This is a genomic window from Allobosea sp. 10L422 (assembly GCF_056395345.1).
Genome location: NZ_JBFTJI010000013.1, coordinates 115,344 through 173,014, shown reverse-complemented (window position 1 = coordinate 173,014; position 57,671 = coordinate 115,344). Strand labels below are relative to the sequence as shown.

Sequence of the window (57,671 nt, the reverse complement as noted above, 5' to 3'; positions counted from 1 at the left end):
CCATCAGGGCAAATAACGTTCCGCCATCTCCGAGCGTGGCATCGACGATATCGATGAAGCTCGCATCGACCTTCGCAGTTCGCCCCTTCACGGTCTGATCTCCGTTGAGCGAAATCAGCCAGCCATAGGGCGTGAACCGGTAGGTCCATGCCGAGGTCATCACGGGTGGCACGGGTGCAGCCGGGGGCGGCAGGTCGGCGGCCTGCGCCACGGCGCTGCCGAGCCCGAGGATGATCGACATGAAGCCGCAGGCCTTCGCGTGGCTTAGTGTCATCGCAATCCCCTTTTTTGCGATTCATGCTGCGAATTCCACGCCCAGCTTTCGCCGAACACTGCGTCCGCTCAATGCGAAACTTGCTTCCCTCCACAAAGCAGCCATGGCTGTGACATTTTTACTTATCCGGACTACCCGAACTCGGCCCCCCTCGCCTGGCCGACATGGAAATGAATTTCCTGCTGTTCATGACCCGCAGCAAAAACGATCCGTCGAATTCGTGTCCCAGTTTGTGCAAAAGCCTCCGAACATCGCGTCCGGTTTTTTCTCCGGACGGGATCGCAGCCTAACGCCCGATTATTGTCCTCAGGTATAGCGGAAACTCGCTGAAACCCTCGCCGCATGTATCCTGAAAGCAACACAAACTTAGATTTGCGCGACTGGGCGGTGCTTAATCTGGCGTGCCAAAGAGAACTCTGTTCTTCTGCATTCTGGCAGTCTGGACTTCAGACGGAACGCATCATGACTGGACGACGCAAACGCTGCGGACGGTTGGGACTGAAACTCGCGCTCGCCGTCTCAATAGGCTTGCCAAGCTCCTTGGCCATTGCACAGGAGGAACGCGAGAAAAGCAGCGACGATCTGGCCAAGGCGGCGCAGAACCCCGTTGCCGACATGATTAGCCTGCCTTTCCAGAACAACTTCAATTTCAACGTCGGTCCACACAAACAGCTCCAGAATGTCCTCAACATCCAGCCCGTGATCCCGATCACGCTCAACGAAGACTGGAATCTGATCACGCGCTGGATCACGCCGGTGATCGCGCAACCGGCCCTGACGGCGAATGGCGACCGCGAGTTCGGCCTGGGCGACATCAACCCCAGCTTCTTCTTCTCGCCGAAGCAACCGACGCACGGCATCATCTGGGGGGTCGGCCCGACCTTTGTATTCCCGACAGGCACCGACAAGAGCCTGACCAGCGGCAAGTATTCGGCGGGGCCAGCCTTCGTCGCCTTGGCCATCGAAGGGCCGTGGGTCGTCGGAATATTGGCCAATAATGTCTGGTCTTTCGCAGGCAAGAGCAATCGTAGTGCCGTCAACCTTATGACCCTGCAGCCCTTCGTGAACTATAATTTCCACGGCGGCTGGTATCTGACCTCGTCTCCCATCATCACTGCCGACTGGGAGGCCGGCCATGGCGACCGTTGGACGGTGCCGATTGGAGGAGGCTTTGGGCGCGTCTTCCACGTCGGCCATCAGCCGGTCAACGCCCAGTTTGCGGCGTACTACAATGTCGCCAAGCCCAGCGGAGCCGCCAACTGGCAGCTCCGAGCCCAGCTCCAGTTCCTGTTTCCGAAATAAAACCGTGAAAGCGCGATCGCCTCTCGCGGATACGTTCGAGAACCCTCCAGTCGCGAAGCGTGGGGAAGATTGGCAAATGCGCCTTGTTGTGGGGAAGGATGTAAACCGCGCGGATCGGTCTGGGCCGTGAGGCGACCGCTTCTGAGGCCTGCGTCACCGATAGGGCCGTGAGAAGCGCCAAGAGGGCGAACGGTGATCTTCTAGTCATGTCCGCCCTCGTTGTGTTGGCGGTGCCGACATGCCGCCGAGGTGGGTCCACTCGGGCCCGTCTCAGGGCACTATGGAAAAGAACAGAAATGCCCCGAAGATGACTAGGTGAACGGCGCCCTGGAGCACCGTCGTTCGACCGGTACCAAGGGTGATGACACTCATAATGAGCGTCAGCGCCAACAAGAGGCGGCTCTTGTCATCCAACCCGAGTTCCAGGGGCTGACCAAGCACAATCGAGACGACCGCAACCGCGGGGATCGTCAGCCCGATCGCCGCCAATGCGGACCCGAGCGCGAGGTTCAGGCTAGTCTGTAATCGGTTGGCCTTGGCCACATTTAGCGCTGCCAGGACTTCAGGCAGCAGAACGGCGGCTGCAATGACGATGCCGATCACCGCCTTGGGCAAACCGAGCCAGGCAATGCCTACCTAGAGAGTCGGCGTCAAAGACTCGGCGAGCGCGACGATCGGCACGAGCGCAACGAGCAGCAGCCCGACACTTACCAAGGCAATTCGGTTCGATGGCGGAGACGCATGCGCGTCCTCGTCGCACGAGCTGGATGAAAACGAAGGCGCCGTAGAGCACCAACGAAACAATCCCAGCAAACGCCAATTGGGATGGGTTGAAGGCCGGCCCCCCCGGCATGCTTTCAACAAGGTTGGGCTGTGAGATCGCCTGCAATGTTGGCCCCGTGAGGGGCGGTTATCGCTTTGAAGGTTAGCCCCCCTGTTATCGGCTGCGGCTGATCCTTCCGTCTTTTCGGAAGGGTCCGGGGATGACGGGTGTGGAGACGATCGGTCGGATCCGGTTCGAGCATTTCCAGAACGGCAAGGGGATCAAGCGGATCGCGCGGGAACTCGGCCTCGCGCGCGACACGGTTCGCAAAGTGCTCCGCTCCGGCGCGACCGAGTTCATCTACAAGCGCGAGGTCCAGCCGCGGCGGAAGCTGGGAGCCTGGGTCGATACGCTGACGGCGATCCTCGAGGCCGAAGACCGGCTGCCGCGGCGCTAGCGACGCTCAACAATCCGGCTGTTCGAGGAGCTGCGCGGGCGCGGCTACGACGGAGCCCATGACAGCGTCCATCGGTTCGTGAAGGCCTGGCGTGCCGATCGCGCCCGGCTGCCGGCGCAGGCCTTCATTCCGCTGCGCTTCGATCCCGGCGAGGCCTATCAGTTCGACTGGAGCCACGAGGCGATCGAACTCCACGGGCCGCCCGTGGTGGTGAAGGTCGCTCAGATGCGACTGGCCTATAGCCGGATGCCGATCGTGCGCGCCTATTTCCGCGAGACGCAGGAGATGGTCTTCGACGCGCATGACAAGGCCTTCGCCTTCTATGGCGGGGTCTGTCGGCGCGGCATCTACGACAACATGAAGACCGCGGTGGAAGCCGTCTTCGTCGGCCGCGCCCGGGAGTACAACCGGCGCTTCCTTCAGCTCTGCTCGCATCACCTCGTCGAGCCGGTGGCCTGCACGCCGGCGGCCGGCTGGGAGAAGGGCCAGGTCGAGAACCAGGTCGGCACGATCCGCGATTTGCTGTTCCGCCCGCGGCCGAAGGTGAAGACGCTCGACGAGTTGAACGCCTGGCTCGCCGACCAATGTGTCGCCTACGCTCGGCGGGCCAAGCATCCCGAGTTCCGCGATCGGTCTGTCATCGAGGTCTTCGAGGAGGAGAAGGCGCGGCTGATGCCGTATCTGGGCCCCTTCGCCGGCTTCGTCGAGAAGCCGATGCGGGCGACCACGACCTGCTTGATCACGCATGATCGCAACAAGTACAGCGTCGATGCCCGGGCCGCCGGCCGCGCCGTGCTGGTGCGCGCCTATGCCGACCGGATCGTTGTGTTGCTCGATGGCGAGACGGTCGCCGACCATCCCCGCAGCTTCAAGCGCGATCAGGTCGTCTTTGATCCCTGGCACTAGCCTTCAACGCGATAACGGGGCTGCCCTTCAACGCGATTTGACAGCGCAACTCCTTAGGCGCTTGTAGGCACTGAGATATTCGCCCTTCCGGCCGTCGCGACCGAGTGCGGTGCCGGTCATTTGATCGACAGGCCGCTCAAGGCGAAACACATTCAGCCGAGCTGCGGCTGCGACTGCTCGCGGAACCGACGTGGCGTGACGCCTGTCATCCGGCGAAAGGCGCGGCTGAAATGCGCCGGATCGGCGTAGCCGGAGGAAAAGGCGACATCGATGATCCTGCAATCGGTGTCCCGCAGGAGCCTGCTCGCATGCTCGTACCGTACAGTGTCGAGCACGTCCGAATAGGTCAGGCCCGCACGCGCAAGCCTGCGTTGAAGTGTCCGCGAGGTGACGCCGGCGATCTCGGCGACGTCGGCAAGAGCGGTCGTTCCCTGCTCCAGATATGCTGGCAGCATCAGCTTGAGCAGTCCGACCATGTCATACTGGAAAGCCCTGGCGTCGTGATCTTGCAGGGGAACGCCGGAAGCGGGCGATCGATTGGGGAGACCGAGAAGCGCAGTTGGCAGGCTGATCCATGCGGCATTCTGCTCTGACAGAAAGTGCACGCCAGGCCACGAGGACCGCGTCGCCGGGCTCGGCGCATAAGACGATTCAAAGGCGATCGCCGTCGGCATCCACTCAAGACCGGCGAATTCGCGGACGATGTAGATCGAGAAAATGTTCTGGATCCATTGCGCATACTTCAGATGCAGCAGCCCCCTCGTGCCGCTGAGCCTGCTGCAAACCCGCACGTGATCCGCATCATGCTCGATCCACATGCTCAGAATGGTGTCTTCCCGCGACGCCCAATAGCAGGCGTGCCGGAGCGCGACGAGCAGCGTGGGGGAATGCGCAATCAAGGAGCGTGTCTTTTCCCTCAGGTGGGAGAAATGCAGGCGTTGCGCTGCCAGGAAGCCGAAATCCTCGATGCCCTGTGTTCTCTGGGCGTTGTCGACGAAACGCAGCGCCGGCAGGAGAGGAAGGTAGAGATCGCTTTTCTCGGCGAGAGACGCCGGCAGCCGGCACCGCTCCAGAAGCGTCTCGGTCGGAGCGCCAATTTCCTCGAGGATGCTGACGAAGGGCAGGAGGAACTGGCCGCGCGTCAAGGGGATATCAGCCATCGAACCTCGCCGCGATCATCCGGTCAGCGCCTCCAAGAGATCGAACCGTACCCGGAGGCGATTGTCGCGAAAAGGCAAGACGAGCGGGCTCCCCATGCACGAAATGCTCACAACGACATTCGCTGGCCGATGCGGCCGCGATCGCATGCTGCCCGGCCTGGGCGCTCGCGGAAGTCGGGCAAGCGGGGGGACAAGCAGCAATGTCAGGCGTAACGAGCGCGCGCTATCGCTATCGGCTTGCTGTGCGCTTCCCCTCGCGCCTCGGCTAGGGCAACCGACTTCCCCGAACCCGCTCCATGTCGACTGTCGCAGAGGCGGCTTTTCGTACGACATGACCCGGCTCGGGCCCGCCATTGCCGCAACATACCGGTTTTGACCGGAGCTTCATGGATTGAAAGGGATGAGAATGCCGAAGATCGGGAGTGCGGTCAGGCGCGCATCTGTTCCCCTGCTTGCGCTGCTCGCGCTCTGTGGGCAAGCCGTGGCGCAGACGGACGAGGCGCGGCCGAAGATCACCGATCCGCATTTCAAGATTGCGCCGGGCTATCTCAAACAGTCCGATCTGCCGAACAGCCTGGTTCTGCTCGGTCCACCGCCGGAGGCGAACTCGGCCGCACTAGCGCGCGACGAGGAGGCGCGCAAGGCGACGATTCCCCTGCGAAACACCGCACGCTGGAAGCTCGCTCATAGCGACGCCGACTTGGCCTTTCCGCAGGCCTCCGACAATTTCTCCTGCGCGATGGGTTTCCGGATCGATAGCCGACAGACCCCGCAACTCTATGCGACGATGCAGAAGATGCTGTCGGATTTTGGCCTTTCCACCTATGGCGTGAAGAACAGGTACAACCGGGTCCGCCCCTTCGTGGTTCACAACGAGGCGACCTGCCGAGCGGATCAGGAGACCATTCTGCGGAGCGACGGCTCCTATCCGTCCGGACACACTGCCGCCGGCTGGGGCTGGGCCCTTGTCTTCGCACAGATCAACCCCGAACGCGCCGATGCGCTGCTGAAGCGCGGGATCGAATTCGGGCATAGCCGCGTGATCTGCAACGCCCATTGGCAGAGCGATGTCGATGCTGGGCGGATCATGGGCGCGGCGACGGTTGCGCGATTGCAAACCGACCCGACCTTTCTCGCCGATCTCAAGGCCGCAAAAGCAGAGGTGAAGGCGGCGAAGGCGAAGCAGGTGAGCCCGATGCCAGATTGCGCGGCTGAGACGACAGCTTTGTCCGAACAGTGACGGGGTCGTCCGGCGCCTCCGAGAGTCGTGAATGCCCCTTGCGACCTTAGATTAAGCTTCGAACGCCAGGCGTCATCGATAGAGAAAATCCCCGCACCGCACCGCGGCTGCGACTCCTGTTTTTCGTAATATTTATGAAGATAGATATCGTTGAGATTACGATTATCGCAATTCCATTGTTTATTTATACGGATATAACCTGATTTACATTACCAAGCATCATCGCTGATTTTTCATAGATCACATCTCGACCCATCAATCGTGTTCAGCCGAAATGCGCGGGTGGACTGTTCAGCCTCGCTCCAACAAGCAAATGGATCGACGACGTCAATGAGGTACCATTCAATGCGAATGATGATGGCTTGTAGCCTGGGGTTCCTGGTTCTCGCGCCGTGCGTGGCGTCCGCGCAGCCGGTTCCGGTCAATGTCGGCAATTTCAAGCGAGCCGAGTCCGATTTCTACATGGCCAAAACGGCCAGCGACGGCGCCCTCGGCAAGTTCGTCCACAACAGGGCGCCGACTCCAATCGACAAGCAGCCTGTCGTCCGGATGAACCGGGACACGCTCTATTCCCAGGCGCTCTTCGACCTTGACGCCGGTCCGGTGACCATCACCCTACCCGATGCCGGCAAGCGCTTCGTCTCGATGCAGGTCATCAGCGAAGACCATTACACCCCGATGGTGGTCTACAAGCCGGGCCGCACGACGCTCACCAAGGACAAGGTCGGCACCCGCTATGCGTTCGTTGCGGTCCGAATCCTTGTCGATCCCAATGACACCAAGGACCTCGCGGAGGTTCACGCCTTGCAGGATGCGCTAAAGGTGCAGCAGAAGTCGGCCGGCAAGTTCGAGGCCCCGAACTGGGACCTGGCTCAGCAGAAGAAGATCCGTGACGCGCTCGAAGCGCTGTCCGCCGCATCGGGCAGCTTCACCAACGCTTTTGGCCCGAAGGGAAAGGTCGATCCGGTCATGCACCTGATCGGCACGGCGGCCGGCTGGGGCGGCAACCCCGACAAGGACGCATCCTACCCCTCGGTGACCCCCGCCAAAAACGACGGCAAGACGGTTTACAAGCTCAGGGTCAAGGATGTCCCCGTCGACGCATTCTGGTCGATCAGCGTCTATAACGACAAGGGCTTCTTCCAGAAGAACGATTACGACGCCTATTCGGTCAACAGCATCACCGGCAAGAAGAATGCTGATGGCGCCATCGACATCCAGTTCGGCGGCTGCGACGGCAAGATCGTGAATTGCCTGCCGATTACGCAGGGGTGGAATTACACATTCCGGCTCTACCGTCCTCGCGCCGTGATCCTGAACGGCAAGTGGAAGATGCCGGAGGCGCAGCCTGCATCGTAGAAGGCTGCCCGCTAGGGCCGCCGAGGCTGCGGTTCTGTCCGAGCGGAACGAGCCGCCCTCGCTGTGCCCAGGGTTCAAAACGTTCTCCATGCTGGACAACCGTTTGGCGCGGACAGACGAGTGTTGTCGACTTCTACCCGAGACTGAGACCATGGCTGCCGATTCAAGGACCGACGAGCTCGAGGCTGCATCCGCGATGCTCCATCGTTTCTCTATGCTGATCGAGAACGGGCTGGCCGCGAGGTTCTCGGGATGGCTCTCTTCTGGTGGTGCATGGCACGATTTCATCCAGGGATTCGAAACCGCCGGTCATAGTCCCGCGCTGCTGGCTCTCGGCATTGTAGCGACTTGTCTGACTGCCGTTGTTGCAACGGGCAGCGGTTGCCAGCTCAATCCTCGGCAGATCGAAGGCCAGGCCGCTTCTAGCTGCGGCGGCCTGGTTCGCGGCCACCTTGCTCGTGATACTGGCCTCGTGGGTTCTAATTCTGAGCCTCGTCACCGATTCAGCGCTGCGCCGCGCCTTGCTGAACTGCGTCGTGATCTCGGCCGTGGCGACAATGATATGTTTCCCATTGACCGCTGATCGCAGGTCGATCTTCTGGCGTTGGCGACGCGATCTTGCTGTCGCGATCGGGATCGCGGCCGGCGGCTTGGTGGTACTAGCCTGTCTGCGTGTTTGGAATGCGGCCGATCCGCTACGCGATCTCTTCGCAACATTCGCGGTGTCCCTGCCGTTCACCGTTCTGGTCGCGGCGGCGCATCTTCGTCATCGCCGGCTGGTGATAAGGGCTCTGTCCTTCGGCGGCAGGGCAGCACCCCTTCGCCGGAAACTGGCCTCAATCTGGCCCTGGCTCGTGGTGGCGGTCGTCACGCTCGCCTTCGTCTTCCTCCAACTGGACTTGACGATCGGAAGGCCGACGCGAGGTGGATTGTTGCTGCTTTCGCTTCTGCTCGTTCTTGCCGGGCCTCATCTCGACGTCGCCATCGAAAGACGCGGCTGGCAGGCGGCTCGGTCGCAGGGCGGCGAACTGACCGGCGCGCTGTGGCGCACGTTCCGCATCGTGGTGGCCGCATCGATCCTCGCGGCCCTGGCCACGCTCTGGCTCCTGCCGATTCTGGATGTCGTCGACATTCCGCGGGGCACTGTCCTGCTGAAAGCGACCGAGATCCTGATGCTCGTGCTGGTCATTGCCTTCTGCTGGAACTGGGTGGCCATCATGGCCGCGCGCATCAGGCCCCAAACCCAGGGCGATCAGCAGGTCCCCACCGCGGTGATCGGCACGCGGCTGACCACCGTCGGCCCATTGCTTGTAGGCCTCACCAAGGCGGCGCTTCTGACGCTGGGGGCCCTGACCGTGTTGGTCATGCTGGGCATCAATGTCTGGCCGCTGATCACCGGCCTCTCGATCTTCGGCCTGGCGATTGGCCTCGGCTCGCAAACACTGGTCAAGGATGTGGTGGCCGGTCTGTTCTTCCTCGTCGATGATGCCTTCCGCCACGGCGAGTACATCGAGACCTCGGGTGCCAAGGGCACCGTCGAGAGAATTTCGTTGCGCTCAGTCTCCTTGAGGCACCCGCGCGGCCCGGTTGCGACAATCCCCTTCGGGCAGATCGGGAAGATCCAGAACTTCAGCCGCGAATGGGTCATAGAGAAGATGCTGTTCCGGGTTGCTTTGGACACCGATGTCGAAGCCGTGCGAAAACTGTTCAAGAAGATCGGGCAGGAAGTCGCGGCGGATCCGGAACTGAACGCCGATCTCCTTGAGCCGTTCAAGAGCCAGGGCATTGCCGCGCTCGAGGAAGGCACTCTGGTGATCCGCGGCAAATACAAGGCCCGGGCCGGACGTCAATTCCAGATCCGCAAGGCGATCCTTTCCAAGGTCCGGATCACCCTGGCGGAAAACGACATCAAGCTAGTGCCAAAGCCGCTTCATGTGCCGCAGATGGGTGGGTAAGCTTGGCTGTCTGTCTGGGTTCACTAGGACCGTCTTAGAAGATGGGCGATGCGGCAAGCGTCGTCAAAATATCGGCGTACCTCGCCGCCTGAACCCTTTCAGATTCAGTTGCTTATGCTTGGTGGTTTTTGCTACCTAATGCCGAAGATTTTCGCGAGTGGCGACATTGCGAGCCTCAAACCGACGGCCGTGGCTCACTGTCCGCTCGTCGGCAACGGATGACCGCCCACACCATCGACGAGACCAACCTGCCGGCGCTGCAGGAGGCGGCGGTGGGAACTTCGGGTTTGATCGAGCGCACGCAGGATAGGTTCGGCACCTGGCCCGAGAAGCTGGTCGCGGATGCCGGCTACGGCTCGGCCGAGAACCTCGCCTGGCTGGTGCACGAGCGCGGGATTGAGCCGCACATCCCGGTGTTCGACAAATCCCAGCGCAGCGACGGCACCGTCAGCCGGTCCGACTTCGCCTATGACCACGCTCGCGATCTCTACACCTGCCCAGGCGGCAAGGAGCTCCGGCAGTTCCGCCGCCGGTTCGACACGCCGCGCGACGGCGTCGATGCCGAAGGCCTGATGCGCTACCGCGCCAGCAAGCTCGACTGCGACGCCTGTTCACTGAAGTTGCGCTGTTGCCCGAAAGCGCCCGCCCGCAAGCTCCTGCGCTCGATCCATGAAGGCGCCCGTGACATGGCGCGCGACATCGCCACCACCAATGCCTACGTCACCTCAAGGCGCGAGCGGAAGAAGGTCGAGATGCTGTTCGCGCATCTCAAACGCATCCTCAAGCTCGACCGCCTGCGGCTGCGAGCGCCATGCGGCGCCCGCGACGAGTTCCTCCTCGCCGCTACCGCCCAGAACCTCAGGAAAATGGCAAAGCTGATGACGCCGCCAGCGCCACCCCAGGCCGCGCATGAGAGCAAACGCTCTCTCACCGATCCACCCAGCCTTGGTCGGGAGGCAATCCAACGCCGACTTCTTCAACACAATCGGTCGAAAGCGGACTATGCGGCAAGCCCTATGCAATCTGCGCAAGCCCATTCCTCGATGGCGTCGTTTAGTCAGGCCGATGACCTCGATAAGTTGACGGCGGCGATCGAAGCTAGCCTCGCATGTCATTCGATGCAAGTGCTGGAGATATGGATTTGAGAATGCAGCCCCGGCCGACTGAGGCCTCAATTGTCCGGTTTGAGGAAGGTGATCCTGCCGAAAACCCCTGGATCAACGGTCAACCAAAGCAAGAACGGATCAAGGTAGAGGCGTACAGCGCTGGGCTGAGCAGTATGAGATTGGCAAGGCAGAGATCAACGCCGCCGTTCCCGGCTTGCTAGAGATCGAACACGTTGGTTCCACGGCAGTTCCAGATCTTCCTGCCAAGCCGGTTATCGACATCGATCTCATCGTTCCTGATCCCGAACGTGAGGAACAGTATGTCCCGGCTTTGCAGGCGCTTGGCTACGATCTGACGATCAGGGAGCGCTCATGGTACCAGCATCGAATGCTGCGCCGCGAGGAGCCGCGCGTGAACCTGCATGTGTTCGGCCCCGCTTGTCCGGAGCATGCGCGACATGTCCTGTTCCGTGACTGGCTACGCCAGCAGCCGGCGGACAGGAAACGCTACGCTGAAGCGAAGATGCTGGCGAAAGATGGGGTGGACACCGCCCACGACTATAATCGACGCAAGCAGGATGTGGTGCTTGATATCTATCAGGCGATATTCAAAAGCCGAGGTTGGATCTGAGCGCTTCACCCGACTTTGCCCTCTCCCGGAATGGAGCCGGCCCCCGCTAAGTCTGCAACGGGGTAGGAAGCAGGCGCTTAGGGACTCAGTGCCGTGGAGGCAACAGTGCTGGCGGGGTCACCAACTCGTCCAAAGCCAGGCCACGCTCCTTCAGGAGGGCTTCGAGCATCGGCCGCAACTCTCCGAGGCTTTCCGCAACAGAGTCTCGGACTGTATCAACAACGACTTGCGTTCCCCGTTCGATCTCGACGTTGAGTGTCTCACCGACTCGCTTGGCATCAAGATTCGTTGCCCGGCGCGTCTCCGGTATCAGCCAAATCTCGAACCAGCCTTCGACCTTGTCGCATTCCGAGACCGTCAGGCTGCATCCGTTGATGGCAATGTAGCCTTTCGCGAAGATGTACCGTTCGAAGGGGCGAGGAATGGAAAACCGGATAGCCTTATTGCCTCCGTACTCCTTGATGAGTTCGATCGGAGCCGCAAAGTCTATGTGACCTGATAGTGGGTGCCCACCGATCTCGGCGCCATCCTTCGCGGCACGCTCGACGTTGACCAGGCTCCCCGGTTCACAGTTCCCAAGCGCAGTGACCGTTAGGCTTTGGAGCATCACGTCGAAGAGGACGCGTTCGCTCGATACGACGGTCGTAACGGTCAGGCAAACGCCATCCACCGCCACGCTAGCGCCGATTGCGAGCCCGTCGGTGAACCACGCGGGAAAATCGAGCGTGAATATCCGAATGCCGTGGTCGTCTTCGATGGCTGCAATCTTGGCCACAGCCTGAACAATGCCGGTGAACATGGCTTCCTCGTCCTCGCGAGCAGTGGATATAGCGCGTAGCCAACGGGACGGGCCAGTCGCAGGACTGCTTGCTATCCTCATAGAAACGAAATAGAGCGCGCGCTCAAAAAGTTAGAATGTAATTCGATCATGCATGTGATTAGACTTTCACGCCCCAGCGATGCTGAGCGCGCAATCGAAATTTGGCGACGCGCCGTTGACGCTACCCATGATTTTCTGACGCCGGAGGATCGCCTCGCGATCGACGAGCTGGTTTGCAGCTTTCTCCCCGAAGCGCCGCTTTGGCTTGCCGTCGATCCAGATGATCACGCGCTGGCTTTCATGCTTATCGACGAGGGGCATATGGAGGCGCTCTTTGTCGATCCAGCTTGCCGCGGAAGGGGCATTGGAGCTGCGCTCGCGCGCCACGGCTTGGAACTCTACCCGAGAATGACCACTGACGTGAATGAACAGAACGGCCAAGCCGTGGGCTTCTACGAGAAAATCGGATTTAGGCGCACAGGTCGATCGCCACTGGACGGGCAAGGCCGGCCTTATCCAATCATTCACTTAGAATACGGTGGCTGAACTGAGTTTCGACGATTGAGGACAGGAGGCCTCGTGCGCAATCTCTTGGCGGAGTGCGATTGCTAGCGCAAACCGCTCTGCTAAGCGCGTTGGAGCGCCCATAGCGGACCTTCCAGAGGTCCGTTTCGCGTCGGAAGCGGACTCTGGCTCCTTGCCCGAAAGCGGACCTTTGCCACATGGTGGAAACCCCTGTCCGAGCAGCTCAGCAAAAGACCAATGTGACAAATGCGATTGCTCGATCGCGGCGTCGAGAATTTCGGCTGGGCCAGCGCCTTCAAGGAGACACGGGGTCTGTCGTCAACGCCTTGTCGAAATGCGTGGAGCCCTCGGCCGCAGCGAATTCGCAGAAGCCCTGTGCGCGCCAGAACGCAATCGTCGCCGCCGTGTCGGTGTTGGCGTGGAGGTAGAGTGTCTCGAATCCCGGTCGCTGGGCTTCTGTCTGTGCGAGCGTGGTCAGCCATTGGCCGATCCCTCTCCCCCGCAGATCCTTCCGAACGTAGACGCGGACGAGTTGCGTGACGCCGGCTGGCGACGGGTAGCGGTCCGCGAAGGCGGCGACCAAGTTCGGTTTCCACATCAGCCCATAGAACCCGGCCGAGGCGACGATCTCTCCATCAGGAGAATGAAGGCTCCAAAACGCGCCGCGGTTCTCTCCGGAGAACCAGCATTGCGCTGGCGGACGCAGAAGCGAATCGAGATCGGCATGCCAGTCCAGTCGATACTCAGTGCCATAGACTTCCCTGATCGTGTCCAAACAGAAGCGGCGCGCGGCGGCGCGGCGCTCCATCGAGGCGTCAGGCGCGGCAGCGCAGGTGAGTCCGTGCGGCGGTAGAGGAAGCTCGAAACCAGTCACGCCCGCCTCACGGGGTCATCATAGAGGAACTGGATATGGGCCGGCCGGCACGCGCCGAGCGGCCGATCTGGGCGCGTACGCCGAAGACGTCCCACAGCAACGCCTGTGTGAGGATGGCGGACGGTGCCCCTGCCGCGACGATGCGCCCGGCCTTCAACACCACGACGAGATCGCAGAATGCCGCGGCGAGGTTGAGGTCGTGAAGGGCGACGATACTCGTCAGTGGCAGGCGCTCGACGAGGGCGAGAATCTCGATCTGGTGCTGGACGTCGAGATGATTGGTCGGCTGGTCGAGGAGCAGTTCGCGCGGCTCCTGCGCCAGGACGCGTGCGATCTGGACGCGCCGGCGTTCGCCGCCGGACAAGGTGTGTCAGGACTGTCCGCCGCGTCCGCCGAGATCGACCTGATCGAGCGCCCGGCCGACGATCGCTTCGTCCTGCGCCGTCCAGGACGAGAAGCGGCCGCGATGCGGCGTGCGGCCCAGCCGGACGACGTCGCGCACCGTCAACTCCTCCAGCGTCGCCGCCTGCTGTTCGACGACGGCGACCCGTCGGGCAATGGCTATCTGGCTCAGCCCGGCGAGATCATTGCCGCCCAGGGTGATGACGCCGCCCTGCGGCTGCCGCCGCCGGCACAGCAGCTTCAGCAGGCTGGACTTACCGGAGCCATTCGGCCCGATCAGGCCGAGCGTCGCCCCCTCCGGGACGTTCAGGCTCACCTCGTCGAAGATCAGCCGGCTCCCGGCGCCCCAGCTCACATCACGAACCGAGAAGGTCATTCCGGCCTCCTCGCGCGGTAGAGCAGCAAGGCGAAGGCCAGCGCTCCGATCAGTGCCGTCACCACGCCGATCGGCAGGATCTGGCCCGGCACCACGATGCGGGACAGGATGTCCGCGATCACCATGAAGATCGCGCCGGCAAGCGCCGATGCGGGCAGCAGCAGCCCATGGCCGGAGCCCACTAGCATGCGCGCCGCATGCGGGATGACGAGGCCGACGAAGCCGATCGAGCCGACGACGGAGACCATGCTCGCCGTCATCAGCGCCGTCGCGCCGAACAGGACGAGGCGGAGCCGGGGCACGGGCACGCCGAGGGTCGCGGACGCCTCCTCCCCGAAGCTGAAGGCATCGAGCGAGCGGGCATGGCTGATGCAGATGATCAGGCCGACCATGGCGACGGCCGCAGCGAGATAGACATCCGGCCAGCGCACGCCGCCGAGATTGCCGAGCAGCCAGAACATCACGCCCCGCGCCTGCTCGGCATCGGCGGAACTCGTGACGATATAGGCGGTGAGCGCGTTGAAGAGCTGCGAGCCGGCGACACCGGCGAGGATGGTGCGGTCGGAGCCGCCGTGCGCGCCGCGGGCGAGAATCAGAACCAGCCCGAATGCGGCAAGTGCTCCGAGGAAGGCGCCACCGGACAGGGTCAGTGCACCGGCGCCAAGCCCCAGGATCATGACCGAGACCGCCCCGGTCGAGGCACCGGCGGAGATGCCGAGCACATAGGACTCGGCCAGCGGGTTGCGCAGCAACGCCTGAACCACGAGGCCCGTCAGAGCGAGCGCGCTGCCGCGTGCTCGCGAATGACCTGAGCATGTCCGAACGCCTCGGCGGGTGGGGCAATTCCCGGCACGCGCGTCCACGTCGGCAGCCGACGCTCCCGGACAGTCTGCATCTGGAAGGTGCACGGTTCGCTCGACTGGTTCCAGACGCCGACGCGAGAGAGTATCGGCCTACGCGGTGGAATCGAGCCGCCGGCGAACTACGAGCCGCTGATGGTGACGCCCGGCCTCGACAAGTACCGGCTCACTCACACCGAACCGTTCCGCACAATCATCGGCTGTGCGGACGCCGCGCTCGAGGCGGCCAGGGCCTATCTCTGCGTCGGCTACGGCTTCAACGACCAGCATCTCCAGGAAAAGCTGGTCGAGCGCTGCGGCCGGGACAGGGTTCCCCTCGTCATCCTCGCCAAGGTGCTTTCGCCCGCGGCCAAGGCGCTGCTGACGGGAGGCCGATGCCGAAGATACGTGGCCTTCGAGGAATGCGGCGAGGGTGCCACCGCCTACACCCACGACGTGCCGGACGGCTTCTTCATCGAACGGCCCGTCTGGCGCCTCGATGTCTTCCTCGATTTCACCATAGGGAGCGGACCGTGAGCATTCTCGATTTCGACGACGGCGAAGCGCTCGGGCACGTCCAGTCCGTCGACACCACGGTGGTGATCGTCCGTGTCGACGACGTCAGCTCCCTCCGCAAGCTGCAAGTCAACAGGCTGGTCGCGCTACAAAGCAGCCGATCGGGTCACAAGCTCATCGGGATCATCAACAAGATCACGCGAACAGCGCTGGAGGACGTCAAGCTAGCCGACATAGAAGCCGGGACAGGGCGCACACCGAACTCAACCTGGTCCGTGTCGTGCTGATCGGCACGCTGATTGACCGGGACGGATCGCAGTCAAACATCTTCCGCCGCACGCTGGAGACCGTGCCCGAGATCGACGCTTGGTGCTTCGCGCTCGAGGGCGAACGCTTGTCCGGCGAGGGACGACGGCTTTCCCTAGGTGCCTATACTCTCGACCTAGGCGCGGAAGCTTTCGTGGACGGCAACCGGCTGTTCCAGCGTCACGCCGTCATCGTCGGAAGCACCGGATCGGGCAAGTCCTGGACGACGGCGCGGCTGTTGGAGCAGGTGGCGGAGCTTGGCAGCGCCAACGCGATCGTCTTCGACATGCATGGCGAGTACGCTTCCCTAGTCGGTGATGGTTTCGCGCACCTGAAAGTGGCCGGCCCGGCGGACATCGACGCTGACCGACCCCTCGACGAGGGCGTCCTTCATCTGCCCTATTGGCTGCTGAGTTACGAGGCGCTCGTCTCGATGTTCGTCGACCGCTCGGACCTGACCGCTCCCAATCAGGCCATGGTCATGTCACGCGCCATCGTGAAGGCGAAGACCGCCTTTCTCGAACGCGGCGGGCACGCCGAGGCGCTCGCGAACTTTACCATCGACAGCCCCGTTCCGTTCTCGATAGCGGACGTGCTGGCGGAGCTGAATGCACTGAATACGGAGATGGTGCCGTCCAGCCGCGGCGAGAAGCAGGGTGATTTCAATGGGAAACTGAGCCGCCTGATCCCGCGGCTCGAAGGCAAGCTGACGGACCGCCGTCTCGGGTTCCTGTTTCCCGCCGCTGGGGTGGCGGATGGCTACGCGTGGCTGGACGACGTCGTCAGGCAGTTGCTGGGCGGCCGAAGCGCCAGAGGCGGCAAGGGCGGCGTGAAGATCATCGACTTCTCGGAGGTGCCCTCCGACATCCTGCCGCTGATCGTGGGTATGGTCGCGCGACTGGTGTTCTCGGTGCAGCAGTGGAGCCCGCAGGACTCCCGCCATCCGGTGGCGCTCTTCTGCGACGAGGCGCATCTTTACATTCCGCAGGAGGCGACCTCCGGCGTGGCCGAGAACGCGATAGCGACCTTCGAGCGAATCGCCAAGGAAGGTCGCAAGTATGGCGTCGGCCTGGTCGTTATCAGCCAGCGCCCGGCCGAGGTGAACCGTACAGTCGTCAGCCAGCGTAACAACCTGATCGCCATGAGGTTGACGAATGGCGACGACCAGGCCGTCGTCCGTCGCCTCCTGCCCGACAGTCTCGGAGGTTTCGGCGATCTCCTGCCTGTGCTCGATACCGGGGAGGCGCTCGTGGTCGGCGATGCGATCCTGCTGCCAACACGCATCCGCATCGCAAAGCCCATCAATGAGCCATTAAGCGGAACAATCGAATTCTGGGATCGCTGGGCTGACGAAAAGGACTGCGCCAAGCTCGATCGGGCCGTGGAGAGTTGGCGGCGGCAGACAGTCGCGTGATGACCGCCACGGGTTCCGACTTCGTCGGGCGCAAATGGCCCCGCTTCGGGCGAAACCTTATCTCTCCGCTCTCTCCTCCCAGCCTCGCGTACCGCTGACATCGAACGAGCATAGGTGTGATTGTCGCGGATCGATAATTCCGCGACTCTACCGCGCAGGATGTCCAGACCGCGCGACCGCGGCGGGGTTCGTATGAAAGCGCCGAGGGAACGCGGGCCGACTGACATGATCATCGCGAACGAATCCTTCCGCAGTCAGCCGGAATCCTTCAAGGCAGCCACGTTCGGCCTATTGGCAGCCGGCAGGCCTGACTCGACACGGGATACGCCCGCAAGTCTATAGGTCGCGTACCGATGCGGCCGACGACGATCGGCTTGCGTTTTGGCGCCATCTCGCCCCGCCGTTGCCAGCGGGAGCCCGGCCGAAGTCTCGATGCGGGTACTGGCCGCAATCTCGCCACACGTAACCACGGCGTGTCCGTCCATGTTGGGCGGGGTGAAGCGAAGAGTCGCCACGTGCGCAACTAGGGCTCGGCAAGCATGCGGCCCGTCCCCTGCGATACGGGGACAATGTCGGCTCCGATCAACAGCGGAGCATAGCTGAAGGATCCCATGTTCGCTCCCAAGGATTCAGCTCCCTGAATCCTGTAGCGCTCCGCCAGTCTCCCGGAGCTGCGTTCCGGGAGACTCCCCCCCTACCGGAACGCAGATCTGCTGGAGCGAGAGAACGAGACGCCCCCGAAACACGAGATTACCAAAATACAGAAACGCCGATCTCCCACTAATATACGCTCTATATTTTATTAACTGAAGACAATTACAAGTTTCAATCAGATCAATTCACACTTTATAAAGGATTTCCCGCCGATATATACACCGAAATCGGACCTGTTTAGGGTCGGTTATCAAGAATTTCTGCTGTCCGATTCTAGATTTACACTGACAGAAGGATTCAGCGCCCGTGAGAGAGCCACAACCACTTCATCACGCGACGAGCGCTATCAACGTTGAATCGATGCCGTGCGGATGGTCAGCCCGAGGCCTATTCTTACGAAAAGCCGACGGGTCCGTGGAGATTTTCACACCCCTCGTCGACTACATGATGGCGTTTCCAAGCCGGTCTAGAACTTGGCAGGACACCATATCTCGCGGCCTCGGATTGTTCTGGGACTTTTGCCAGACTCGAGGACAGGCAATCGCCGACGATGCCCTAGAGCGTAACCTCAATGTCCAACGCCGACTGTACCGTGCGTTCGCCATTTCTCTTCTCAGCGGCACCATCGAAGCGGGCGATGATCCTGACGGGCTCTTTTGGCCGCGCACGCCGGTCACAAGAGCCAAAATGCTCGCGCATGCCATCGAACGCTTCTCTGACTGGGCTCATGCCGAGGGGCTCGACAACCCGTTGCGTACACTCCCTGTCCGCTGCGTTCCGAGCGATGCATTGTCGTTCTCCGAGCACCTTGTCTGGGCACGTCGACGCCAAGTTTCGATGTTGTCTCACCTGACCCCTACAAACGTGAGGCGGACAACGCCTCGCCTCATCGATCTTGGTCGAACGACGGAAGGACAATCGGCGGAGGAGGTAAAATTCTTCCCGCCTGACCAGTTGGAGCCGCTCCTTTGGATCGGCCATCAGCGACCAGGAAAACTCCACACGACTGATCCTTACCTACGATACAATATCCGGGACCAAATGATGGTTCTGCTTGATGCGTACGGAGGCTTCCGCCGCAGCGAAGGCTTGCATCTCTGGGTCCAGGACGTTGTGGAAGAGCCAGAAAAGCCGGGTCATGCCCTGATCGTAATCAATCATCCGGCCGAAGCCAGGATACGATATTCGGACCCGTTGAGCGGAAGCGAATATTCGCTGTCACGAGCGGAGATTCTTGAGCGCCGATACGGCTTGCGCCCCCGCAATGAAGTTCTTCGAGACCGCTATCACGCGGGTTGGAAAGGTATGGATCTCAACAAAGACAACCAAGCTTTCGTGTACTGGCTCGACGACAATGCCTCGACACTGTTTTGGATCCTATTCCTTGGTTATCTGCGGTTTATCCGCGATCCGATAATGGAAAGACGTCGAAGCCTTGGAGGTAGGGACCATCCATTTCTCTTTGTAACCGAACGAACTCCTCAAGCCAGCGGCGCAATGATTGGAGACCCTTACTCCCCAAAGGGCTACGAACGAAACCACGCGGCCGCCGTGCGCCGGATCGGTTTAGAGCATTCGAAAGCGCGCGGGACGACAACCCACGGACTACGCCATCTCTACGGCCAAACCCTTTCGAACCTTGGTGTCCCCCCCTCTGTGATCAAGAAGGGACTGCACCACCGACACTACCTTTCACATGTACCTTACGTCGTACCGACCAAGGCGCAGATTAACGCGCAGTTAGAAGCAGCCCGCCGACGCATGCTGGGAGAGGTCGTTCAGATCCCTCCTATCGGCCATGAAAGCTCGGCCGCGTTACTTGCTCTCAGCGAGTTTATAACCTCAGGAGGAGCGCGTGTTTGAAACTCGCTTCAACCACGTAACAATTGCGCAGAATCTCGGCGAAGCTTGGTTCAACCCGGACGAACGACGTTTCGCCCTGATACCAAGCATCAACGATACCGACAGCGAGAAGTTAGCTACTCTGATCGAGGAGATGGTGGAGAGCTGTCGCCTGGATGGCAGCCGAGCGGCTCAGGACGATTTCCTATACGAACTGCATGGCCTGCACGCGCAGCGGGCCGTCCTGTGGCCATTGGGTATCCTCTTCGGCCGCTCTGCTATCGGCGATATAAACGCACAATGGTTCCAGTTCTTCCTCCAAGAACTTGACCCCGACTTCGTGCTACTACGTTCCGAAATAGAGAAGCTTTCGCATCTTTCGAAATTCCCAGCGAGACAACGTCAAGATCGCTCATTCGCAATCTGGAAGTGGCTTGCCGTGCTCAAGTTCTCCTCAGACCATATTGATTATCTCGAAAGTATTCAAGAAGCGCACATCGTTGAGCTAGGACGATTGCTGCGGCCCAGCGGGATCTGGGCGGAATGGACATCTGAGTCAAACCGACGAAGCCTGAATCGCCTGGTGCGCCTAGTTGCTGATGTTACGGACAATCCGCAATTCTGCATTCAAGTAAATCGACAAGTTCGCAGGAGGAAGAGCAGCCGAACCGAAAGCATTCTTTCTGAAACTACCCACCTGCAATGGCTCCGAGAAAATTTCAACCGTTGGCTAGGCGAGAGAGTGCTACTTCAAAAAAAAGCTTATCTTCGCGCGCTACGCTTGCTGGAAGAATTTTTTAGCACCCGCCCTTCTTTGGAGGTCGACAAACCGGATAAAGCGCTCTCTCGGTCCAACATGCTTGGCCTACTTGAGTTCGCGAAGACCTGGTCAACTTCAACTCAACGCATAAATTCGATCGGGCGGATCTTCGATTTTTTCTGCTGGATGGAAGACGAAAATCGTGATCGAGATGGAAATACTTTATTCAAAGTGGCTCTCTCGTACGGAGACGTTGAACGATTCAGAATGTCTCAGGCGTCGAAAAATACGACATCGAAAAACGGCGATGTCGCGGCCAAGCCGATGCCAACACGAATGCATGTCGAACTGAAAAAAATAATATCCGACAATAACTTTGCTTGGGCAAGAGGCCTTAAATCTCGCGCCGACGGGCGACCGCTCCATTGGATTACGTGGAAAAATCCTGACACTGGGCATGCAGAACCCGTATTCTGCGAGGTATTGCCTAGAATGCTCCTGCTTATGTTGGATTTGCCTCTGCGAAATGTTCAGGTCCGACGGCTCGATAGCGGCGAGGGCGACAGCCGGTACTGGAATCCCACGGAGAATAAATGGGGCCCAGCCGAAGGACCACATGCCGATTACTGGAAATCTGTCGGCGCAAAAAACACCCGACGTGGAGTATTTAGAGAGATTCAGTCCCAATTTGGTGGAAATATCAGCACTCTAACGGGATTCTGGATAAACTCGAATAAAACACAGGACAGGCCCAATCTATTTGACGAAAATTCGGGATATGAGATGCCTTGGGAATTTATTGAGGCGCTAAACAATCTTTCGGAGATGCGAGAATGGCAAGAAAAATATAACCCCGTAGCAGGACCTTTGCCGCTCTCAAAGACTCCATACGGGATATTTATTGACGACCCGACTGACGCGGTGAAAGCCCTGATTCCCGACCGATTCTATATTTTTAGATACCCTCTGAATGTCGGACCAAGAGGCAACGAGGCGCCACCTAGCTACAAGGTCATACTTCAATTTTTTTATGATGCATTGGAAGAGCTGGAGCTTCGCCTCAATGCGGAAGATCCCAATAATCCTATCACCATCATTACCGGTCGCGATGCAAGTGGGGCGCCGAAGAAGGCAATATTCACTCTGCATGGATTGCGCTCCTCAACAATTACCAGCCTCTACAATGAAGGCGTCCCGATTGCGGTTCTTAGCAAGCTCATAGCCGGTCACGCGACCATCCTCATGACTTTGAAGTACACCAAATTTGAGCCGCCGCATGTAAGTGAAATTCTGACGCGAGCGCGCCTTCAGGCCCTTGCTAAGGCGGCCGATGCCTTCCCGGTCTTCCTGAAGAAAGCGACCTTTGAACAGGCCGCCAGAATGACAGCTCGCCTTCACGATGATGGCCTGGCGCAGTTGAAGGGCCCTTATTCCGACGGCTCTACGTGGTCTCGAATGGACATCGGAATTTGTCCGAATGGAGGAACACTCTGCCATATCGGCGGAGAACTCTGGCAGGCCCGTAATGACCTAGGAGCGAACAAGTCACGCCACAAGCCCGTCCCGGGTGGCTCGAGAAACTGTGTGCGGTGCCGCTTCTTGGTTACCGGGCTACCCTTTCTGATTCCATTGTGGGGCCACTCCAACCTCATTTCTGCACGAGTGGACCAGTTGAAAGAGCGAATTGAGGAACGCGAGGCTGAGATTAAGAAGCTCAAGGCCGAGCGCCGAGATGCCAACGCCAAAGGAGAGCCTGTACCTCCCGTTCTGCGCCAACGGATCGCAGCCCTCGAAGCCGAATGGGATGCTGAGACTCAATCACAGGAGCAGTCTGTGGCTGACGTACACGCAACTATGATGCTCATTGAGATGGTCCGCGCGATCCGAAAAGTAACTGCCGAAGCGGGTGAAGACGGCATCCCGATGGTGATCCGACCAAAGGGTATACCCGAGGTATCTGGGCGAGAATCCACCCGCTTCGAACTCACGGACTCAATCGTCCAGATGAGTCGATTCTTTGTATCTCTAGACAGACCAGAAATTGAAAGGGAGAGAGACGAATTCGTGAACCGCATTCTCTACCAGAACGGCTATATTCCTATAACCTTGGCGCCGCTTTCCCTGGAAGAGCGTCGCGCTGGGGCGGACGCGATGGCGGCCATGCTGCTGGGCGAACTTGGTGCTCAGGAGGCCCAGAATCTAATCGAGGGGCGAAAGACGCTTGAAGAACTCGGTCTCCAGGAGCGCATCCAAGAAGTCGCCCGGAACAGCATCGGGCGTCCGCTTGAGCGGACCACACTCACCCAGCCCGGCCGCGAGATATTGCTCGAATTGAATGCGCAGTAGTTTCGCCGCACCATTCCCCGTGGTCCTTTCGATGGATACCTCATCCGCGATATCCGCTGGGCAAGCACCGTTGAAGATCTGCCGACGGCGTCCTCGTTGAAGGCGACCCGGATCGGTTTCTCGACCTCGAATCATCAGTCCCATCCCTCATCCGATCGGGAGGGCATTTGTTGAGAGAGCTATGTCAATGAACGTCGAAGGGAAACAAGCTTTGGATATTGTGGACGCAACGCTCAAAGAACTTGTTGAGCGCGCCACCAATTCGACAATCAGGTTGAAGCTTCAAAACCTTCACAGCGTACTTCACCATCTCGTCGTCAACGGGAAGCAACGGCTCACCGTACCATTGGTGGTCCAGACCTACGCGGCGCGGATCCATGCCAAGGAGCAGAGCTTAGCTGAGCCGTCGATACGCAATAAGCGAGGTGGGGCAAATCCTTATCATGGTTTGTACCGGGCTTGGGAGGCCGCTTCCGAAGTGATTCTGCGCCCGCGAAAACAGAGGGGTGGCCCACTTGCCGCGGTTGACCTTGTCGGCGACGAAGATTTGGCCCGACTTAACCCGGAGCTGAAGCACCGCGTTGCCCTGCTTGCTGCCCAAAACAGAAGCTATAAGGCGCAGCTTGACATACTCAGACGGGCACGGGAAGCACCCACCATCTATTTGGCCGTGGCGAGCAAACTCGAAGGCGTCCCGCCTGCCGTCGCGAACCGACAAACTTTAAGCGAAGCGGAAGTCAGTGCGCTCAAGGATTTCGTTGCCGCAAGACGGATGCGGGCGCGAGGCTTGCGTCAAGCGGACGATGGCAGCATCGAAACTTTGGAGGGTCGCCGCCTGACCGATCCAGGCTTCCTGGATGCATTAGAGAAGATTGTGAAAATCTACAATACAGGGAGCGTCTGAAATACAGGGAGCGTCTGAGACCCGAGCGCGCCTACGTTCCTTGCGCGGCTTAGTATATCTAAGTAATGGCGCTCCCTAGGGGACTCGAACCCCTGTTTTCGCCGTGAGAGGGCGACGTCCTAGACCGCTAGACGAAGGGAGCGTTACTTACGTTATACTGCGATATACCTTACTATTACTTCTCTTACTTACAAGTCAATTCCATTCGTCTAGCTTGCCAAATTCAGCCCGCCATCGGACCTCATTGGTAACCCTACCACCCTCAATCCCCTGCCCCTACTCACTTGGTAGGCAACCTGGGGGGCAGGCGACGACCTAGACCGCTAGACGAAGGGAGCAGCGCCGGTCGTGGGCGTCTCTGTAGTCGGAGCGCCGCAACGCCGCAACTGCTTTTTTGAAGCTGTCCCGACAAAAATCCTCGGATCGGCCCGAAGGGCTTCAATTGACGCGGCGAACATCCCCGCCTTTCCAGGCGGGCGCGGCCTTGAGATGGAGACGAGCGGAATATCCCGTCGGTAGCCGGCTCAAGCGATGCGCCACGCACGCGAAAAAGAGCGGTGCGAGCCGCGCAGGAAGCGGCCAACAGGTCTTGCAAGCCTGCCGGCGAGATTGAAAATTGCCGAGGCAGCTTGGGGGAGCGTTTCGGTGGACGGCGAAAGCGAGCAGCGACGATCCCTGGCCTTCATCGCCCTGCACCACGGCCGCCTTGCCTTTCGGGCCGGGCTCGGCGGCCTCATCGCGATCGTCTATCCTCCGGCCTGCGTCGCCTGCCAGGCCGCGACCGGTGAGGCGCAGGCGCTCTGCCCGGCCTGCTGGGGCGGCATCGGCTTCATCGAGCGCCCCTATTGCGAACGGCTCGGGACGCCCTTCGCCGTCGATCTCGGCCCCGGCCTGCTCTCGCCGGCCGCGATCGCCGATCCGCCGGTCTTCACGCGGGCCCGTGCCGTCTGCCGCTTCGACGGCGCGGCGCGCGAACTGGTGCATCGGCTGAAATATGGCGACCGCGTCGAACTCTCCCTGACGCTCGGGCGGATGATGGCCCAGGCAGGCCGCGAACTGCTCCGCGAGGCCGAGATCGTCGTGCCCATCCCGCTGCACCGCGCGCGTCTCTGGAGCCGACGCTTCAACCAGGCTGCCGCGCTGGCCGGCGTCGTCGCGCGCCAGGCGAAGCTTCCGCTCGCGCCCACCCTGCTCGCCCGCGTCAAGCGCACGCGCCAGCAGGTCGGGCTCACCCGCTCGCAGCGCGCCGACAATCTGCAGGGCGCGTTCCGGGTGCCGGATGCGCAGCGCCCGCATGTCGAAGGCCGCCGCATCCTCCTGGTCGACGACGTGCTGACAACCGGCGCGACCGCCAATGCCGCAGCGCGGGCGCTGTTGCGGGCCGGCGCGCGCGATGTCGACATCCTGACCTTCGCACGGGTCGTGACGGATGGCCGGGAAGGCACTACATGAGAGGGCAGCATCTTATCGAGAGCCCCCAGCCCATGCCGCCGGTCACGATCTACACCACCTCCTGGTGCCCCTATTGCAAGGCGGCCAAGACGCTCCTGACCCGAAAGGGGGTCGCTTTCTCGGAGATCGATGTCGATGGCCAGCCGGAATTGCGGCAGACCATGACGGCCCGGGCAGGCGGACGCACTTCGGTGCCGCAGATTTTCATCGGCGAGCGCCATGTCGGCGGCTCGGACGACATCCACGCGCTCGATGCCCGCGGCGAGCTCGACGAGTTGCTCGCAGCCTGAGGCACCTGGCCTTCACTGCCCCGCCATGCCGGCAGGCAGCACTCCTTGCGTGCCGATTTGCCTTGGCGACGCGGCGCCACCATCTAAGATCACATGATCCGCTACACGCTCATCTGCGACAACGGCCACGAATTCGAGAGCTGGTTCCCCTCCTCCGGCGGCTTCGAGGAACAGGCGAGGCGCGGCTTCGTCACCTGCCCGGCCTGCAACAGCGCCAAGGTCGAGCGCGCGATCATGGCGCCCAATGTCGCGCGCAGCGATCTCGGCGCGCGCCCGGCCGAGCCCTCGCCGGAAGCGCCTGCGCCTGCGGCCGCATCGCCAGCCCCGGTCGCGCTGATGAGCGACAAGGAGAAGGCTTTCCGCGAGATGCTGACCGCGCTGCACCAGCACGTGCATGAGAATGCCGAGCATGTCGGAGAGCGCTTCGCCGACGAGGCGCTGAAGATCCATCATGGCGAGGCGGAATCGCGCGCCATCTATGGCGAGGCAACGGCCGACGATGCCCGCATGCTGCATGAGGAAGGCGTGGATTTCCTGCCGCTGCCGCGCTTGCCCGGCACACGGAACTGAAGCCTCCGGCCGGAGCGGCGCGAAACTCCGCCCGGCGGCGCGCGAGTTCCCATAAATATTCAGGCCGCGAAGCGCCCAATTTTGCGTTCTCTGACAAAGCGTTAGCATGTAGCCCGATGCAAGGGAGGGTCGCTCCGACCGGTCTTTGCGTCGCGGGGCCTTCCTTCCCGGATTAACTTTCTGTTATTGATTTCGGGTTTCTTTGCCGGTGATCCCGGTGCGCCCCCCCGGCTGCCCATGATCCCGAACTCAGGAGGTTGCCGCATGAAGCGGGCCGCGATCGCTGCGCATGGTCTCCGTTCTGGCGGAGTTTTCAGGTACGGCGGACGTGGATCGGTCCCGATTCTGATGGCTCTCCTTGCGCCGGCCCTGGGCGCCTGCAGCATGTCGCCGGTCGATTCGGCCGCGGTCTCCGCGCCGACGACGAAGGAGCCGGCCGCCGCGCGCAAGCGCGCCGTCGCGCTCGCCAAGGCCGATCCGCGCGAGAAGGAGTGCCTCGTCCGCGCGATGTATTTCGAATCGAACCGGTCGAGCGAGGCCGGCCTGCTAGGCGTCGGAACGGTGGTGATGAACCGGGTCGAATCGCAGCGGTATCCTGAGACGATCTGCGGCGTGGTCGGCGCGCCCCGCCAGTTCGCCGCCGGCGTCCTCACCCGCCCGATGCCGGAACACACCCGGCCGAAGATCGAGGCCATCGCGGACGACATCCTCAACGGCCGCCGGAACGAGGCGGTCGGATCGGCCAAGCATTTCCATATGGCCGGCATGCGCTTCGGCTACGCCAACATGCATTACGTGACCGTGGCCGGCGGCAATGCCTTCTATCTCAAGGGCGAGCGCCCCGAGCGCAGGCGGATCGAGGAGCCGACGATCCAGCTGGCCTCGGCATCCACCTCCGCGCCGCTCGCGACCGCCACACCGGCCGTGTCCACATCCTTCGCCTCGGCGCCGCTTGCCTTCGCTCCGGAGACGGCAGCACCGAAGCTCGTAACGTTCCAGGCACCGGCGGTCATGCTGGTCAAGAACGCGCCGCTGCCGCCGGGCCGGCCGCTCGATCTCGATCTGCCGAAAGCCTCCGTCCGCGCCTTCGTCGTGCCTGCGAAGGCCGACAACCGCGTGGCTCTTCTTGCGGCGTCCGAGATCCGGGGCAGCCTCTCCTCGCGATAGCCGCTCGACGCGCGCGGGAACAGTCACCGCCTTCATCCAGAGGAGCAGGCCATCGGCCCGCTCTCAAAGGAGGATGGTTCAGATGGTTCCAGAGCTTTCCTGAAGCATCCTTCGAGACGCGGCCTTCGGCTACTCCTCAGGATGAGGGCTTGAGCATAGGCCCGGCTCAAGCCGAAAACCGTCCGCCTAACGTCGAAGGGGACATCGCGGAAGCTCTGGCGTTATCTTCGCCGCAGTGCAACATTCAGATTGCTCTGCAATACGGGGAGACGCCATGACCGCGACGAAGCTTGGCGGCCAGCAGACGGGCCAGCGCGACAAGCCCTGGATCTTCCGCACCTATGCGGGGCACTCCGACGCGGCCGAGTCCAACCGGCTCTACCGGACCAATCTCGCCAAGGGGCAGACCGGCCTGTCCGTCGCCTTCGACCTGCCGACACAGACCGGCTACGACCCGGACCATGTGCTGGCCCGCGGCGAGGTCGGCAAGGTCGGCGTGCCCGTGAGCCATCTCGGCGACATGCGGGCGCTGTTCGACCAGATCCCGCTGGCGCAGATGAACACCTCGATGACGATCAACGCGACGGCGGCCTGGCTGCTCTCGCTCTACATCGCCGTCGCCGACGAGCAGGGAGCCGACCGCAAGCTGCTGCAGGGCACGACGCAGAACGACCTCGTGAAAGAGTATCTCTCGCGCGGAACCTATGTCTTCCCGCCGCGCCCCTCGATGCAACTCACCACCGACATCGTCGTCTTCACGGCCAGCGAGCTGCCGAAATGGAACCCGACGAATGTCTGTTCCTACCATCTGCAGGAGGCGGGAGCCTCGCCGGTGCAGGAATTGTCCTTCGCGCTGGCGACGGGCATCGCCCTGCTGGATTCGATCCGCGCCCGGCCGGAAGTCAGCCCGGAGGAATTCCCCGGCACCGTCGGGCGCATCTCCTTCTTCGTGAATGCCGGGATGCGCTTCGTCACCGAGCTCTGCAAGATGCGGGCTTTCGTCGAGCTCTGGGACGAGATCACGCTCGGCCGCTACGGCATCGCCGATGAGGCGATGCGCCGGTTCCGCTATGGCGTGCAGGTCAATTCGCTCGGGCTGACCGAGCCGCAGSCSGAGAACAAYGTCTACCGCATCCTGATCGAGATGCTSGCMGTGACSCTGTCGAAGAAGGCGCGCGCGCGGGCCGTGCAGCTGCCGGCCTGGAACGAGGCGCTCGGCCTGCCCCGCCCCTTCGACCAGCAATGGTCCCTGCGCATGCAGCAGGTCCTGGCCTACGAGACCGACCTGCTCGAATTCGGCGACATCTTCGACGGATCGACCGTGATCGATGCCAAGGTCCGCGAGCTCAAGGAAGCCGCGCTCGAGGAACTCGCCAGGATCGACGACATGGGCGGCGCGCTCGCGGCCGTCGAGAGCGGCTACATGAAGCAGGCGCTGGTCGAAAACGGCGCACGCCGCATCGAGGCGATCGAGCGTGGCGAGCAAGTCGTCGTCGGCGTCAACAAATTCACCAACAGCGAGCCCTCCCCGCTCTCGGCCGGCGATGGCGCCGTCGTCACCGTGCCGGATTCGGTCGAGACCGAGGCCGTGGCCCGGCTCAAGGCCTGGCGCTCCGCCCGCGATGCGAAGGCTGCCGAAGCCGCACTGGCCGAGCTCGCGGCCAGTGCCCGCGAAAACCGCAACGTCATGCCGGCCTCGATCGCCTGCGCCAAGCTCGGCGTCACCACCGGCGAATGGGCGCAGACCCTGCGCGAGATCTTCGGCGAGTACCGCGCCCCGACCGGCGTCGACACCACCAGGCTCGGGGATGCGAGCGGCCTCGCCACCGCCAAGGCAGCCGTGGCGAAGGCGACCGAACGCCTCGGCCGCCCGCCGCGCTTCCTCGTCGGCAAACCCGGCCTCGACGGGCACTCGAACGGTGCCGAGCAAATCGCGGTGCGAGCGCGTGATGCCGGGATGAATGTGAGCTATGGCGGCATCCGCCAGACGCCGGAGGAGATCGTCAGCGAGGCCCGGGAGAGCGAAGCCGACATCATCGGGCTCTCGATCCTCTCCGGCTCGCATCTGCCGCTGGTGCGCGACGTCACCGCGCGGCTGCGGGTCGCCGGAATGGACGTGCCGGTGGTCGTCGGTGGCATCATCCCGCCCGACGACGAGAACGCCCTGCGCAACATGGGCGTGGCGCGTGTCTACACGCCGAAGGATTTCGCGCTGGACGGCATCATCGCGGATGTCGCAGGGCTGGCGGCGAAGAAGGGCTGATCGCTCTCCGCGTCATGGCCGGGCTTGTCCCGACCGTCCACGTCCGGCGGTCGCAGGTGATGTTCAAGACGTGGATGCTCGCCACAAGGGCGAGCATGACGGCGCAGGCTAGACCATCCCCACGCTCTTCAACTGCTGATAGGCCTTCAGGATTTCCTGAAGCGTGCCTTCGCGCGAGCGGTCGCCGCCATTGGCGTCCGGATGGAAGCGCTTCACCAGCTCCTTGTAGCGCGCCTTGATCACGACCGAGTCGGCGGTGTCGTCGAGGCCGAGCGTATCGAGCGCCTTGCGCGCGACGACGCCCACACGCGTTTCCGGCTGCGCGGCCTGCTGCTTGTTGCGAGCGCCGAACAGGTTGAAGGCGTCGTGCATGTCGGCGCTGGCGTCGCCATTCGCCTTGCGCCCGCGCTGCGACATCCGCGCCGCCTTGGAATTGACGCCGAGCTTCCAGGTCGGCCTGTGGCCGATCTCCTCCTGCTTCGCGTAGGCCGCGAGCGCGTCGTCATCCATGCCGGCGAAGTAGTTGTAGGTCGCGTTGTAGGACTTCACATGCTCCATGCAGAACAGGAAGAACTGGCCCTCGCGGCCGCGCCCCTTCGGCGCACGGAATTCGCCGCCGCGCGCGCAGCCGGGATGGTCGCAGCGCGGCGCATCGCTGTCGACGGTCGCTTCCGCCTCGGAAGAGCCGATCCTGATGCTGTCGAAAAGGCGTGAGTTGATGTTCATCGTCGACGGTTTATGAGACGCAGGGTTCGGGCCGGCAAGTGCGATGCAGCACATCGCCGAACCGAAAGGACAATCATCGCAACGGTGGCACGATCATGACCGCAATCGCTGAAAGAATCACGCGAAAGCTGACCGAAGCCTTTGCGCCACAGGAATTGAAGGTGATCGACGAGTCGCACCAGCATCAAGGCCATGGCGGCTGGCGCGAGGGCGGAGAGACTCACTTCCGCGTCAATATCGTGTCGGAAGCCTTTGCCGGCAAGAGCCGGCTCGAGCGCCACCGCCTGGTCAATGCGGCACTGGCGCAGGAACTGGCCGACCGCGTCCACGCGCTGGCGATCGCAGCGAAGGCGCCGGGCGAGAGCTGAGCGCCGCTCGCCGCGGCCACCGATCCGAGCCTGTGGAGGCCGGTCCGGCGCTACCTGACCGCGGGGGCGGCAGCCTTCGACTCCGACGGCGAGGCCGCATAGACGGCAAGTGTGGCCGCCAGCGCGACGCCCATGAAGACGAACAGCCAGCCGAAGGTGGTCTGCGGCTCGTAGCCGTGCCTGTCGAGGGTGTTGACGAGCCGACCCGAAAGCCATTGCATCACGCCCGCCCCGCCCATGAAGACGAAATTCATGAAGGTGACGCCGCGGCCGATCTCCAGAGGCGACATGAAGGCGCGCGCATGCGCCATCACCACGGCATAGGTGACACCGAACAGACCGATGACGAGGAAGAGGCCGACCGCGAGGCGGGGCGATCCCTGCCCCCAGAGTGCCAGCACCAGGCACGCCAAGACTACGATCACCCCACAACCCACGACTGTGATCTTGGCGCCGATCCGTCGATAGAGCGGCAACACCAGCAGCGCTCCCAGCGCGATGAAGCCGCCCATGGCCATCGCCGCATAGCTGGTCGCGGCAAGGTCGAAGCCGTGCACGGTCTGGAGATACGGCGCGATCCACAAGCCGCGCATCGAGATCGTCACCCCGTAACTCACGAAGGTGAAGGGGAAGATCAGCCAGAGCGGCCGCTTCACCAAGATCTGCCGGATCCCCTCCAGCAGCGAGACATGCCGTTGCGGAGTGTCGGGCAGCGGCGGCGGGTCCTTCAACAACAGGATCACCAGCAAGGCCGTCAGCGCCACGATTCCGGCGAGGCCGAAGACAGTCGCACGCCAACCATAGGCCGCCAGGAAATAGGCGAGCGGCGCGCCGCTCAGGGGATCGCCGACGGAGCCGAACCCGATCAGGAGTGACGACATCGTCGCGAAATGCCGGGGCGAATAGAGCCGCGCGGCGAGATAGAAGCCGGACATCAGGATGGGCGAGCAACCGATGCCGATCAGCGCGAGGGCCGTCAGGGCAGTCGCATAATTTTGCGACAGGCCGAAGATCACCGTTCCGGCGACGGCGACGAGAAGGAAGCCGGCCAGCGTCCGCCGCGGGCCTATCCGGTCGAGCGCATATCCGACCGGGAATTGCGAGAGCGCGAAGGCGATCAGCCAGGCGGCCTGCAGGCTGCCGAGCTGCCCCTGATCGAGGCCGAGATCCCGCGTGAGATCCCCCGAGATCACGGCCAGAAAGGCGCGGAAGAACTGGCTCAGGATATAGGCGAGCAGCAGAACGAGGAAGCTCGTCACATCAGGCCGCCTTTGCTCGGCGGCCTGTGTTCCGGCGCTCCCGCTGTCCGCTAGGCCGCTCTGCGCTTGCCCGGGACGCCCGCCTCACTTGATGCGTTCGAGCACGGAGACGTAGTTCGCGACCGCGGCACCGCCCATGTTGAAGATGCCGCCGAGGCGCGGCTCGCTGAGCTGCATGCCCTCCGGCGCCTCGCCGGTGAGCTGCATGGCCGAGAGCACATGCATCGAGACGCCGGTCGCGCCGATCGGATGGCCCTTGGCCTTGAGGCCGCCGGAAGCATTGACCGGCAGCTTGCCGTCCTTCTGCGTCCAGCCTTCCTTGATGGCGCGGGCGCCGTCGCCTTCCTTGGTCAGGCCCATCGCCTCGTATTCGATGAGTTCGGCGATGGTGAAGCAGTCATGCGTCTCGACGAAGGAGAGGTCGTCGAGCGTCACGCCGGCCTGGGCCAGGGCTTTCTGCCAGGCGAGCGCGCCGCCCTCGAACTTCAGGATGTCGCGCTTCGACATCGGCAGGAAATCCTGGACATGGGCCATGCCGCGGAAACCGACGGCGCGGCGCATCTGCAAGGCGGTCGCCTCGTCGGCCAGCACCAGCGCAGCGGCGCCGTCCGAAACCAGCGAGCAGTCGGTGCGCTTCAGCGGGCCGGCGACATAGGGATTCTTCTCGCTCTCCTCGCGGCAGAAGGCATAGCCGAGATCCTTGCGCATTTGCGCATAGGGGTTCTCGACGCCGTTCTTGTGGTTCTTGGCCGCGATCATCGCGAGCGCGTCGGACTGGTCGCCGTGGCGCTGGAAGTAGGCGGCGGCGATCTTGCCGAAGACACCGGCAAAGCCGGCCGGCGTGTCGCCATCCTCGGGCAGATAGGAGGCCTTGAGCAGGTTCTTGCCGATCTCTGCCCCCGGCGTCTTCGTCATCTGCTCGACGCCGACGACGAGCACGATCTTGGCGTCGCCTGCCTTGATCGCCCGCACGCCCTGATGGACGGCGGCGGAGCCGGTGGCGCAGGCATTCTCGACGCGGGTGGTCGGCTTGAAGCGCAGGGCCGGATCGGCCTGCAGGACGAGCGAGGCGGTGAAGTCCTGTGCCGAGAAGCCGGCGTTGTAGTGGCCGAGCACGATCTCGTCGACCTGATCGGCGGTGATGCCGGCATCGACCAGTGCGTCGGCCGCGACCCGCACGATGAGACTTTCGACGGTTTCGGCATCCTGCTTGCCGAACGGCGTATGCGCCCAGCCGACGATTGCAGCGCTCATGACGGCTCTCCTTATAATGTGTAGCTACACGTCATCTTGGCAGCCTTGCGCCGCCCGGCAAGCCGGTATCCGTGCATGATCGCCGTGCGTGGATCGGCTGACTCTTCTTGTCTCCAGCACTAGCTGGCTGCTGGGCTCATCGCAATGCCACCGAGAGCAGCAGCCCGACGCCGCCGACGATCATCGCCATGCCCAAGATCTCGCGCCGGCTTGTGCCTTCGGAAAAGAGGCGACGCGAGGCGATCTGCGCCAGCGGCACCTCGATCAGCGCCAGCGTGCGGACATTCGCGGCCGTGGTCAGCGAGAAGCCGATGAACCAGAACTGCGAAGCGGCGGCTCCGAGGAAGCCGGCGGAGAGCGACCGGCGCCAGTTCTTGAGGCTCCGTAACAGGGCCTCGCGATTGGCGGCGAGCAGGTAGGCCGTGAGGATCAGCGTCTGCAAGCCGAGGCCGAGCACGAGAATGGTCGAGGCGCGGATCAGGAAGCCGCCCTCCGGCAGCGCCTGAATGCCGCCGCGAAAGCCGATCGCCGAGAGGGCGAAGAAGGCACCCGAGACGATGCCGAGCACGGCCGGGCGCAGGCCGGCGCGGGTCAGTTTCTCGCCGGGTTTCCACGAGACGACGATCACACCGGCCGTCGCGATCGCGATGGCGAGGAACTTCAGCGGCGTCAGCGCGTCGCCAAGCAGGAACGCCCCGAACAGCGCGACCTGCACGGGCTCGGTCTTGGTGTAGGCGGTGGTGACCGCGAAGGAGCGCTCGCGCATCGCCGCCAGCATCAGCGCCGTCGCCGCAATCTGCGTCAGCGCGCCCCAGAGCGTATAGCCCAGGGAAGCCATGCCGACGGCCGGCGGCAGCCGCTCCAGACCGATGCAGGCCAGGACCAGGAACAGCACGGCGAAAGGCAGGCCGAAGAGGAAGCGCACCTGCGTGGCGCCGACGACGCCGATGATGTCCGTGAGGGAGCGTTGCGCCAGATTGCGGGCAGTCTGCAGCAGCGAGGCGAGAATCGTCGCCGGAATCCAGAGAAGGCCAAAAGCCACGGTAAGCTCCGGGAAGGAATGAGCGCCTAAGGTTGCCCGCAGCTTTTGAACCGACGCTCCTGTCTAGGCAAATCGCTCGGCAGAGGGTAGGTATGCATCTGCTGGCTGGCGACTGCGTCGGCCGTCTCGAAAATGCCGCATGCGTCGCGTTGAAAGCTGCGCGTCCCGCTTGGTCCAGACTGCCCGCTTCCTCTTCGTCCCGCCAGTTTCATCCAGACAGGTTCAAAGCCCGCCCGATGACCCCCTCCCGCTTTGCCGCCGTCCTCGCCCTCAGCTTCATCGCGACGGGCCCCGCTCTCGCCGGGGCGAGTCTGGTCGTCGACGCATCGAGCGGTGCGGTTCTCTCGAGCGAAAACGCGACGCAGGCCTGGCGGCCGGCCTCCACCACCAAGATGATGACGATCTATCTCGCGCTGAAGGCGGTGCGGGAAGGGCGCCTCGCACTGGAGACCGCGATCCCGGTTTCGAAGCTCGCAGCCAGCCAGCCGCGCGTGAAGGTCTATGCCCGGCCGGGGCAGGAGATCACGCTCGACAACGCGCTGCGGATCATGATGGTGAAATCGGCCAACGACATCGCCTATGTCGTGGCCGAGGGCGTTGGCGGCGATGTCCCGACCTTCGTCGGCATGATGAATGCCGAGGCTCAGCGCCTCGGCATGCGCGACAGCAATTTCGTCAACCCCAATGGCTGGGACCATCCTGACCAGCAGACCAGCGCGCGTGATCTCGCCGTGCTCGCCATGGCGCTGATGCACGACTTCCCGCAATATTCGGACTACTGGAACACCTCTGCCGTGCAGCTCGGCAAGCAGGTGATGCAGAACACCAATGGCCTGGTCGGCCGCTATCCCGGCATCGAGGGCATGAAGACGGGGTTCACCTGCGCCTCCGGCTTCAACGTCGTTGCGACGGCCAGCCGCGGCGGCAAGACGCTGATCGCCGTGGTGCTCGGCTCGGTTTCCGGGGTCGAGCGCACCGTCAAGGCCGCCCAGCTCCTCGACGACGGCTTCAGTCGCTGGGGCGGCGGCGGCATCACCGTCGCCTCCATGGCGCCTAGCGGCACGCGCGCGCCGAATATCTGCGACGACGTTCGCCATCGCGGCGGCGGCGTGGCGCTGGCTGACGATGCCGACATCTCCGGCCCCATCGCCGCTTCGGCTGCCGCCGGTGGCAATGATTCGGACGGCGGCCGGTTCGGCGGCTTCACGACGCAATCAGCAGGCCCCGTCGCCACGCGCTCGCCGCGCGGGCGCATCGTTCTCGGCCAGCGCGCGCAGGTCGTGCCGGTTCAGGTCTCCTTCGGCCGAACCGCCGGCTCCGCCGCCGCTCCGCTCGCCGCCAACGCCACGGCCCAGCCGGAATCGCGGGTCGCGCGCGGCACGGCCCCGACGATCGAGCCGGGCGCTCCCGTCGCCGCCGGGCTCGCCATTGCGCCGCGCCGCACCGCGTCGAGCAATGGCGCGATCCCGCGTGGCACCACCGCCTTCGCCCCGGCCGATGCGCCGGTCCAGCCCTCCGCCAATGCCTTCGAGGCCGGCCCCTTGCGGCTTCAGGGCGCGGTCCAGCGCGGTGCGGCGAATGCCGCGAGCCTGCGTGCGGGCGCGGCCGCCGGCATCAAACCCGCTCCCCGCAACGCCAAGGCGCAAGCGGCCAAGCCCCAGCCCGCAAAGACTCCGGCGACCAAGCCCCAGCCCGGCAAGGTGCCCGCCAGCACGAGCGCGCTGCCCAAGCGCCGGCCGTCGCAGGCCGCCGTGAAGCCGCAGGCCGACAAGCCCGCGGCCAAGGCGAAGGCCAAGCCCGCCAGCGACGCCTGAGGCCTGATTGGACACGGGGGCAGCCAGCGCTCGCCAGGGTTTGCTGCTGGCTTTTGCCTCGGCGGCCGCCTTCGGCACCAATATCGTCAGCGCGCAGATCGCCGGGCAGGTCGGCCTCAGCGGTCCGCTGCTCGTCTTCTACCGCGTCCTGCTGATGCTGATTCTGGTCGGGGGCGCCGCGCTGGCCTGGCGCAGTTCCCTCAGTCTCGCCCGCGACGAACGGCAGCCCGTCCTGCTCTTCGGTCTCGCGACCGCGCTGGTCGGCACCGCCTATCTCTCCTCGGTCAGCTTCGTGCCGGTCTCGGTCGCGGCTGTGGTGTTCTACACCTTTCCGATCCTGATCGTGCTGACCGAACCGCTGTTCACGGCAGCCCCCTTCCGGGCCGACCGGTTCGCAGTCGCGCTCCTGGCCTTCCTTGGAATCGCACTGGTCGTCGGCCCCGACCTCAGCGGGCTCGATCCGCGCGGGCTCGCCCTCGCCTTCATCGCCAGCCTCAGCGCCACCGCGCAGTTCTTCGCCGCCGCGCGCTGCGCCGAGGTCGCGACGCTGCCGAAGCTGTTCTGGTCGCATATCGTCATCCTGCCGGTGACGCTGGCGATCCTGCTGATCACGGGCGGGCTGCTGCCGCCGCAGACCTTCCTGCTCGCGCCGATCGCCGTCGCCATTACCTATGGCGGCTACATCATCGGCTTCCTCTTCCAGATCCTGGCGCTGGCGCGCATCGCGCCCGGGCCGGCCGGCCTCGCCTTCTGCGCCGAACCGGTCTTCGCCGTGGCGATCGCCGCCATCGTGCTCGCCGAGCGCCTGGGGTCGCTGCAATATGCCGGGGGCGCCCTTGTCATCCTCGCGCTGGTCATTAATGTAATAGTAGAACACTCAAGGCGGAGCGTGGTGCCTGCCTGAAGGCTGGATCGTCGTGTGTCCCAGGATGCATGGCGGGGCTCCGGCTATTTGACGAAGCGTCGGATTTTCCCGGAAGGTGGATTAGCCTTTTCGGTCCGATGCGCTGAGACCGGACGACAGATCATGACCGGCGCCAATGCCCGCCCTGCTCCCATACCGCTGACGCTGCTCACCGGCTTCCTCGGCGCCGGCAAGACGACGCTGCTGAACCGGCTGCTGAAAGACCCTGCGCTCGCGGACACCGTGGTGCTCGTCAACGAATTCGGCGAAATCGGGCTCGACCACCTGATGGTCGAGGGTGTCGAGGAGAACATGATCCTCCTCGAATCCGGCTGCCTGTGCTGCACGATCCGCGACGACCTCATCGTCACGCTCGAGGATCTGCTGCGCCGGAGGGATAATGGCCGGATCGGCGCCTTTGCCCGCCTCGTCATCGAGACGACCGGCCTCGCGGACCCCGCGCCCATCCTGAACATGCTGATCAACCACCCCTATCTTGCCATGCGCTTCCGGCTCGACGGCGTCGTCACGCTCGTCGACGCCGTCAACGGCATGGCTACGCTCGATGGCCATGAGGAGGCGCGCCGGCAGGTCGTCGCCGCCGACCGGCTCGTCCTGACCAAGACCGACCTCGCAGGCCCGGCCGATGCGCTGCGCGCACGCCTCGCCGCGCTGAATCCCGGCGTCGAGATCCTTCCTCCGGATGCGGCGGCGAGCGCGCTGACGGGCGCCGGCCTTTACGATCTGGCTGAGCGCCCGGCTGCGCTGCGCCGCTGGCTGGCCGAAACCGAAATCCCCGATCACGGCCACAGCCATCATCACCATGATCACGGACACGGACATCACCATCACGGGCAGGACCCGCATGACGTCAATCGTCACGACGAAGCGATCCGCGCCTTCGCGTTGACGGCCGATCGGCCTGTCACCCGCAGCACCTTCGATCTGTTCTGGACCCTGCTGCGCTCGGTCCATGGCCCGCGCCTGCTGCGGCTGAAAGGCCTGGTCGATGTAGCCGAGCAGCCCGGGCGCCCGCTGCTCGTGCATGCCGTCCAGCAGATCCTGCATCCGCCCGTCACGCTCGACTCCTGGCCTGATGCCGACCGGCGCTCGCGCCTGGTCCTGATCGTCAAGGATATCGAGGAGGAGACCGTCCAACGCCTGTGGTCGGCCTTCCTCGGCCAGCAGGCGGAGCGCGCCGAGGCCGCGCAATCCTAGCCACCCTTGACTGGTCGCCCTGACACAGCCGCGGCGGCCTGTTTCTTGAAGCATCTCTCCCGCATGGCGAGGCACATGCCCGTGTCTCGCCATTACGGCACAGCCTTGCGCCGGAGCGACGCATCGGGAGCGGGAGCGGATGAGCAAGATCATGGCCCTGGCTAGCGTGGGCGGCACGGCGTCGATGGTGCCGACCGGGGCGCGATCGCATCCCGGCACGGCAGTGCACTGCGAAATCCGCCCGCTCTCCTCCTGCGACGGGATCGTCGAAGAATGGGCTGATCTCGCAGCGCGTGCGATCGAGCCCAATCCCTTTCTCGATCCCGGATTCGCGCTCGCTGCGGCCCAGCATCTCGTCTCGTTTCGTGACGTCGCGCTCATGCTGCTCTGGCAGGGCGAGGCAGCACGGCAACCGCGCCGGCTGATCGGCCTCGTGCCGTTCCGCCGGCGCCAGCGCTTGTTCGCGGCCGAGGCTCTCGACGAATTCGCCGATCCCCGCCTGTTCAACGGTACGCCCCTGATCGACAGCACTTTCGTGGCGCCAGCCCTGTCCGCGCTGCTGCGTGCCTGGCGCCGGGAGGCTGGGCCGACCGCCGGCCTGACATTCCCGGCGGTCGATCCGGCCGGACCGTTCGCGACGGCACTCATCCGCATTGCCCGCAGGCACGGCTTCGCGGCGGACTGGCAAGATCTTGGCTTGTCCGGCCCGCGGCTGGCGGACTCGGCAGGCCCCAAGGAGGCACGGACGGCTTTGGAGGCACAGGGAACGCTGCGCCTCGAAGAACCTTCGACCCTTGCCGGCCGGCGCGACGCCGTCGAGATCCTGCTTGCGCTGGAGGCGTCGGGCCAACGTGGGCAGACCGGCCGGGCAACTCTTCAGGATATCCGCGAGGCCGCCTTCCTGCGCAGCATGAGCCGCAACCTCAGCCGACAGAAACTGTGCCGGATCGCGCTGCTGATGCTGGACGAAAAGCCGATAGCGGCAGCACTGACGCTCGGCCGCGCTCCGTCGCGCTGGCTCTATCTGGCGGCCGGCGATGACGGCCTGGCCCCGGCCAGGCCGCTGGCGCTGCTCCTGGCGATGATGCGCAAGGCCGCTCCCGCGCGCTCGATCAGGCTCGCTGGCGGCCTGCCGATCTTCGAAGCCGTGAGCGGCGGCTTCGGAACGCTGCGCCTCAACCATCGACGGGCCGGCACCCCGGCCGATCTGGCAGCGCGTATTCGCCGGCGGATCGGCCAGTCGCTGTTCAGGCCTCGGCCCGCAGCACACGGCGGATGATCTTGCCCGTCGTGGTCAGCGGCAATTCGCCCCGAAACGCGATCTCGCGCGGATACTCATGTGCCGAAAGCCGTGAGCGCACGAAGTTCTGAAGCTCGGATACCAGAGACGGCGAGCCGTCCTGACCCGGTTTCAGCACAATGAAGGCCTTGACGATCTCGGTGCGCAACGCATCGGGCTTGCCGACCACCGCAGCGAGCGAGACTGCGGGATGTTTCAGCAGGCAATCCTCGATCTCGCCCGGCCCGATCCGATAGCCGGAGGAGGTGATGACATCGTCGTCGCGGCCGATGAAGCGGACATAGCCGTCGACATCCTGCGCGCCCTGGTCGCCGGTGGTCATCCAGTCGCCGACGAACTTCGCCGCCGTCGCCTCCGGATTGCGCCAGTACTCGAGGAACATCACCGGGTCGGGCCGGCGCACGGCGATCTGCCCCTCCTCGCCCGGCGCGCAGACCGAGCCGTCCGGGCGGATGATCGCGACATCATGGCCGGGAACCGCCTTGCCGATCGATCCGGGCCGGCTCACGCCGATGGCGGCGCTGGAGGCAAGGACGAGATTGCACTCGGTCTGGCCATAGGCCTCGTTGATCGTGAGGCCCAGCGCCTCGCGCCCCCAGGCCAGCGTCTCGGCGCCGAGCGCCTCGCCCGCCGCCGCGACCGTGCGCAGGTTGAGCCGCCAGCGGCCGCGCGGATTGCCGGCGCCGCGCAGCATCCTCAGCGCGGTCGGCGGCACGAAGGCGTTGCGGATGCCGAGATCCTGGATCAGACGATAGGCCTCGTCGGGCTCGAAGCGCGTCACCGGCCGCGCGACCACCGCGACGCCGAAATGCAGCGCCGGCAGCAGCATGTTGAGCAGGCCGCCGGCCCACGCCCAGTCGGCCGGCGTCCAGGCGAGGTCGCCCGGCCGCGGCATGAATTCATGCGGCATCTGCACGCCCGGCAGATGGCCGGGCAGGACACGGTGGCCGTGCAGCGCGCCCTTCGGATTACCAGTCGTGCCCGAGGTATAGATCATCAAGGCGGGATCGTCCGGCGTGGTCTCCACCGGCGTGAAATCGGGGCTGCCTTCGGCGAGGAGTTCGTCCCAACCTTGCACGCCGCGATCCGGCCCGTCGGTCGAAATCAGCAAAGCGAGTTCCGGCAGCGGCTGCGCGATCTGGCGGAGCTTGGCGAGGCCGGCTTCGTTGGTCACCACGACCTTCGCGCCGGAATCCTCCAGCCGGTAGGCCAACGCATCCACGCCGAACAGCGCCGCCAGCGGCACCGCGATAGCGCCGAGCTTGTAGGCCGCGAGATGCGCGGTCAGCACCTCCCGCCCCTGCGGCAGCAGGATGGCGACACGGTCGCCGCGGCCGACGCCGCGCGCGCGCAGGGCACTGGCCAGTCGGTTGGAATGCTCGCGGAACCAGCCGAAGCTGACCGGCGTCACCCGCCAATCCTGCGAAACCTCGATGATGGCCGACCGTTCCGGCGCGCTCGCCGCCCAGCGGTCGCAAACGTCGACGGCGATGTTGTAGCGATCCGGAATGCGCCAGCGGAAAGCGTCACGCAATGCGGCGTAGTCGGTCAGGTCTGGCAATATCAAGATGGAGGTCCGGTGGCAGGCGCGGCACGATAGGCACGCGCTCAGCCACTGTCACCTACCCGCAGCGCGGCCTCTCCGTGCGTCACGATGCGCTCAGAACATGCGTTCGCCGGCTGGCGGCAGGAATGCGTCCGAAAATGCATCGCCCGCGCGCGCCTTGTCCCGGAAGCTTCCCGCCAAAGTGAGCTGATCCAGCGCCTGCGACCAGCGCTCGCCATCGATCCCGCCCAGGCCGTGCGCCCGGACATAGGGCGTGAGCACGTTCCGCTCGTTGACCATGCCGAGCTTCTCGCGCTCGATCTCCGGCTGAGCGTCCTCGTTGCGGCGAACCACCAGCTGCGCGCTCGCGCCAGGGTTCAGGACGGCATCACGGACCCCGTGCGTGACGGCGCGCACAAGACCGCGCACCGCATCGGGCTTGCTGGCGGCGAACTTGCCCGCCACGATGACGGCGTTGCCATAAAGCACAAGGCCATGATCGGCCATTTCCATCAGCACGATGTCGTCCGCCGGCACACCGCGCCCCTTGAGGGAAACATAGGTCGAGGTGCCGAAGCCAAAGGCGGCATCGAGTTCCCCGGAGGCCAGCATCGGCTCCCGCACCGGAAGACCTACGGTCTCCAGCCTGATCTTGCTGTCGTCGATCTTGTTCAGGCTCTTGAAGATCGGCCACTGCGCAAAGCTGGCCTCGGCACTCGCCGTGCCCAGCTTGCGGCCCTCCAGGCTCGCCGGCTCGGCCGTGATGCCCCGGCTCTTGCGGCCGATGAGCGCGAAGCCCGGCCGATCGTGGATGATCATCACCGCCTTCAGATCGGCGCCGGGGTTCTCGTCGCGGAAGCGGATGAGCGCATTGACGTCCCCGAAGCCGGCATCCTGCGCGCCAGCGGCCAGCCGCTGCAGCATGGCACGCGAGCCGCTGCCCGGCTCGATGGTGACATCGAGTCCCTCGGCTCCGAAATAGCCCTTGTCCTGCGCGGCCAGGAAAGGCGCGGTCAAGCCGTCGAAACGCCGGTCCAGGGCGAAGCGAACCGGCGTATTGCCCTGCGCACGGGCAGCGCCGCCGCCCGCGATGCAGGCCGCCACAACGCCGGCCGCCAGCTGCCCGAACCCGCGCCGACACAGGACTGGGAAACGAGGGGGCGGAACGAGGGGCATGGCAGGACTCCGGGCGCCTTGCTGACCGCGATGCGGCATCTCCGCATCGTCCATGCTTCTTGACAGCATAAGATGTTGAAATGGCGTCAACGCGGCAGATGTTTCATTACAAGGGCAGTGCGCCGTCGGTTTTCACTTCTTCCATCACCGCATAGGTCCGCGTCTCCCGCACCGCCGGCAGAGCCAGCAGCACCTCGCCAAGGAAGCGGCGATAGGCGTTCATGTCCGCCACGCGCGTCTTGACCAGATAGTCGAAGCCGCCCGCGACCATGTGGCATTCCAGGACCTCCGGCGCCCGCTTCACCGCCGCGGCGAAGCGCTCGAAGGCATCCGGCGTCGTCTTGTCGAGATAGACCTCGACGAAGACGAGGAGGTGCAGGCCGAGCTTCTCCGGATCGAGCGTGGCGCGGTAGCCGGTGATGTAGCCGTCGCGCGTCAGCCGCTTCAGGCGCTCGCCCGTGGCGGTGGGAGAAAGCCCGACCTTCTCGGCAAGCTCGACGCCGGCTATGCGGCCATCGCCCTGCAGCAGAGCGAGGATACGGCGATCCGTCCTATCCAGCATGATAATTCTCTATAAAATTGCCATATAATTGGATTTCATACTGGAAATACCAATGAAATGCCAATTGATATGCGGCGGTTGATCCACCATCCTTCAGATAATCCAGTCCAGCCTCCTTCGGAGCCCCTTATGGTCGCCTCTGCCCCGCGTACCGCCATGCCGCCTTTCCGCGCGCCCTATGCCGAGGATGACGGCGCCATCGCCGGCCGCCTGCTCGCCGGCGCCCGGCGCGACCCCGCCGCCAAGGCCCGGATCGACGCGCGCGCGACCGGGCTGATCGATGCCATCCGCACCCGCAAGGTCGGGCTCGGCGGCATCGAGGAATTGCTGCGCGAGTATTCGCTCTCCACCAAGGAAGGGCTTGCCCTGATGGTGCTGGCCGAGGCGCTGCTGCGCGTGCCGGACGCCGCCACCGCCGACCAACTGATCGAGGACAAGCTCGGCCAGGGCGACTTCGCCCATCACGAGTCGAAATCCGATGCCTTCCTGGTTTCGGCCTCGGCCTGGGCGCTCGGCATCACCGCCCGCGTCATCCAGCCGGGCGAGACGCCGACGGGTATCGTCAGCAGCCTTGCCAAGCGCTTGGGCGTGCCGACCGTGCGCACCGCGACCCGCCAGGCGATGCGCGTGATGGGCAGCCATTTCGTGCTCGGCCAGACGATCGAGGAGGCATTGAAGCGCGCCCGTTCCGGCACCGGCAAGCTCTACCGCTATTCCTTCGACATGCTCGGCGAAGGCGCGCGCACCCAGGCCGATGCCGACCGCTATTTCAAGTCCTATGCTGATGCGATCGACGCCATCGGCCGCTCCGCCGGCAATGACAAGCTGCCCAATCGGCCGGGCATCTCGGTCAAGCTCTCGGCGCTGCATCCGCGCTATGACGCCACCAACCATGAGCGCGTGCTGTCCGAACTCGTGCCGAAGGTGATCGGGCTCGCCCGTCAGGCCAAGGGCTACGACCTCAACTTCACCGTGGACGCCGAAGAGGCCGACCGGCTCGAGCTGTCGCTCGATGTGATCGACGCCGTCTTCGCCGATCCCTCGCTCGACGGCTGGGACGGTTTCGGCTTGGCCATCCAGGCCTATCAGAAGCGCGCCTCGGCCGTGATCGACCATATCGGCCGGCTGGCGGAGACCTACAGCCGGCGCATGATGGTGCGGCTGGTCAAGGGCGCCTACTGGGACACCGAGCTCAAGCGCGCGCAGGAGCGCGGGCTGGCCGATTATCCCGTCTTCACCCGCAAGGCGATGACCGACCTGAACTACGAGGCCTGCGCGGCCCAGCTCCTGAAGCTCAGGCCCCGCATCATCCCGCAATTCGCCACGCATAATGCGCTGACCGTCGCGACCGTCGCCGAGATGGCTGGTAATGCCGAGGGCTTCGAGTTCCAGCGCCTGCACGGCATGGGCGAGGCGCTCTACGAGAAGCTGCTGCGCGAGAACGAAGGCTATGCCTGCCGCACCTATGCGCCGGTCGGCGGCCATCAGGACCTGCTCGCCTATCTCGTCCGCCGCCTGCTCGAGAACGGCGCCAACTCCTCCTTCGTCAGCGCCTCCGGCGATCCCGACGTGCCGGTCTCGCAGCTTCTGCTCGCACCCGCCGACATCATCGGCACGCCGGGCGCGGCCCGCCACCGCCGCATCCCGCTTCCGGCCGATCTCTACGGGCCGTCGCGCAAGAACTCGGCCGGCACTGAGCTCGGCCACGAAGCCAGCCTCGACGCGCTGGTGAAGGACATCGCGGCGGCGAAGAGCTTCCCGGATGCCGCGCCGATCATCGACGGCAGGGCCCAGCCCGGCGCCGCTCGCGACGTGCGCTCGCCGATCGACAACAAGCCGATCGGCAAGGTCATCGAGGCCGATGCCGCGACCGCCGAACGTGCCCTGCTCGCGGCGAAGGCCGGCTTCCGCGCCTGGAGCGAGACGCCGGCCCGCATCCGCGCCGCTGCGCTGCGCAGGGCCGCCGACATCATGGAGGCCCGTCACGGGTTGCTGATCGCGCTGCTGCAGTGCGAGGCCGGCAAGACCATCGACGACGCCATTTCCGAGGTGCGCGAGACCGTCGATTTCTGCCGCTACTACGCCGCACAGGCGGAGGAGCAGTTCGCGGCCCCTACAGTGCTGCCCGGCCCGACCGGCGAGGAGAACCGCCTGATCCTGCGCGGGCGCGGCGCCTTCGTCTGCATCGCGCCCTGGAACTTCCCGCTCGCGATCTTCACCGGCCAGGTCGTCGCCGCGCTCGTCGCCGGCAATAGCGTCGTCGCCAAGCCGGCGCCGCAGACGCCGATCATCGCGACGGTCGCGGTGAAGATCCTGCACGAGGCCGGCGTGCCGGTCAGCGCGCTGCATCTCGTGCCGGGCGGAACCGAGGCCGGCGCGGCGCTGGTCGCGCATAAGGACGTGGCCGGCGTCGCCTTCACCGGCTCGACCGCGACAGCGCGCGGCATCAACCGGGCGCTCGCCGCCAAGGACGGCCCGATCGTGCCGCTGATCGCCGAGACCGGCGGTCTCAACGCCATGATCGTCGATGCCACCGCCCTGCCGGAGCAGGTCGCTGACGATGTCGTGATGTCGGCCTTCCGCTCGGCCGGCCAGCGCTGCTCGGCGCTCAGGCTGCTCGTGGTGCAGGACGACGTCGCCGACAAGATGCTCGAAATGATCGAAGGCGCTACCAAGGAGCTCAAGCTCGGCGATCCCCGCCGGCTCGATATCCATATCGGCCCCGTCATCGATGACGCCGCCAAGCAGCGGCTCGACAGCCATGTCGCCGCCATGCGGCAGCAGGGCCGCGTCGCCTGGGCCGGTGAGGCACCCGATCTCGGCGGCACCTTCGTCGCGCCGCATATCGTCAGGCTGGACCGCGTCACCGACCTCACCGCCGAGCATTTCGGGCCGATCCTGCACGTCGTGCGCTGGAAGGCGGGCGAGCTCGACAAGGTGATCGATGCGATCGATGCCTCCGGCTACGGGCTGACGCTCGGCGTCCACTCGCGCATCGAGACGACGGTCGAGCGCGTGGCCGAGCGCCTCTCGGCCGGCAACATCTATGTGAACCGCAACATCATCGGCGCGGTGGTCGGCGTGCAGCCCTTCGGCGGCCACGGGCTGTCGGGCACCGGCCCCAAGGCCGGCGGCCCGCATTACCTCGCCCGCTTCGCCACGGAGCAGACGGTGACGATCAACACCGCGGCGGCCGGCGGCAATGCCAGCCTGATCGCGATGGGCGAGTAGGACCGGGCTCCCCGTCATTCCGGACAAGCCGCGAAGCGGCGCCAATCCGGAATGACGGCGCAGTTCCGGTTCGTTACGCCGCGCGGTAGCGGGCGAGCCAGTGGGCGTAGGGCGCCGGCAGGGTCTTCCAGGCCGGGTTCTCGACACCGAGCGCCTGCGCGGCGGCATAGGGCCAGTGCGGATCGGCCAGCAGCGGCCGGCCGAGCGTGACGAGATCGACCTTGCCCTCGCGCACCAGCGCGTCGGCCTGCTCGGGCTTGCTGATGTACCAGCTCGTCGAGGCCGGCAACCCGCTCTCGCGGCGCACCCGCTCGGCCACCGGCGCCAGGAAGGCCGGGCCCCACGGAATCTTCGCCTCGTTGGTCGAGAAGCCGACGCTGACGTCGATGAAGTCCAGCCCCTCGTCCTTCAGGCGCTTCACCAGCTCGATCGCCTCGGCAAGCGTCTCCTCGTCCTGGCCGTCATACTCGATCACGCCGAGGCGGGCGGACAACGGCCGATCCTCCGGCCAGACCTTGCGCACGGCGGCCAGCGTCTCGATCAGGAAGCGGCTGCGGTTCTCGAAGCTGCCGCCGTATTCGTCCGTGCGCTGGTTGGCATGGCGCGACAGGAAGTTCTGCGCCAGATAGCCATGGGCGAAATGCAGCTTCAGCCATTCGATGCCGATGTCCCGGGCGCGCTCGGCGGCGGCGACGAAATCGGCGCGGACACGGTCGATATCGGCCTGCGTCATCGCCCGCGGCACACGCGAGAGGCCGCCGCCCTGAGCGATGGCAGACGGAGCGATCGTCTCCCAGCCACGCGGATCATTTGCCGGGATGTGATCGTCGCCCTCCCAGGGACGGTTGGCGCTGGCCTTGCGGCCGGCATGGCCGATCTGGATGCCAGTCACGGCGCCGGCCTTGCGCATCTCGGCGACGATCGGCGCCAGCGCCTCGGCCTGTGCGTCGTTCCACAGCCCGAGGCAGGCCGGCGTGATCCGCCCTTCCGGCGAGACACCGGTCGCCTCGATGACGACAAGGCCGGCGCCGCCACGCGCCAGCCCGGCGAGGTGGGCGCGATGCCATTCGTTGGCGACGCCGTCCTGCGCGGAATACTGGCACATGGGCGATGTCACGATGCGGTTTCGCAGGGTGACGTTCTTCAGGCTGAAAGGATCGAACAGGCCGGACATGCTTGGCTCCGCGTAGGGAATTTGGTTATTCGATAATTCGATATTTTTCGAACTTTGGCAATATCAAATCCCTGTGATAGGATTCTCCGATGCGACATGCCCGCCTGCCCGCTTCGGAGGAAATCGCGCTGGAAGACGTCTTCCACGCGCTGAGCGACCCATTCCGGCTGGAGGTCATCCGCCGGCTTGCGACGGAAGGAGAGGCGAGCTGCCAGGCCCTTGAAGGTGACCGGCCGAAATCCAGCGTCTCGCATCATTTCCGCGTCCTGCGCGAGGCCGGCCTCATCCGCACCCGCAATGAAGGCGCGACACGGATGAACGCGCTGCGCCGCGACGATATCGAGCAACGCTTTCCCGGCCTTCTCGCCTGCGTTCTTCTGAAGCGGCAAGGTTGAATTTTGCCGGCTGCCATTCTCCGAATTGAGCTGGCTGCGTCAGGTAGCTTACGCTCCGCCTGGCCGTTTCACGGGCCCGGGCTGCGTCGTATGCTCAGCGGATGAGTCTCCCCTACCGCCCCAATGTCGGCATCGCCCTGTTCAACGCAGCGGGGCTCGTCTTTGCCGGCCGCTCGCATAGCGCAGGCCCCGAGGTGATCCTGCCCGGCTTCCACTGGCAGATGCCGCAGGGCGGCATCGATCCCGACGAGGACATCATCGCCGCCGCGCGCCGCGAACTCGCCGAAGAGACCGGCGTCACCCGTGCCACGTTCCTGGCTGCGACCGACGATTGGTGGAGCTACGACTTCCCGCGCTATGACGGACCGCCGCACAGGCTCGTGGCGTTTCGCGGTCAGCGCCAGCGCTGGGTCGCGTTCCGCTTCACGGGCAACGAGGACGAGATCGACATCAGCCAGCCGAACGGCGACGAGCCTGCGGAGTTCAGCGAATGGCGCTGGCATCCGCCGAACCAGATGCCGGGGCTCGTCGTTCCCTTCAAGCGGGTCGTGTACGAGCGGGTCGTCGCCGCCTTCACGGCCTTCGCCAGGCCCATCACGGCGGCAGGAATGGACCGATGAGCATCGTCGAACTCGACCACTGCGTGATCCATGTCGCGGACTGGGAACGCTCGAACGCCTTCTATCGCGATGTGATCGGCGCCGAGATCATCCCGAACACGAATGGCTTCGTCTATCGCGTCGGCCGCGCGCAGTTGAACTGCCACGGGCCGGGCCTCAATCCCACCCCGGTGGCCCGCCTGCCTGTGCCGCCTGGTGGCAGCGATCTCTGCTTCGTCTGGCCGGAACCGATCGCGGAAGCGATCACCCATCTCCAACGGCAGAACGTCGCGATCGAGCTCGGCCCGGTCCAACGTTTCGGCCGGGGCGGCCATGGCACGAGCGTCTATTTCCGCGACCCCGACGGCTCGCTGCTGGAGTTCATCAGGTACGCATGAAAAAGGGCCGCTCGCGCGGCCCCTTGCATTCTCGGCTTGCAGGCGACGCTCAGGCCGCTTTGCGCTGCTCGAAGACGTGCTTGAACTCGCGCAGCTGCACCAGCGCGTCCTGCAGGCGCTTCTGCTCGTCCTCATTGTGCGAGCCGGCAAGGCGCGTCTCGGCGGTCAGGATTTCGGCGTCGAGGACGGCGGTGTCGACGTCCTCTAGAAATCGGCCCTGTTCGGCGAGGATCGTCGTCGAAGCCTGGTTGACCTCGACGAGGCCGCCATTGATGAAGAATTCCTTGCCGTTGCTCTCGGTCGTCTGGACGAAGACGATACCGGCCTTGAGCGTCGCGACGAGCGGCGCATGGCCGGCGAGCACGGTCATCTCGCCCTCGACCGATGGGACGATGACGCTGATGACGTCGCCCGAGAACAGGATGCGCTCCGGCGAGACGAGTTCGAACTTGAAGGTGGCCATCGTTTCATTCTCCCCGGCTCGTCATGGCCGGAATTGCCCCGGCCATCTCGGAAACCAGCAGTTTCTGGTCATGAGATCCCCGGGCTGGGCCCGGGGACGACGCGTTCGGAAGCTTACGCGGCCTCGGCGGCCAGGCGCTGAGCCTTCTCGACGGCTTCCTCGATCGAGCCGACCATGTAGAAGGCCGCCTCCGGCAGGTGATCGTACTTGCCCTCGACCAGGCCCTTGAAGCCCTTGATCGTGTCTTCGAGCGAGACGAGCTTGCCCGGCGAGCCGGTGAAGACTTCCGCGACGTGGAAGGGCTGCGACAGGAAGCGCTCGATCTTGCGGGCGCGCGCCACCGTCATCTTGTCGTCTTCCGAGAGTTCGTCCATGCCCAGGATCGCGATGATGTCCTGCAGCGCCTTGTAGCGCTGGAGGATCTGCTGGACCTGACGGGCGACGCCGTAATGCTCCTCGCCGACGATGTCGGCCGAGAGCATGCGCGAAGTCGAGTCGAGCGGGTCGACCGCCGGGTAGATGCCCTTTTCCGCGATCGAGCGCGAGAGCACGGTCGTGGCGTCCAGGTGGGCGAAGGAGGTCGCCGGCGCCGGGTCGGTCAGGTCGTCGGCGGGCACGTAGATCGCCTGCACCGAGGTGATCGAGCCCTTGTTGGTGGTGGTGATGCGCTCCTGCAGGTTGCCCATGTCGGTGGCGAGCGTCGGCTGATAGCCCACCGCCGAGGGAATGCGGCCGAGCAGCGCGGACACTTCCGAGCCGGCCTGCGTGAAGCGGAAGATGTTGTCGACGAAGAACAGCACGTCCTGGCCCTTGTCGCGGAAGTCTTCCGCGACGGTCAGGCCGGCGAGGGCGACGCGCATGCGGGCGCCCGGCGGCTCGTTCATCTGGCCGTACACAAGGGCGCACTTGGAACCTGCGGTCGAGCCGCCGTTTTCCTTCGGGTCCTTGTTGACGTTCGACTCGATCATCTCGTGATAGAGGTCGTTACCCTCGCGGGTGCGCTCGCCGACGCCGGCGAACACGGAGTAGCCGCCATGGGCCTTCGCGACGTTGTTGATCAGCTCCATGATCAGCACGGTCTTGCCGACGCCGGCGCCGCCGAAGAGGCCGATCTTGCCGCCCTTGGCGTAGGGCGCCAGCAAGTCGACGACCTTGATGCCGGTGACGAGGATCTGCGCCTCGGTGGCCTGCTCGGCATAGGACGGAGCGGGCTGATGGATGCCGCGGGTATGGCTCGTCAGGATCGGGCCGGCTTCGTCGACCGGCTCGCCGATGACGTTCATGATGCGGCCAAGACACTCGTCGCCGACCGGGACGGCGATCGGGGCGCCGGTATCGGTGACCGGCTGGCCGCGGACCAGACCTTCGGTGGAATCCATCGCGATGGTGCGGACGGTGTTCTCGCCGAGGTGCTGGGCGACCTCGAGGACGAGGCGATTGCCGAGATTGTCGGTTTCGAGCGCGTTCAGGATCTCCGGCAGGGCGCCGTCGAACTGCACGTCGACAACCGCGCCGATGACCTGGGCAACGCGGCCGGTGCCGGTGTTGGCGGGCTTCTCGTCGGCGGTCTTCTTGGTGGTCTTGGTAGCGGCTTTGGCCATGGCGGAACCTCGGGACTAGCGCATTCGGATGTTTCGGCAGCCGGCGGTGAGCACCGCCGGCAAGAGTCTAGGCGGTTAGAGCGCTTCCGCGCCGGAGATGATCTCGATCAGTTCCTTCGTGATCATCGCCTGGCGCGAGCGGTTGTAGAGCTGCGTCTGCTTCTTGATCATCTCGCCGGCATTGCGCGTGGCGGAATCCATCGCCGACATGCGCGCGCCCTGCTCGGAAGCTGCGTTCTCGAGCAACCCGCGCAGGATCTGCACAGTCAGGTTGCGCGGCAGCAGCGTCTCGAGGATTTCGCCCTCGTCCGGCTCGTAGTCGTAGACCGCGTCGGTCTGCTGCGTGCCTTCCGGGATTTCGGCCGGGATGATGCGCTGTGCCGTCGGGATCTGGGCGATCACCGAGCGGAAGCGCGAGAAGAACAGCGTCGCGACGTCGAACTCGCCATTGCCGAAGCGGGCCAGGACGTTCTGGGCGATCGTCTCGGCGTTGACGAAGCCGACCTGCTTGAACTCGCGCAGGTCGATGAACTCGATGATCTCCGCCGCGAACTGCCGGCGCAGGATATCGTAGCCCTTCTTGCCGACGCAGATGATCTTGACCGTCTTGCCCTCGGCCTTCAGCGCATTCGCCTTGTCGCGGGCGAGGCGCGCGATCGAGGAGTTGAAGGCGCCGCACAGGCCGCGCTCGGCGGTCAGAACCAGCAGCAGATGCACCTTGTCCGAGCCCGTGCCCGAGATCAGGCGCGGCGCGCTCGACCCGGTCACGCCCGAAGCGAGGTTCGCCAGCACCGTCTCCATGCGCTCGGCATAGGGGCGCGCGGCCTCGGCGGCAGACTGCGCGCGGCGCAGCTTGGCAGCCGCGACCATCTGCATGGCCTTGGTGATCTTCTGCGTCGCCTTCACGGAGGCGATGCGATTACGTAGGTCCTTAAGGGACGGCATCCGGTCTCTATCCCCTACCCGTCAGCCGCTCAGTGCGACGACGAAGCAATCCAGAGAGGCGGCGCGGCGGAGCCTCATCGGCTCGCCGCGCCTGCGGTCACGATCAGGCGAAGGACTTCGCGAAGTTCGTCACGATGTCCTTGAGCTTGGCGGCGTTGGCGTCCGACAGGTCCTTGCTCGTACCGACCTCGTTGAGGAAATCGGCATGCTTCGAGCGGACCAGTGACAGCAGGCCATCCTCGAAGGCGCGGACCTTGTTGACCGGCAGCGCGTCGAGATAGCCGTTCACGCCGGCATAGATCACGACGACCTGCTCTTCCATCTTCAGCGGCGAGAACTGCGGCTGCTTCAGGAGCTCGGTCAGGCGGGCGCCGCGGTTGAGCAGGCGCTGCGTGACCGCGTCGAGGTCCGAGCCGAACTGGGCGAAGGCAGCCATCTCGCGATACTGGGCGAGCTCGCCCTTGATCTTGCCGGCGACCTTCTTCGTCGCTTTCGTCTGCGCCGAGGAGCCGACGCGCGACACCGAGAGGCCGACGTTCACGGCCGGACGGATGCCCTGGTAGAACAGGTCCGTCTCCAGGAAGATCTGGCCGTCGGTGATCGAGATCACGTTGGTCGGGATGTAGGCCGAGACGTCGTTTGCCTGCGTCTCGATGACCGGCAGCGCCGTCAGCGAGCCGAGGCCGGCGGCCTCGCCCATCTTCGCCGCGCGCTCGAGCAGGCGGGAGTGGAGATAGAACACGTCGCCCGGATAGGCTTCGCGGCCCGGCGGGCGGCGCAGCAGCAGCGACATCTGGCGGTAGGCGACGGCCTGCTTSGASAGRTCRTCATAGATGATGACGGCGTGCATGCCGTTGTCGCGGAAGAACTCGCCCATGGCGCAGCCGGCGAAGGGCGCCAGGAACTGCATCGGAGCAGCGTCCGAGGCGGTGGCCGCCACGACGATCGAGTACTCGAGCGCGCCGCGCTCTTCCAGAACCTTGACGAACTGGGCGACGGTCGAGCGCTTCTGGCCGACGGCGACGTAGACGCAGTAGAGCTTCTGGCTCTCCGGGGCGCCTTCGCCGTTCAGCGACTTCTGGTTCAGGATCGTGTCGAGCGCCACGGCGGTCTTGCCGGTCTGGCGGTCGCCGATGATGAGCTCGCGCTGGCCGCGGCCGATCGGGATCAGGGCATCGATCGCCTTGAGGCCGGTCGCCATCGGCTCGTGCACCGACTTGCGCGGGATGATGCCGGGGGCCTTGACGTCGACGCGGGCGCGGGTCTTCGCCTTGATCGGGCCCTTGCCGTCGATCGGGTTGCCGAGCGCGTCGACGACGCGGCCGAGCAGCTCCTTGCCGACGGGAACGTCGACGATGGCGCCGGTGCGCTTGACGGTCTGGCCTTCCTTGATCTCGCGGTCGGAACCGAAGATCACGACGCCGACATTGTCGCTCTCGAGGTTGAGCGCCATGCCGCGCACGCCGGACTCGAACTCGACCATCTCACCGGCCTGGACCTTGTCGAGGCCGTAGACGCGGGCGATGCCGTCACCGACGGAGAGAACCTGGCCGACTTCGGTGACCGAAGCTTCCGAGCCGAAATTCGAGATCTGAGCCTTCAGAATGGCGGAGATTTCAGCGGGGCGGATGTCCATCAGCCGACCTCTTTCATGGCAAGACGAATTGAATTGAGCTTGGTTTTCAGCGAGGCGTCGACCATCCGCGAAGCCATCTTGACGATGAGCCCGCCGATCAGCGTCGGATCGACCTTGATCGAGATGTCGACATCCTTGCCAGCAACGCCCTTGAGCGCCGCGCGGATCTCGTCGACGCGCTTGGCCGTCGGCTCTTCGGCGACCGTCACCTCGGCGGAGACGATGCCCTTGGCCTCGGCGACCAGGCGCTTGTAGCCGGTGATCATGCCCGGCAGCGCGAAGAGGCGGCGCTTGCTGGCGACCAGCCCGATGAAATTGGCGGCAATGCCGGTGATGCCGGCCTTCTCGAGCACGGCCTTGATCGCGGCGACCTGCTCCTCGGCGGTGAAGGCCGGGCTCTCGATCAGGCGAGTGAGATCGGCGCTCTCAGCGAGCAGGCCGTTGAAAGCATCGAGAGCCGCGGCGACGGTATCGATCGCACCCGTCTCCTCAGCCAGTTCGAACAGAGCGGTGGCATAGCGCTGAGCTACGCCCGACACCAATGTCCCCTGCGATCCGCCTTCAGCCACGCTTCCCGTCTCTCGTTTCAAGGGACTGCACCGGCGACCTTCCAGAGAAGGTGGAGTGCATCGTCCCGGCGCTGCGAGTATCTTAGGCGCAAAGTCGGCAAGACGACTTCGCGACCGAAATGTGGCGGTGCACTAGCATGCGGTTCCGGGCCACGCAATCGCTAGTTCGCCATCGTAAGCGGCGATTTTGCCACGGCTTTCAGCAATTCAAAGGAAGCTCTGTGGATCGACGTCGACTGCGACCCTGACCGAGCCCTTGGGGCGCGGCGCCCGTTTCAGCCAGCCGCGCAGGTAATCCTGCAGATTGATCTCGCGCGTCGTTTTGACGATCAGGCGCACGCGATGGCGCCCCCGCAACACCGCAAGCGGCGCTTCCGCCGGCCCCAGCACCATGATTCCGTCTCCGGCCTCCGCACAGCGCGCCAAGGCACGGGCATGACTTTCGGCCTCTGCTTGCGCGCTCGCGGAAACGATCAGCGCCGCCAAACGGCCGAAAGGCGGCAGCCCTGCCGCCTCCCGCGACGCCTCCTCTGCGGCATAAAAGCGCTCCGGGTCGCCGGAGATCAGCGCTTTGAGCACGGGATGCTCGGGGTCATGCGTCTGGAGCAGAGCGCGGCCCGGTTTCTCGCCCCGTCCTGCGCGGCCCGTAACCTGCCGCAGCGCCTGAAAGGTCCGCTCGGCCGCGCGCGGATCGCCGGAGGTGAGGCCGAGATCGGCATCGATCACCCCGACCAGCGTCATACCGGGGAAATTATGGCCCTTGGCGACGAGCTGCGTGCCGATGACGATGTCGAATTCGCCCTCGGCCACCGCCATCAGCTCCTGCTTCAGCCGCTCGGTCCCGCCAGGGAAATCGCTGGAGAGCACAATCGAACGCGCCTGTGGAAAAAGTGTCGCGACCTCCTCGGCCAGCCGCTCGACGCCCGGCCCGCAGGCGATCAGGCTCTCCGGCTTTTGGCAGGCGGGGCATTCATGCGGCCGGCGCTCGACATGCCCGCAATGATGGCAGACCAGCGCGCGCCGGAAGCGATGGTCGACCAGCCACGCCGTGCAGTTCGGGCATTGGAAGCGATGGCCGCAATCGCGGCAGAGCGTCAGCGGCGCGTAGCCGCGCCGGTTGAGGAAGAGCARCGACTGCTCCTTCGCCTCCAGATTCGCCTCGACCGCCTTGATCAGCGTACCCGACAGCCAGCGCCCGCGCTCCGGCTTGTCGCGGCGCAGGTCGACGAGGCCGAGCTGCGGCAGTTCGCGGCCGCCGAAACGCTCCGGCAGCTTGAGATGCGTGTAGCGGCCACGCTCGGCATTGACCCGCGTCTCCAGCGAAGGCGTCGCCGAGGCAAGCACGACCGGGGCATTCTCGATCCTGCCGCGCACGACCGCCATGTCGCGGGCGTGGTAGGAAACGCCGTCCTCCTGCTTGTAGGCGCTCTCGTGCTCCTCATCGACGACGATGAGGCCGAGATCGCTATAGGGCAGGAACAGGGCCGAGCGCGCGCCCGCCACCACCTTCGCCTCGCCGCTCGCGATCGCCGCCTGGAGCCGCTCGCGCCGCCGGCCGCTCACGGCCGAATGCCAGAGCCCCGGCTTGACGCCAAAGCGGGCCTCAAACCGGTCGATAAACTGCGCGGTGAGCGCGATCTCCGGCATCAGGATCAAGCTCTGCCTGCCCTGCCGGATCGCCTCGGCGACTGCCTCGAAATAAACCTCCGTCTTGCCCGAACCGGTGACGCCTTCGAGCAGCGAAACACCGAACGTCTTCGCCTGCACCGACGCGACCAGCGCCTGCGCCACCTCTCCCTGCCCCTCCGACAGCTCGGGCACAGCATGGTCGGGATCGGGCCGGGCCGCGATGGCGTCCCGAGGCAATGGCTCGACCACGAAGGTGCCGGCATCGACGAGGGAATCGATTACCGCAGCGCTGACCGAGGCGGCCTCGGCCAGCGCCGATTTCGCGATCAGCAATCCGCCCTCGGCCGCTGCAATGGCCCGCGCCCGCGCGGGGGTCATCCTTCCCGGCGGTGGCCCGGCGAGCCGGACGCCGAGCTTGGGGCGCTCGGGCGTATCGTCAGGCTGGCGGCGCAACGCCAGCGCCAGCACCGAGCCCTTGGGCGCCAGCGTGTACCAGGCGACCCAGTCGACGAGCTTGCGCAACGCCGGGTCGAGCGGCGGCATGTCGTATTTGCCGGTGACCTTTTTGAGATTGCCGCCGCGCCCGCTGCCGATATCCCAGACCACGCCGACCGTCTCGCGGGGCCCGAGCGGCACCTGCACGACATCGCCGGGCTTTAGCGAGAGCCCTGCGGGCACGGCATAGCTATAGGCCTGGTCGAGCCCGAGCGGGATCAGCACGTCGACCGTGCCGCCTTCCAACATGTCCGCCATCTCGTCCATGGCGCCAGTGTCTAGCATCGATTCGTGACCTGTTAAGGCGGGAGCGTCATGCTGGATGCTTGGCCACCCGTCATGCTCGCCCTTGTGGCGAGCATCCACGTCTTGAACACCGACCTCGATCAGCCAAAACGTGGATGGTCGGGACAAGCCCGACCATGACGGAACGCTTGCGCATGACCGATTTCGACAGCTTCCGGCAGGAGTGGCTCCAGCATCTCTCGGCCGAGCGGCGTCTCTCGCCGAAGACGCTGGAAGCCTATGGCCGCGACCTCGGCCAGTTCACCGCCTTCCTGACGGAGCATCTCGGCGGTGCGCCATCGCTTGCCGACATCGCCGGGCTCAAGCCCGCCGATCTGCGCGCCTTCCTCGGCCAGCGGCGCCGCGACGGCGTCGGCAACCGCACGCTGATGCGCCAGCTCGCGGCACTGCGTTCGTTCGCCCGCTTCGGCGAGCGCAGCGGCAAGCTCACCGCCGCCGCCTTCGCGGCGACACGCGGCCCGCGCCTCGGCAAGTCCCTGCCACGCCCGCTCGCCCCCCCCACCGCCCGCGCCGTCACGCAGGCCGATACCCGCGCCGGCGAAGAACGCGAGCAATGGATCCTCGCTCGCGACGCCGCCGTGCTCGGCCTGCTCTATGGCAGCGGCCTGCGCATCTCGGAGGCGCTCTCGCTCGCCCGCGCGCAGGCCCCGCAAAGCGCCGGCGACACGCTGACCGTCATCGGCAAGGGCAGCAAGACGCGGATGGTGCCGGTGCTCCCCGTCGTCGTCACGGCGATCGCCGAATATCTGAAGCTCTGCCCCTGGCGCCTGCCACTAGGCGGCCCGCTCTTCGTCGGCGCCAAGGGCGGCCCGCTCTCGCCCCGCATTATCCAGCTCGCGGTCGAGGGCTTGCGCGGCGCGCTCGGCCTGCCCTCCTCCGCCACGCCGCACAGCCTGCGCCATTCCTTCGCGACCCATCTACTCGGGCGCGGCGGCGATCTGCGCGCCATCCAGGAGCTGCTCGGACACGCCTCGCTCTCGACGACGCAGATCTACACCCGCATCGATTCAAGCCGCCTGATGGCGGCCTATGACGCCGCTCATCCGCGGGCCCGCGGCGGCTGACATCTTCCTGCCTTAACGGAAAGCCTTAAACAGCGCCGCCATATCGGCCCTGCAAGGTGATTCGTGTCCGACTCCATCGAAACGCCCGAGGGCGGCAACAAGCGTATCGCCCTGCTGATCGCGCTGCTTGCGCTCACCCTCGCCTTCTCCGAGATCGGCGGCAAGAATGCCGAGCAGGAAGCCGTCGCCAAGAATATCGAGGCCTCCAATCTCTGGGCCTTCTTCCAGGCCAAGACCATCCGCGGCACCACCGTGCGCACCGCCGCCGAGGCGATGGAGGTCGAACTCGCCGGCATTGCCGACGAGGCCGCCCGGCAGCGCCTGAGCAAGCGCATCGAAAGCTGGAAGCAGACCGTCGCGCGCTACGATTCCGAGCCCGAGACCAATGAGGGCCGCAAGGAACTCGCCGCCCGCGCCAAGGCGGCCGAGGCGCAGCGCGACATCGCCGCCGCCCGCGACGACAAGTTCGACATCGCCTCCGGGCTGATCCAGATCGCGATCGTGATCTCGTCCGCCGCGATCAT

Annotated in this window: 46 protein-coding genes, 1 tRNA gene and 6 pseudogenes (2 of these 53 cut by a window edge); 31 read left to right on the top strand and 22 right to left on the bottom strand. The window is 64.5% G+C overall.

What is annotated here, in order from left to right; translation table 11 throughout:
- On the bottom strand, positions 1-274 hold the beginning of the coding sequence (locus AC1DEZ_RS22480) for a hypothetical protein (RefSeq protein WP_476780732.1). The gene continues 617 nt to the left of window position 1, outside the view; 274 of the gene's 891 nt are visible here — the first part of the coding sequence; it begins with the start codon at positions 272-274; the stop codon falls past the left edge of the window.
- A 342-nt stretch (positions 275-616) separates the two neighbouring features.
- Here AC1DEZ_RS22480 and AC1DEZ_RS22475 point away from each other — a divergent pair, with 342 nt between their 5' ends.
- Positions 617-1,576 carry a hypothetical protein gene (locus AC1DEZ_RS22475; protein WP_476780731.1) on the top strand — a complete coding sequence of 320 codons (960 nt, stop codon included), beginning with the start codon at positions 617-619 and terminating at the stop codon, positions 1,574-1,576.
- A gap of 270 nt (positions 1,577-1,846) precedes the next feature.
- Here the strand turns inward: AC1DEZ_RS22475 and AC1DEZ_RS22470 are convergent, their stop codons facing one another.
- The gene (locus AC1DEZ_RS22470) at positions 1,847-2,179 is read right to left on the bottom strand and encodes a hypothetical protein (protein WP_476780730.1); all 333 of its coding nucleotides are present in this window, start codon (positions 2,177-2,179) and stop codon (positions 1,847-1,849) included.
- 380 nt (positions 2,180-2,559) lie between these two features.
- On the opposite strand from AC1DEZ_RS22470, the pseudogene istA reads away from it, so the two are divergent.
- Positions 2,560-3,690: pseudogene (istA, locus tag AC1DEZ_RS22465) on the top strand (IS21 family transposase); the annotation flags it as partial.
- Between the two features lie 164 nt (positions 3,691-3,854).
- On the opposite strand, the gene AC1DEZ_RS22460 reads toward istA, so the two are convergent.
- A complete protein-coding gene (locus tag AC1DEZ_RS22460; protein ID WP_476780729.1) occupies positions 3,855-4,862 on the bottom strand; it encodes a helix-turn-helix domain-containing protein in 1,008 nt (335 codons plus the stop codon).
- Positions 4,863-5,268: 406 nt separating this feature from the next.
- Between AC1DEZ_RS22460 and AC1DEZ_RS22455 the strand changes: the two genes are divergently transcribed.
- The 6 genes and pseudogenes from AC1DEZ_RS22455 (at position 5,269) to AC1DEZ_RS22430 (ending at position 11,153) form a co-directional block, all read left to right on the top strand.
- On the top strand, positions 5,269-6,102 hold the full coding sequence (locus tag AC1DEZ_RS22455) for an acid phosphatase (RefSeq protein ID WP_476780728.1): 834 nt from the start codon (positions 5,269-5,271) through the stop codon (positions 6,100-6,102).
- A gap of 462 nt (positions 6,103-6,564) precedes the next feature.
- A complete protein-coding gene (locus AC1DEZ_RS22450) occupies positions 6,565-7,461 on the top strand; it encodes a DUF1254 domain-containing protein (protein WP_476780727.1) in 897 nt (298 codons plus the stop codon).
- Between the two features lie 151 nt (positions 7,462-7,612).
- Positions 7,613-8,044, top strand: coding sequence for a hypothetical protein (locus tag AC1DEZ_RS22445; protein ID WP_476780726.1), 432 nt, complete (start codon positions 7,613-7,615; stop codon positions 8,042-8,044).
- Complete coding sequence (locus AC1DEZ_RS22440) at positions 8,034-9,416, top strand: mechanosensitive ion channel family protein (protein WP_476780725.1); 1,383 nt, start codon at positions 8,034-8,036, stop codon at positions 9,414-9,416. Before AC1DEZ_RS22445 ends, AC1DEZ_RS22440 begins: the two co-directional genes overlap by 11 nt.
- Before the next feature lie 239 nt (positions 9,417-9,655).
- Positions 9,656-10,297 (top strand): annotated as a pseudogene (locus AC1DEZ_RS22435) (transposase); the annotation flags it as partial.
- Positions 10,298-10,628: 331 nt separating this feature from the next.
- Positions 10,629-11,153: a GrpB family protein gene (locus tag AC1DEZ_RS22430; protein WP_476780748.1), complete on the top strand. Its 525-nt coding sequence runs from the start codon at positions 10,629-10,631 to the stop codon at positions 11,151-11,153.
- A gap of 85 nt (positions 11,154-11,238) precedes the next feature.
- On the opposite strand, the gene AC1DEZ_RS22425 is transcribed toward AC1DEZ_RS22430, so the two are convergent.
- Complete coding sequence (locus AC1DEZ_RS22425) at positions 11,239-11,952, bottom strand: riboflavin synthase subunit alpha (RefSeq protein ID WP_476780724.1); 714 nt, start codon at positions 11,950-11,952, stop codon at positions 11,239-11,241.
- Between the two features lie 129 nt (positions 11,953-12,081).
- On the opposite strand from AC1DEZ_RS22425, the gene AC1DEZ_RS22420 reads away from it, so the two are divergent.
- Complete coding sequence (locus AC1DEZ_RS22420) at positions 12,082-12,519, top strand: acetyltransferase (RefSeq protein WP_476780723.1); 438 nt, start codon at positions 12,082-12,084, stop codon at positions 12,517-12,519.
- A 274-nt stretch (positions 12,520-12,793) separates the two neighbouring features.
- Here the strand turns inward: AC1DEZ_RS22420 and AC1DEZ_RS22415 are convergent, their stop codons facing one another.
- The 3 genes and pseudogenes from AC1DEZ_RS22415 to AC1DEZ_RS22405 form a co-directional block, all read right to left on the bottom strand.
- Complete coding sequence (locus AC1DEZ_RS22415; RefSeq protein ID WP_476780722.1) at positions 12,794-13,306, bottom strand: GNAT family N-acetyltransferase; 513 nt, start codon at positions 13,304-13,306, stop codon at positions 12,794-12,796.
- A 62-nt stretch (positions 13,307-13,368) separates the two neighbouring features.
- Positions 13,369-14,150 (bottom strand): annotated as a pseudogene (locus AC1DEZ_RS22410) (ABC transporter ATP-binding protein).
- Positions 14,147-14,941: pseudogene (locus AC1DEZ_RS22405) on the bottom strand (FecCD family ABC transporter permease); the annotation flags it as partial. The pseudogenes AC1DEZ_RS22410 and AC1DEZ_RS22405, both read right to left, overlap by 4 nt.
- A gap of 111 nt (positions 14,942-15,052) precedes the next feature.
- Between AC1DEZ_RS22405 and AC1DEZ_RS22400 the strand changes: the two are divergent.
- The 6 genes from AC1DEZ_RS22400 (at position 15,053) to gmtX (ending at position 23,731) form a co-directional block, all read left to right on the top strand.
- Positions 15,053-15,526 (top strand): hypothetical protein, encoded by a 474-nt coding sequence (locus AC1DEZ_RS22400; protein WP_476780721.1) that lies wholly within the window; start codon positions 15,053-15,055, stop codon positions 15,524-15,526.
- On the top strand, positions 15,523-15,792 hold the full coding sequence (locus tag AC1DEZ_RS22395; protein WP_476780720.1) for a hypothetical protein: 270 nt from the start codon (positions 15,523-15,525) through the stop codon (positions 15,790-15,792). The genes AC1DEZ_RS22400 and AC1DEZ_RS22395 overlap by 4 nt, the downstream gene beginning before the upstream one ends.
- Complete coding sequence (locus AC1DEZ_RS22390; RefSeq protein ID WP_476780719.1) at positions 15,786-17,225, top strand: ATP-binding protein; 1,440 nt, start codon at positions 15,786-15,788, stop codon at positions 17,223-17,225. Before AC1DEZ_RS22395 ends, AC1DEZ_RS22390 begins: the two co-directional genes overlap by 7 nt.
- Positions 17,226-18,293: 1,068 nt before the next feature.
- Positions 18,294-19,742, top strand: coding sequence for a hypothetical protein (locus AC1DEZ_RS22385; protein ID WP_476780718.1), 1,449 nt, complete (start codon positions 18,294-18,296; stop codon positions 19,740-19,742).
- Entirely contained in the window at positions 19,735-22,827 is a 3,093-nt protein-coding gene (locus AC1DEZ_RS22380) for a VPA1269 family protein (protein ID WP_476780717.1), read from the top strand. Before AC1DEZ_RS22385 ends, AC1DEZ_RS22380 begins: the two co-directional genes overlap by 8 nt.
- Positions 22,828-23,008: 181 nt before the next feature.
- Positions 23,009-23,731, top strand: a complete 723-nt coding sequence (gmtX, locus tag AC1DEZ_RS22375; protein WP_476780716.1) for a gamma-mobile-trio protein GmtX — start codon at positions 23,009-23,011, stop codon at positions 23,729-23,731.
- 66 nt (positions 23,732-23,797) lie between these two features.
- On the opposite strand, the gene AC1DEZ_RS22370 is transcribed toward gmtX, so the two are convergent.
- Positions 23,798-23,873: transfer RNA gene (locus AC1DEZ_RS22370), tRNA-Glu, on the bottom strand.
- Positions 23,874-24,415: 542 nt separating this feature from the next.
- On the opposite strand from AC1DEZ_RS22370, the gene AC1DEZ_RS22365 reads away from it, so the two are divergent.
- From AC1DEZ_RS22365 to AC1DEZ_RS22345, 5 genes and pseudogenes are all read left to right on the top strand, one after another.
- Positions 24,416-25,183: a ComF family protein gene (locus AC1DEZ_RS22365; RefSeq protein WP_476780747.1), complete on the top strand. Its 768-nt coding sequence runs from the start codon at positions 24,416-24,418 to the stop codon at positions 25,181-25,183.
- Between the two features lie 32 nt (positions 25,184-25,215).
- Positions 25,216-25,473 carry a glutaredoxin 3 gene (gene grxC, locus AC1DEZ_RS22360; protein ID WP_441509575.1) on the top strand — a complete coding sequence of 86 codons (258 nt, stop codon included), beginning with the start codon at positions 25,216-25,218 and terminating at the stop codon, positions 25,471-25,473.
- A 93-nt stretch (positions 25,474-25,566) separates the two neighbouring features.
- Positions 25,567-26,043 (top strand): DUF1178 family protein, encoded by a 477-nt coding sequence (locus AC1DEZ_RS22355; protein WP_476780715.1) that lies wholly within the window; start codon positions 25,567-25,569, stop codon positions 26,041-26,043.
- Positions 26,044-26,520: 477 nt separating this feature from the next.
- Positions 26,521-26,878, top strand: a pseudogene (locus AC1DEZ_RS22350) (cell wall hydrolase); the annotation flags it as partial.
- A gap of 606 nt (positions 26,879-27,484) precedes the next feature.
- The gene (locus tag AC1DEZ_RS22345; RefSeq protein WP_476780714.1) at positions 27,485-29,473 is read left to right on the top strand and encodes a methylmalonyl-CoA mutase family protein; all 1,989 of its coding nucleotides are present in this window, start codon (positions 27,485-27,487) and stop codon (positions 29,471-29,473) included.
- A 108-nt stretch (positions 29,474-29,581) separates the two neighbouring features.
- Here AC1DEZ_RS22345 and AC1DEZ_RS22340 read toward each other — a convergent pair whose 3' ends face one another.
- Positions 29,582-30,199, bottom strand: coding sequence for a J domain-containing protein (locus AC1DEZ_RS22340; RefSeq protein WP_441509579.1), 618 nt, complete (start codon positions 30,197-30,199; stop codon positions 29,582-29,584).
- A 95-nt stretch (positions 30,200-30,294) separates the two neighbouring features.
- Here AC1DEZ_RS22340 and AC1DEZ_RS22335 point away from each other — a divergent pair, with 95 nt between their 5' ends.
- Positions 30,295-30,567, top strand: a complete 273-nt coding sequence (locus AC1DEZ_RS22335) for a BolA family protein (protein WP_441509580.1) — start codon at positions 30,295-30,297, stop codon at positions 30,565-30,567.
- A 50-nt stretch (positions 30,568-30,617) separates the two neighbouring features.
- On the opposite strand, the gene AC1DEZ_RS22330 is transcribed toward AC1DEZ_RS22335, so the two are convergent.
- The 3 genes from AC1DEZ_RS22330 to AC1DEZ_RS22320 all read right to left on the bottom strand — a co-directional run bounded on the left by AC1DEZ_RS22330 (position 30,618) and on the right by AC1DEZ_RS22320 (position 34,122).
- Positions 30,618-31,826 carry an MFS transporter gene (locus AC1DEZ_RS22330; RefSeq protein WP_476780713.1) on the bottom strand — a complete coding sequence of 403 codons (1,209 nt, stop codon included), beginning with the start codon at positions 31,824-31,826 and terminating at the stop codon, positions 30,618-30,620.
- 84 nt (positions 31,827-31,910) lie between these two features.
- Positions 31,911-33,080 carry an acetyl-CoA acetyltransferase gene (locus AC1DEZ_RS22325; RefSeq protein ID WP_476780712.1) on the bottom strand — a complete coding sequence of 390 codons (1,170 nt, stop codon included), beginning with the start codon at positions 33,078-33,080 and terminating at the stop codon, positions 31,911-31,913.
- 136 nt (positions 33,081-33,216) lie between these two features.
- Positions 33,217-34,122, bottom strand: coding sequence for an EamA family transporter (locus tag AC1DEZ_RS22320; RefSeq protein ID WP_441509583.1), 906 nt, complete (start codon positions 34,120-34,122; stop codon positions 33,217-33,219).
- A gap of 236 nt (positions 34,123-34,358) precedes the next feature.
- Here AC1DEZ_RS22320 and AC1DEZ_RS22315 point away from each other — a divergent pair, with 236 nt between their 5' ends.
- From AC1DEZ_RS22315 to AC1DEZ_RS22300, 4 genes are all read left to right on the top strand, one after another.
- Entirely contained in the window at positions 34,359-35,936 is a 1,578-nt protein-coding gene (locus AC1DEZ_RS22315; protein WP_476780711.1) for a D-alanyl-D-alanine carboxypeptidase family protein, read from the top strand.
- Between the two features lie 7 nt (positions 35,937-35,943).
- Positions 35,944-36,840 carry an EamA family transporter gene (locus AC1DEZ_RS22310; RefSeq protein ID WP_476780710.1) on the top strand — a complete coding sequence of 299 codons (897 nt, stop codon included), beginning with the start codon at positions 35,944-35,946 and terminating at the stop codon, positions 36,838-36,840.
- A gap of 123 nt (positions 36,841-36,963) precedes the next feature.
- Entirely contained in the window at positions 36,964-38,058 is a 1,095-nt protein-coding gene (locus tag AC1DEZ_RS22305) for a CobW family GTP-binding protein (RefSeq protein WP_476780709.1), read from the top strand.
- A gap of 139 nt (positions 38,059-38,197) precedes the next feature.
- Positions 38,198-39,337: a GNAT family N-acetyltransferase gene (locus AC1DEZ_RS22300; protein ID WP_476780708.1), complete on the top strand. Its 1,140-nt coding sequence runs from the start codon at positions 38,198-38,200 to the stop codon at positions 39,335-39,337.
- Here AC1DEZ_RS22300 and AC1DEZ_RS22295 read toward each other — a convergent pair.
- The 3 genes from AC1DEZ_RS22295 to AC1DEZ_RS22285 all read right to left on the bottom strand — a co-directional run bounded on the left by AC1DEZ_RS22295 (position 39,306) and on the right by AC1DEZ_RS22285 (position 42,645).
- The gene (locus AC1DEZ_RS22295; protein WP_476780746.1) at positions 39,306-40,922 is read right to left on the bottom strand and encodes an AMP-binding protein; all 1,617 of its coding nucleotides are present in this window, start codon (positions 40,920-40,922) and stop codon (positions 39,306-39,308) included. The two genes, AC1DEZ_RS22300 and AC1DEZ_RS22295, sit on opposite strands and share 32 nt — an antisense overlap.
- A 96-nt stretch (positions 40,923-41,018) precedes the next feature.
- Complete coding sequence (locus tag AC1DEZ_RS22290) at positions 41,019-42,080, bottom strand: ABC transporter substrate-binding protein (protein WP_476780707.1); 1,062 nt, start codon at positions 42,078-42,080, stop codon at positions 41,019-41,021.
- Between the two features lie 106 nt (positions 42,081-42,186).
- On the bottom strand, positions 42,187-42,645 hold the full coding sequence (locus AC1DEZ_RS22285) for an Lrp/AsnC ligand binding domain-containing protein (protein ID WP_441510104.1): 459 nt from the start codon (positions 42,643-42,645) through the stop codon (positions 42,187-42,189).
- 126 nt (positions 42,646-42,771) lie between these two features.
- On the opposite strand from AC1DEZ_RS22285, the gene putA reads away from it, so the two are divergent.
- A complete protein-coding gene (gene putA / locus AC1DEZ_RS22280) occupies positions 42,772-45,873 on the top strand; it encodes a bifunctional proline dehydrogenase/L-glutamate gamma-semialdehyde dehydrogenase PutA (protein ID WP_476780706.1) in 3,102 nt (1,033 codons plus the stop codon).
- Positions 45,874-45,946: 73 nt separating this feature from the next.
- Here the strand turns inward: putA and AC1DEZ_RS22275 are convergent, their stop codons facing one another.
- Positions 45,947-47,047 (bottom strand): NADH:flavin oxidoreductase/NADH oxidase, encoded by a 1,101-nt coding sequence (locus tag AC1DEZ_RS22275; protein WP_476780705.1) that lies wholly within the window; start codon positions 47,045-47,047, stop codon positions 45,947-45,949.
- An 89-nt stretch (positions 47,048-47,136) separates the two neighbouring features.
- Here AC1DEZ_RS22275 and AC1DEZ_RS22270 point away from each other — a divergent pair, with 89 nt between their 5' ends.
- The 3 genes and pseudogenes from AC1DEZ_RS22270 to AC1DEZ_RS22260 form a co-directional block, all read left to right on the top strand.
- The gene (locus tag AC1DEZ_RS22270) at positions 47,137-47,442 is read left to right on the top strand and encodes an ArsR/SmtB family transcription factor (RefSeq protein ID WP_441509591.1); all 306 of its coding nucleotides are present in this window, start codon (positions 47,137-47,139) and stop codon (positions 47,440-47,442) included.
- 101 nt (positions 47,443-47,543) lie between these two features.
- On the top strand, positions 47,544-48,062 hold the full coding sequence (locus tag AC1DEZ_RS22265; protein ID WP_476780704.1) for an RNA pyrophosphohydrolase: 519 nt from the start codon (positions 47,544-47,546) through the stop codon (positions 48,060-48,062).
- 59 nt (positions 48,063-48,121) lie between these two features.
- Positions 48,122-48,439: pseudogene (locus tag AC1DEZ_RS22260) on the top strand (VOC family protein); the annotation flags it as partial.
- A 49-nt stretch (positions 48,440-48,488) separates the two neighbouring features.
- On the opposite strand, the gene AC1DEZ_RS22255 reads toward AC1DEZ_RS22260, so the two are convergent.
- The 6 genes from AC1DEZ_RS22255 to AC1DEZ_RS22230 all read right to left on the bottom strand — a co-directional run bounded on the left by AC1DEZ_RS22255 (position 48,489) and on the right by AC1DEZ_RS22230 (position 56,062).
- Complete coding sequence (locus AC1DEZ_RS22255) at positions 48,489-48,902, bottom strand: F0F1 ATP synthase subunit epsilon (protein WP_441509594.1); 414 nt, start codon at positions 48,900-48,902, stop codon at positions 48,489-48,491.
- 113 nt (positions 48,903-49,015) lie between these two features.
- Positions 49,016-50,503: a F0F1 ATP synthase subunit beta gene (atpD, locus tag AC1DEZ_RS22250; RefSeq protein WP_476780703.1), complete on the bottom strand. Its 1,488-nt coding sequence runs from the start codon at positions 50,501-50,503 to the stop codon at positions 49,016-49,018.
- A gap of 75 nt (positions 50,504-50,578) precedes the next feature.
- The gene (locus tag AC1DEZ_RS22245; protein WP_476780702.1) at positions 50,579-51,448 is read right to left on the bottom strand and encodes a F0F1 ATP synthase subunit gamma; all 870 of its coding nucleotides are present in this window, start codon (positions 51,446-51,448) and stop codon (positions 50,579-50,581) included.
- A gap of 103 nt (positions 51,449-51,551) precedes the next feature.
- On the bottom strand, positions 51,552-53,084 hold the full coding sequence (gene atpA, locus AC1DEZ_RS22240) for a F0F1 ATP synthase subunit alpha (protein WP_441509597.1): 1,533 nt from the start codon (positions 53,082-53,084) through the stop codon (positions 51,552-51,554).
- Positions 53,084-53,653, bottom strand: coding sequence for a F0F1 ATP synthase subunit delta (locus AC1DEZ_RS22235; RefSeq protein ID WP_476780701.1), 570 nt, complete (start codon positions 53,651-53,653; stop codon positions 53,084-53,086). The genes atpA and AC1DEZ_RS22235 overlap by 1 nt, the downstream gene beginning before the upstream one ends.
- A gap of 207 nt (positions 53,654-53,860) precedes the next feature.
- The gene (locus tag AC1DEZ_RS22230) at positions 53,861-56,062 is read right to left on the bottom strand and encodes a primosomal protein N' (protein WP_476780700.1); all 2,202 of its coding nucleotides are present in this window, start codon (positions 56,060-56,062) and stop codon (positions 53,861-53,863) included.
- Between the two features lie 137 nt (positions 56,063-56,199).
- Here AC1DEZ_RS22230 and AC1DEZ_RS22225 point away from each other — a divergent pair, with 137 nt between their 5' ends.
- Together AC1DEZ_RS22225 and AC1DEZ_RS22220 are read left to right on the top strand one after the other, a co-directional pair.
- The gene (locus AC1DEZ_RS22225; protein ID WP_476780699.1) at positions 56,200-57,147 is read left to right on the top strand and encodes a tyrosine recombinase XerC; all 948 of its coding nucleotides are present in this window, start codon (positions 56,200-56,202) and stop codon (positions 57,145-57,147) included.
- Between the two features lie 63 nt (positions 57,148-57,210).
- A protein-coding gene (locus AC1DEZ_RS22220; protein ID WP_476780698.1) for a DUF4337 domain-containing protein crosses the window boundary here: on the top strand, positions 57,211-57,671 show its 5' portion. The gene runs 100 nt beyond the window's last position; 461 of the gene's 561 nt are visible here — the first part of the coding sequence; it begins with the start codon at positions 57,211-57,213; its stop codon lies beyond the right edge, outside the window.

Bases quoted from the DNA above. Each gene is read 5' to 3' on its own strand.
- AC1DEZ_RS22265 (WP_476780704.1), top strand. From the start codon at position 47,544: ATGAGTCTCCCCTACCGCCCCAATGTCGGCATCGCCCTGTTCAACGCA.
- AC1DEZ_RS22455 (WP_476780728.1), top strand. From the start codon at position 5,269: ATGCCGAAGATCGGGAGTGCGGTCAGGCGCGCATCTGTTCCCCTGCTT.
- AC1DEZ_RS22305 (WP_476780709.1), top strand. From the start codon at position 36,964: ATGACCGGCGCCAATGCCCGCCCTGCTCCCATACCGCTGACGCTGCTC.
- AC1DEZ_RS22335 (WP_441509580.1), top strand. From the start codon at position 30,295: ATGACCGCAATCGCTGAAAGAATCACGCGAAAGCTGACCGAAGCCTTT.
- grxC (WP_441509575.1), top strand. From the start codon at position 25,216: ATGCCGCCGGTCACGATCTACACCACCTCCTGGTGCCCCTATTGCAAG.
- AC1DEZ_RS22290 (WP_476780707.1), bottom strand. From the start codon at position 42,080: ATGCCCCTCGTTCCGCCCCCTCGTTTCCCAGTCCTGTGTCGGCGCGGG.
- AC1DEZ_RS22415 (WP_476780722.1), bottom strand. From the start codon at position 13,306: ATGGAGCGCCGCGCCGCCGCGCGCCGCTTCTGTTTGGACACGATCAGG.
- atpD (WP_476780703.1), bottom strand. From the start codon at position 50,503: ATGGCCAAAGCCGCTACCAAGACCACCAAGAAGACCGCCGACGAGAAG.
- gmtX (WP_476780716.1), top strand. From the start codon at position 23,009: ATGTCAATGAACGTCGAAGGGAAACAAGCTTTGGATATTGTGGACGCA.
- AC1DEZ_RS22270 (WP_441509591.1), top strand. From the start codon at position 47,137: ATGCGACATGCCCGCCTGCCCGCTTCGGAGGAAATCGCGCTGGAAGAC.
- AC1DEZ_RS22315 (WP_476780711.1), top strand. From the start codon at position 34,359: ATGACCCCCTCCCGCTTTGCCGCCGTCCTCGCCCTCAGCTTCATCGCG.
- AC1DEZ_RS22460 (WP_476780729.1), bottom strand. From the start codon at position 4,862: ATGGCTGATATCCCCTTGACGCGCGGCCAGTTCCTCCTGCCCTTCGTC.
- AC1DEZ_RS22245 (WP_476780702.1), bottom strand. From the start codon at position 51,448: ATGCCGTCCCTTAAGGACCTACGTAATCGCATCGCCTCCGTGAAGGCG.
- AC1DEZ_RS22275 (WP_476780705.1), bottom strand. From the start codon at position 47,047: ATGTCCGGCCTGTTCGATCCTTTCAGCCTGAAGAACGTCACCCTGCGA.
- AC1DEZ_RS22325 (WP_476780712.1), bottom strand. From the start codon at position 33,080: ATGAGCGCTGCAATCGTCGGCTGGGCGCATACGCCGTTCGGCAAGCAG.
- AC1DEZ_RS22300 (WP_476780708.1), top strand. From the start codon at position 38,198: ATGAGCAAGATCATGGCCCTGGCTAGCGTGGGCGGCACGGCGTCGATG.
- AC1DEZ_RS22445 (WP_476780726.1), top strand. From the start codon at position 7,613: ATGGCTGCCGATTCAAGGACCGACGAGCTCGAGGCTGCATCCGCGATG.
- AC1DEZ_RS22475 (WP_476780731.1), top strand. From the start codon at position 617: ATGTATCCTGAAAGCAACACAAACTTAGATTTGCGCGACTGGGCGGTG.
- AC1DEZ_RS22450 (WP_476780727.1), top strand. From the start codon at position 6,565: ATGGCCAAAACGGCCAGCGACGGCGCCCTCGGCAAGTTCGTCCACAAC.
- AC1DEZ_RS22255 (WP_441509594.1), bottom strand. From the start codon at position 48,902: ATGGCCACCTTCAAGTTCGAACTCGTCTCGCCGGAGCGCATCCTGTTC.
- AC1DEZ_RS22355 (WP_476780715.1), top strand. From the start codon at position 25,567: ATGATCCGCTACACGCTCATCTGCGACAACGGCCACGAATTCGAGAGC.
- AC1DEZ_RS22340 (WP_441509579.1), bottom strand. From the start codon at position 30,199: ATGAACATCAACTCACGCCTTTTCGACAGCATCAGGATCGGCTCTTCC.
- AC1DEZ_RS22420 (WP_476780723.1), top strand. From the start codon at position 12,082: ATGCATGTGATTAGACTTTCACGCCCCAGCGATGCTGAGCGCGCAATC.
- AC1DEZ_RS22225 (WP_476780699.1), top strand. From the start codon at position 56,200: ATGACGGAACGCTTGCGCATGACCGATTTCGACAGCTTCCGGCAGGAG.
- putA (WP_476780706.1), top strand. From the start codon at position 42,772: ATGGTCGCCTCTGCCCCGCGTACCGCCATGCCGCCTTTCCGCGCGCCC.
- AC1DEZ_RS22425 (WP_476780724.1), bottom strand. From the start codon at position 11,952: ATGTTCACCGGCATTGTTCAGGCTGTGGCCAAGATTGCAGCCATCGAA.